This window comes from Chromatocurvus halotolerans (genome assembly GCF_004340525.1).
Taxonomy (GTDB): Bacteria; Pseudomonadota; Gammaproteobacteria; order Pseudomonadales; family Halieaceae; genus Chromatocurvus; species Chromatocurvus halotolerans.
Genome location: NZ_SLWX01000022.1, coordinates 1 through 49,865, shown reverse-complemented (window position 1 = coordinate 49,865; position 49,865 = coordinate 1). Strand labels below are relative to the sequence as shown.

Annotated in this window: 60 protein-coding genes; 7 read left to right on the top strand and 53 right to left on the bottom strand. The window is 61.3% G+C overall.

Features of this window, described 5'->3' with window-relative positions; all coding sequences use genetic code 11:
- Positions 1-89: 89 nt before the first annotated feature.
- From EV688_RS16210 to EV688_RS16185, 6 genes are all read right to left on the bottom strand, one after another.
- A complete protein-coding gene (locus tag EV688_RS16210) occupies positions 90-1,448 on the bottom strand; it encodes an ABC1 kinase family protein (protein WP_240624463.1) in 1,359 nt (452 codons plus the stop codon).
- Complete coding sequence (locus EV688_RS16205) at positions 1,445-2,836, bottom strand: ABC1 kinase family protein (protein ID WP_117319505.1); 1,392 nt, start codon at positions 2,834-2,836, stop codon at positions 1,445-1,447. Before EV688_RS16205 ends, EV688_RS16210 begins: the two co-directional genes overlap by 4 nt.
- Positions 2,837-2,922: 86 nt before the next feature.
- Entirely contained in the window at positions 2,923-4,044 is a 1,122-nt protein-coding gene (locus EV688_RS16200) for an acyl-CoA dehydrogenase family protein (RefSeq protein ID WP_117319506.1), read from the bottom strand.
- 9 nt (positions 4,045-4,053) lie between these two features.
- Positions 4,054-5,256 (bottom strand): acyl-CoA dehydrogenase family protein, encoded by a 1,203-nt coding sequence (locus tag EV688_RS16195; protein ID WP_117319507.1) that lies wholly within the window; start codon positions 5,254-5,256, stop codon positions 4,054-4,056.
- A gap of 25 nt (positions 5,257-5,281) precedes the next feature.
- Positions 5,282-5,902: a glutathione S-transferase family protein gene (locus EV688_RS16190; RefSeq protein ID WP_117319558.1), complete on the bottom strand. Its 621-nt coding sequence runs from the start codon at positions 5,900-5,902 to the stop codon at positions 5,282-5,284.
- Positions 5,903-5,904: 2 nt separating this feature from the next.
- Complete coding sequence (locus tag EV688_RS16185) at positions 5,905-7,077, bottom strand: acyl-CoA dehydrogenase family protein (RefSeq protein ID WP_117319508.1); 1,173 nt, start codon at positions 7,075-7,077, stop codon at positions 5,905-5,907.
- 268 nt (positions 7,078-7,345) lie between these two features.
- Here EV688_RS16185 and EV688_RS16180 point away from each other — a divergent pair, with 268 nt between their 5' ends.
- Complete coding sequence (locus tag EV688_RS16180) at positions 7,346-9,697, top strand: TonB-dependent receptor (RefSeq protein WP_117319509.1); 2,352 nt, start codon at positions 7,346-7,348, stop codon at positions 9,695-9,697.
- 80 nt (positions 9,698-9,777) lie between these two features.
- Here the strand turns inward: EV688_RS16180 and EV688_RS16175 are convergent, their stop codons facing one another.
- Both EV688_RS16175 and EV688_RS16170 read right to left on the bottom strand, forming a co-directional pair.
- On the bottom strand, positions 9,778-11,463 hold the full coding sequence (locus EV688_RS16175) for an alkaline phosphatase D family protein (protein WP_117319510.1): 1,686 nt from the start codon (positions 11,461-11,463) through the stop codon (positions 9,778-9,780).
- A 70-nt stretch (positions 11,464-11,533) separates the two neighbouring features.
- Positions 11,534-12,967, bottom strand: coding sequence for an amidohydrolase (locus EV688_RS16170; protein WP_117319559.1), 1,434 nt, complete (start codon positions 12,965-12,967; stop codon positions 11,534-11,536).
- A gap of 177 nt (positions 12,968-13,144) precedes the next feature.
- Between EV688_RS16170 and hemH the strand changes: the two genes are divergently transcribed.
- Complete coding sequence (gene hemH, locus EV688_RS16165) at positions 13,145-14,233, top strand: ferrochelatase (RefSeq protein WP_117319511.1); 1,089 nt, start codon at positions 13,145-13,147, stop codon at positions 14,231-14,233.
- A 47-nt stretch (positions 14,234-14,280) separates the two neighbouring features.
- Here hemH and EV688_RS16160 read toward each other — a convergent pair whose 3' ends face one another.
- The 6 genes from EV688_RS16160 to rplU all read right to left on the bottom strand — a co-directional run bounded on the left by EV688_RS16160 (position 14,281) and on the right by rplU (position 18,726).
- Complete coding sequence (locus EV688_RS16160; RefSeq protein WP_117319512.1) at positions 14,281-14,733, bottom strand: methyltransferase family protein; 453 nt, start codon at positions 14,731-14,733, stop codon at positions 14,281-14,283.
- Positions 14,730-15,671 carry a ZIP family metal transporter gene (locus EV688_RS16155; protein ID WP_117319513.1) on the bottom strand — a complete coding sequence of 314 codons (942 nt, stop codon included), beginning with the start codon at positions 15,669-15,671 and terminating at the stop codon, positions 14,730-14,732. Before EV688_RS16155 ends, EV688_RS16160 begins: the two co-directional genes overlap by 4 nt.
- Positions 15,664-16,818, bottom strand: a complete 1,155-nt coding sequence (gene proB / locus EV688_RS16150) for a glutamate 5-kinase (protein ID WP_117319514.1) — start codon at positions 16,816-16,818, stop codon at positions 15,664-15,666. Before proB ends, EV688_RS16155 begins: the two co-directional genes overlap by 8 nt.
- The gene (gene cgtA, locus EV688_RS16145) at positions 16,815-17,999 is read right to left on the bottom strand and encodes an Obg family GTPase CgtA (RefSeq protein WP_117319515.1); all 1,185 of its coding nucleotides are present in this window, start codon (positions 17,997-17,999) and stop codon (positions 16,815-16,817) included. Before cgtA ends, proB begins: the two co-directional genes overlap by 4 nt.
- Positions 18,000-18,118: 119 nt before the next feature.
- Positions 18,119-18,376, bottom strand: a complete 258-nt coding sequence (gene rpmA, locus EV688_RS16140; protein ID WP_117319516.1) for a 50S ribosomal protein L27 — start codon at positions 18,374-18,376, stop codon at positions 18,119-18,121.
- Positions 18,377-18,414: 38 nt separating this feature from the next.
- Complete coding sequence (gene rplU, locus EV688_RS16135; RefSeq protein ID WP_117319517.1) at positions 18,415-18,726, bottom strand: 50S ribosomal protein L21; 312 nt, start codon at positions 18,724-18,726, stop codon at positions 18,415-18,417.
- A 269-nt stretch (positions 18,727-18,995) separates the two neighbouring features.
- On the opposite strand from rplU, the gene EV688_RS16130 reads away from it, so the two are divergent.
- Both EV688_RS16130 and pgi read left to right on the top strand, forming a co-directional pair.
- Positions 18,996-19,958 carry a polyprenyl synthetase family protein gene (locus tag EV688_RS16130; protein ID WP_117319518.1) on the top strand — a complete coding sequence of 321 codons (963 nt, stop codon included), beginning with the start codon at positions 18,996-18,998 and terminating at the stop codon, positions 19,956-19,958.
- Positions 19,959-20,057: 99 nt separating this feature from the next.
- A complete protein-coding gene (gene pgi / locus EV688_RS16125; RefSeq protein ID WP_162884004.1) occupies positions 20,058-21,710 on the top strand; it encodes a glucose-6-phosphate isomerase in 1,653 nt (550 codons plus the stop codon).
- A gap of 11 nt (positions 21,711-21,721) precedes the next feature.
- Here the strand turns inward: pgi and EV688_RS16120 are convergent, their stop codons facing one another.
- The 3 genes from EV688_RS16120 to EV688_RS16110 are packed head-to-tail and all read right to left on the bottom strand — an operon-like array spanning position 21,722 to position 25,382.
- Entirely contained in the window at positions 21,722-23,065 is a 1,344-nt protein-coding gene (locus EV688_RS16120; RefSeq protein ID WP_117319561.1) for a phosphohexomutase domain-containing protein, read from the bottom strand.
- 28 nt (positions 23,066-23,093) lie between these two features.
- Complete coding sequence (gene galU, locus EV688_RS16115) at positions 23,094-23,924, bottom strand: UTP--glucose-1-phosphate uridylyltransferase GalU (protein ID WP_117319519.1); 831 nt, start codon at positions 23,922-23,924, stop codon at positions 23,094-23,096.
- A gap of 48 nt (positions 23,925-23,972) precedes the next feature.
- Positions 23,973-25,382, bottom strand: a complete 1,410-nt coding sequence (locus tag EV688_RS16110; protein ID WP_117319520.1) for a mannose-1-phosphate guanylyltransferase/mannose-6-phosphate isomerase — start codon at positions 25,380-25,382, stop codon at positions 23,973-23,975.
- A 265-nt stretch (positions 25,383-25,647) separates the two neighbouring features.
- Between EV688_RS16110 and fabA the strand changes: the two genes are divergently transcribed.
- Both fabA and fabB read left to right on the top strand, forming a co-directional pair.
- Positions 25,648-26,163 carry a 3-hydroxyacyl-[acyl-carrier-protein] dehydratase FabA gene (gene fabA / locus EV688_RS16105; RefSeq protein WP_117319521.1) on the top strand — a complete coding sequence of 172 codons (516 nt, stop codon included), beginning with the start codon at positions 25,648-25,650 and terminating at the stop codon, positions 26,161-26,163.
- Between the two features lie 3 nt (positions 26,164-26,166).
- Complete coding sequence (gene fabB / locus EV688_RS16100) at positions 26,167-27,399, top strand: beta-ketoacyl-ACP synthase I (RefSeq protein WP_117319522.1); 1,233 nt, start codon at positions 26,167-26,169, stop codon at positions 27,397-27,399.
- Positions 27,400-27,410: 11 nt separating this feature from the next.
- Here fabB and EV688_RS16095 read toward each other — a convergent pair whose 3' ends face one another.
- The 5 genes from EV688_RS16095 to EV688_RS16075 form a co-directional block, all read right to left on the bottom strand.
- Positions 27,411-28,613 (bottom strand): molybdopterin molybdotransferase MoeA, encoded by a 1,203-nt coding sequence (locus EV688_RS16095; RefSeq protein ID WP_117319523.1) that lies wholly within the window; start codon positions 28,611-28,613, stop codon positions 27,411-27,413.
- 2 nt (positions 28,614-28,615) lie between these two features.
- A complete protein-coding gene (moaB, locus tag EV688_RS16090; protein ID WP_117319524.1) occupies positions 28,616-29,140 on the bottom strand; it encodes a molybdenum cofactor biosynthesis protein B in 525 nt (174 codons plus the stop codon).
- 23 nt (positions 29,141-29,163) lie between these two features.
- Complete coding sequence (locus EV688_RS16085; protein ID WP_117319525.1) at positions 29,164-30,021, bottom strand: sugar nucleotide-binding protein; 858 nt, start codon at positions 30,019-30,021, stop codon at positions 29,164-29,166.
- 90 nt (positions 30,022-30,111) lie between these two features.
- Positions 30,112-30,627 (bottom strand): single-stranded DNA-binding protein, encoded by a 516-nt coding sequence (ssb, locus tag EV688_RS16080; RefSeq protein WP_117319526.1) that lies wholly within the window; start codon positions 30,625-30,627, stop codon positions 30,112-30,114.
- A gap of 80 nt (positions 30,628-30,707) precedes the next feature.
- Positions 30,708-31,922, bottom strand: coding sequence for an MFS transporter (locus tag EV688_RS16075; protein WP_240624464.1), 1,215 nt, complete (start codon positions 31,920-31,922; stop codon positions 30,708-30,710).
- A gap of 143 nt (positions 31,923-32,065) precedes the next feature.
- On the opposite strand from EV688_RS16075, the gene uvrA reads away from it, so the two are divergent.
- Positions 32,066-34,999: an excinuclease ABC subunit UvrA gene (gene uvrA / locus EV688_RS16070; protein WP_117319527.1), complete on the top strand. Its 2,934-nt coding sequence runs from the start codon at positions 32,066-32,068 to the stop codon at positions 34,997-34,999.
- Between the two features lie 130 nt (positions 35,000-35,129).
- On the opposite strand, the gene rplQ is transcribed toward uvrA, so the two are convergent.
- The 31 genes from rplQ to EV688_RS15915 all read right to left on the bottom strand — a co-directional run.
- Positions 35,130-35,516: a 50S ribosomal protein L17 gene (rplQ, locus tag EV688_RS16065; RefSeq protein ID WP_117319528.1), complete on the bottom strand. Its 387-nt coding sequence runs from the start codon at positions 35,514-35,516 to the stop codon at positions 35,130-35,132.
- Positions 35,517-35,569: 53 nt separating this feature from the next.
- Positions 35,570-36,574, bottom strand: a complete 1,005-nt coding sequence (locus EV688_RS16060; protein WP_117319529.1) for a DNA-directed RNA polymerase subunit alpha — start codon at positions 36,572-36,574, stop codon at positions 35,570-35,572.
- 42 nt (positions 36,575-36,616) lie between these two features.
- A complete protein-coding gene (rpsD, locus tag EV688_RS16055; protein ID WP_117319530.1) occupies positions 36,617-37,237 on the bottom strand; it encodes a 30S ribosomal protein S4 in 621 nt (206 codons plus the stop codon).
- A gap of 20 nt (positions 37,238-37,257) precedes the next feature.
- Entirely contained in the window at positions 37,258-37,650 is a 393-nt protein-coding gene (rpsK, locus tag EV688_RS16050) for a 30S ribosomal protein S11 (protein ID WP_117319531.1), read from the bottom strand.
- Positions 37,651-37,733: 83 nt separating this feature from the next.
- Positions 37,734-38,090, bottom strand: coding sequence for a 30S ribosomal protein S13 (rpsM, locus tag EV688_RS16045; RefSeq protein WP_117319532.1), 357 nt, complete (start codon positions 38,088-38,090; stop codon positions 37,734-37,736).
- Positions 38,091-38,218: 128 nt separating this feature from the next.
- Positions 38,219-38,335 carry a 50S ribosomal protein L36 gene (gene rpmJ / locus EV688_RS16040; protein ID WP_117319533.1) on the bottom strand — a complete coding sequence of 39 codons (117 nt, stop codon included), beginning with the start codon at positions 38,333-38,335 and terminating at the stop codon, positions 38,219-38,221.
- Positions 38,336-38,360: 25 nt separating this feature from the next.
- Complete coding sequence (secY, locus tag EV688_RS16035) at positions 38,361-39,683, bottom strand: preprotein translocase subunit SecY (RefSeq protein ID WP_117319534.1); 1,323 nt, start codon at positions 39,681-39,683, stop codon at positions 38,361-38,363.
- Complete coding sequence (rplO, locus tag EV688_RS16030; protein ID WP_117319563.1) at positions 39,684-40,118, bottom strand: 50S ribosomal protein L15; 435 nt, start codon at positions 40,116-40,118, stop codon at positions 39,684-39,686.
- A 21-nt stretch (positions 40,119-40,139) separates the two neighbouring features.
- On the bottom strand, positions 40,140-40,322 hold the full coding sequence (gene rpmD / locus EV688_RS16025; protein WP_117319535.1) for a 50S ribosomal protein L30: 183 nt from the start codon (positions 40,320-40,322) through the stop codon (positions 40,140-40,142).
- Positions 40,323-40,340: 18 nt separating this feature from the next.
- A complete protein-coding gene (gene rpsE / locus EV688_RS16020; RefSeq protein ID WP_117319536.1) occupies positions 40,341-40,847 on the bottom strand; it encodes a 30S ribosomal protein S5 in 507 nt (168 codons plus the stop codon).
- Between the two features lie 9 nt (positions 40,848-40,856).
- The gene (rplR, locus tag EV688_RS16015; RefSeq protein WP_117319537.1) at positions 40,857-41,207 is read right to left on the bottom strand and encodes a 50S ribosomal protein L18; all 351 of its coding nucleotides are present in this window, start codon (positions 41,205-41,207) and stop codon (positions 40,857-40,859) included.
- 8 nt (positions 41,208-41,215) lie between these two features.
- Positions 41,216-41,743, bottom strand: coding sequence for a 50S ribosomal protein L6 (gene rplF, locus EV688_RS16010; RefSeq protein WP_117319538.1), 528 nt, complete (start codon positions 41,741-41,743; stop codon positions 41,216-41,218).
- Positions 41,744-41,768: 25 nt separating this feature from the next.
- On the bottom strand, positions 41,769-42,164 hold the full coding sequence (gene rpsH / locus EV688_RS16005) for a 30S ribosomal protein S8 (protein WP_117319539.1): 396 nt from the start codon (positions 42,162-42,164) through the stop codon (positions 41,769-41,771).
- Between the two features lie 16 nt (positions 42,165-42,180).
- A complete protein-coding gene (gene rpsN, locus EV688_RS16000) occupies positions 42,181-42,486 on the bottom strand; it encodes a 30S ribosomal protein S14 (protein ID WP_117319540.1) in 306 nt (101 codons plus the stop codon).
- Positions 42,487-42,497: 11 nt separating this feature from the next.
- On the bottom strand, positions 42,498-43,037 hold the full coding sequence (gene rplE / locus EV688_RS15995) for a 50S ribosomal protein L5 (protein ID WP_117319541.1): 540 nt from the start codon (positions 43,035-43,037) through the stop codon (positions 42,498-42,500).
- A gap of 25 nt (positions 43,038-43,062) precedes the next feature.
- On the bottom strand, positions 43,063-43,377 hold the full coding sequence (gene rplX / locus EV688_RS15990) for a 50S ribosomal protein L24 (protein ID WP_117319542.1): 315 nt from the start codon (positions 43,375-43,377) through the stop codon (positions 43,063-43,065).
- Positions 43,378-43,405: 28 nt separating this feature from the next.
- Positions 43,406-43,774 carry a 50S ribosomal protein L14 gene (gene rplN / locus EV688_RS15985; protein ID WP_117319543.1) on the bottom strand — a complete coding sequence of 123 codons (369 nt, stop codon included), beginning with the start codon at positions 43,772-43,774 and terminating at the stop codon, positions 43,406-43,408.
- A 45-nt stretch (positions 43,775-43,819) separates the two neighbouring features.
- Positions 43,820-44,086, bottom strand: a complete 267-nt coding sequence (rpsQ, locus tag EV688_RS15980) for a 30S ribosomal protein S17 (RefSeq protein WP_117319544.1) — start codon at positions 44,084-44,086, stop codon at positions 43,820-43,822.
- A 2-nt stretch (positions 44,087-44,088) separates the two neighbouring features.
- Positions 44,089-44,280 carry a 50S ribosomal protein L29 gene (gene rpmC, locus EV688_RS15975; protein ID WP_117319545.1) on the bottom strand — a complete coding sequence of 64 codons (192 nt, stop codon included), beginning with the start codon at positions 44,278-44,280 and terminating at the stop codon, positions 44,089-44,091.
- Positions 44,280-44,693 carry a 50S ribosomal protein L16 gene (rplP, locus tag EV688_RS15970; RefSeq protein WP_117319546.1) on the bottom strand — a complete coding sequence of 138 codons (414 nt, stop codon included), beginning with the start codon at positions 44,691-44,693 and terminating at the stop codon, positions 44,280-44,282. The genes rpmC and rplP overlap by 1 nt, the downstream gene beginning before the upstream one ends.
- Before the next feature lie 12 nt (positions 44,694-44,705).
- Entirely contained in the window at positions 44,706-45,377 is a 672-nt protein-coding gene (rpsC, locus tag EV688_RS15965; protein WP_117319547.1) for a 30S ribosomal protein S3, read from the bottom strand.
- A gap of 11 nt (positions 45,378-45,388) precedes the next feature.
- The gene (gene rplV / locus EV688_RS15960) at positions 45,389-45,733 is read right to left on the bottom strand and encodes a 50S ribosomal protein L22 (RefSeq protein WP_117319548.1); all 345 of its coding nucleotides are present in this window, start codon (positions 45,731-45,733) and stop codon (positions 45,389-45,391) included.
- Between the two features lie 27 nt (positions 45,734-45,760).
- Positions 45,761-46,036: a 30S ribosomal protein S19 gene (rpsS, locus tag EV688_RS15955; RefSeq protein WP_117319549.1), complete on the bottom strand. Its 276-nt coding sequence runs from the start codon at positions 46,034-46,036 to the stop codon at positions 45,761-45,763.
- A 37-nt stretch (positions 46,037-46,073) separates the two neighbouring features.
- Positions 46,074-46,901, bottom strand: coding sequence for a 50S ribosomal protein L2 (gene rplB / locus EV688_RS15950; protein WP_117319550.1), 828 nt, complete (start codon positions 46,899-46,901; stop codon positions 46,074-46,076).
- A 14-nt stretch (positions 46,902-46,915) separates the two neighbouring features.
- Complete coding sequence (gene rplW, locus EV688_RS15945) at positions 46,916-47,212, bottom strand: 50S ribosomal protein L23 (RefSeq protein WP_117319551.1); 297 nt, start codon at positions 47,210-47,212, stop codon at positions 46,916-46,918.
- Positions 47,209-47,826, bottom strand: a complete 618-nt coding sequence (rplD, locus tag EV688_RS15940; protein ID WP_117319552.1) for a 50S ribosomal protein L4 — start codon at positions 47,824-47,826, stop codon at positions 47,209-47,211. The genes rplW and rplD overlap by 4 nt, the downstream gene beginning before the upstream one ends.
- Before the next feature lie 12 nt (positions 47,827-47,838).
- Positions 47,839-48,480 carry a 50S ribosomal protein L3 gene (gene rplC / locus EV688_RS15935; RefSeq protein WP_117319553.1) on the bottom strand — a complete coding sequence of 214 codons (642 nt, stop codon included), beginning with the start codon at positions 48,478-48,480 and terminating at the stop codon, positions 47,839-47,841.
- 119 nt (positions 48,481-48,599) lie between these two features.
- Positions 48,600-48,911 (bottom strand): 30S ribosomal protein S10, encoded by a 312-nt coding sequence (gene rpsJ, locus EV688_RS15930; RefSeq protein WP_117319554.1) that lies wholly within the window; start codon positions 48,909-48,911, stop codon positions 48,600-48,602.
- A gap of 124 nt (positions 48,912-49,035) precedes the next feature.
- Positions 49,036-49,350 carry a TraR/DksA family transcriptional regulator gene (locus tag EV688_RS15925; RefSeq protein ID WP_117319555.1) on the bottom strand — a complete coding sequence of 105 codons (315 nt, stop codon included), beginning with the start codon at positions 49,348-49,350 and terminating at the stop codon, positions 49,036-49,038.
- A 25-nt stretch (positions 49,351-49,375) separates the two neighbouring features.
- Positions 49,376-49,618, bottom strand: coding sequence for an HP1242/YdcH family protein (locus tag EV688_RS15920; protein ID WP_117319556.1), 243 nt, complete (start codon positions 49,616-49,618; stop codon positions 49,376-49,378).
- A gap of 133 nt (positions 49,619-49,751) precedes the next feature.
- A partial coding sequence (locus EV688_RS15915; RefSeq protein ID WP_207895411.1) for an EF-Tu C-terminal domain-related protein occupies positions 49,752-49,865 on the bottom strand: 114 nt, incomplete at its 5' end.

Sequence of the window (49,865 nt, the reverse complement as noted above, 5' to 3'; positions counted from 1 at the left end):
CTACCCTCCTCACTTTTGGCTCTGAGCTTGGATCACCGTCCTCAGCTTAACCCACGATATTTGAGGACGGGTAGGTCACTACATAATGTCTAGAGCCATTCCCGCATCAGGCGATTGGCGTTGACGCGCGCGCCCATGCGACTTGCCAGCATGTACATGCCCCCCACCTTGCGGTGGAAATACACGACATCGGTGGGCGGCGCGTGCCAGAAATCCGAATGCGCCGCAGCGGACTGGGCGAGCTCGCTCAGCCGTGCCGGCATGTCCGAGGCGGCAAAGTCGTAGTCGCCCTCGTAACGCAAAGGCTCAAGAACCAGCAGCAGCAGCTCCAGCACGAGCTCGCGATACACCGAATCCTCGTCACCCATGGCGTAGCCCACTTTCTCAGCTGCCGCCACCATGCGCTTTCGATCACCGGCGATGGCCGCTGCAGCCAGCTTACGGTAGTTGTTCACAAAGCGCGCCTTGAAGGCCCGGGTCGCGCCGAAATCCAGCAGAACAATATCGCCGGTGGCGAAACGGTACTGATAGTTGGCAAAGTTGGGGTCCGTCTGCACCAGGCGCAGCTGGAACAGCTCGGTCAGCATGAGATCGACCAGCGCCGTCATCACCCGGTCGCGCTCGGCCTGGGGTTTGCGCGCCAGTTCCTCGATCGGCCCGCCCGAAACATAGCTCATGGCCAGCACGTTGCGCGTTGTCAGCTCTGACTGCAGCTCCGGCACAATGAATCGCTCGTCGTCGGCAAGAACCTCGTAAAACGCCTTGAGGAAGTCGGCCTCCTTCATGTAATCGGCCTCGTCCTCAAGCTGTGACTTGGCGTCCTCCAGCAGCGGCGTCATGTCGACATCCGCAGGCAGCAGGCCTGACATACGCAATACCGTAGCGATGTTGTCGACATCACTGCGAATGCTCTTCGCCACGCCGGGGTACTGGATTTTCAGGGCAAGCTCGCGTCCCTCGTGATCCACCGCCCGGTTGACCTGACCGATTGAGGCAGCGGCAATGGGATTGCGGTCAAATTCACTGAACAGCGACTCCCAGTCAGCGCCATACGCCTCGGTCATCGCGGCATTCAGCTGCGATTCGGGCATGGCGCTGGCCTCGGAACGCAGGCGACCGAGAATATCGGCCAGCTCACGCGGCAGCATGTCGCCATTGTCCATCGACAGAATCTGCCCGAGCTTCATCGCGGCACCGCGCATATCCGCCAGCTGGTCCGCAACGCGCTTCGCGTTACCCGGCGTCAGCAGCAGGTCCCGGCGGCGCGGACGGTTGCCCGCACGCCACTGTCGGGTGCCCTCGGCCAGCATGCCACCCGCTACGCCGGCAGTCAGACGCGCTACCCGCGCGAACCGCCCGACGCGACCGGTGGGCACCGCGCTCTGCCTGCCGCGCGGCCTGTCGACGCCGTCATGCGTATCCTTGCCCTTGTTCTTGTCCCCGCTCACGCGGTGTCCTCCAGCCAGGTTTCGATATAGTCTCTCACCAGTTCATAGCCGTTGAATTCGGCATCGAGAACGGCAATGAACGTGAAGACGCCGGTCAATTTCCGGGCGATCATCGCGAACTCCCGCGAGGGTGTGGCGAAATGCCGGGTCGCCGCTGAACTCGCCGCCTGTCTGCCGACCCGCTGCATCAGTCGTGACTGCCCCCAACGATACTCACCGCGCGCGTTGCAGTATTCCTTTGGCAGCTCCGCCGGTGGCCGCAGCGGCTCAAGCAGCTGCAGACAGAAGTCGCTGAAGGTATCGCGGGCAAACTCACTGCTGTCCGCACGCAGACAGCCAAGCCCGACCAGCCCCTGCACGATGCTGTTGCGGTCCTGAAGCTGGCCTGCCGCGATGGTGCTGCCGAAGTTGTGCAGAAAATCATTGTCGCACTGCAGCATGGACCCAAAATCCAGCAACACCAGTTCGTCCCGACCCGCATGGCGCCTGATAAGGTAATTGCCGAAATTGGGATCTGTCTGCAGAAGGCCCCAGTGATACAGCTCCGAGAAAAACAGGTCCAGCATGCCGCGACCCAGGGCGTTGCGCCGCCGCTGGGAGAGCGCCGCAATATCGGGATGATTGACCCTTTTACCATCGATGTATTCGAGGGCAAGCACTTCACGGGTGCAGTAACGGGGGTGACGCTCGGGTACGTGCAGATAGACGCCGCGCGCGTTGAGCGACTCGCCACGCGCTGCGACACAGGCGCTGATATGGTCGCCCATTCGCGCTTCACGCAGGTAATCAATCTCGTAGTGAAGTTGCTGGCGCATGGAGCCCAGCCAGTCGTCGAGCTCACGCCCGGCCTTTATCCAGCGCGCCAGAAGAAGCATGCGCACCACTGCATCGAAATCACCGTCAATGACCCGCGCAAGACCGGGGTACTGGATCTTGAGCACGATCTGCTCGCCACTGGCACGCACCGTCGCGCGGTGCACCTGGGCGAGAGATGCTGCAGCCAGCGCCGTGGTTTCCACCTCCAGCTCGTCCAGCCGGTCACCCAGCGAAGCGCGCAGTGCCGGTTCGATTTCGGACCACGGCAGCGGATGGGTCTCGGACTCGAGCTCGTGCAGGGCCTCGGTCAGCGCCGGCGGCAGGAAGTGTTCGCCGAGCAGGGCGAACATCTGTCCTATCTTGACGTAAGTGCCCTTGAGGCGACCGAGCTCGGTGACAAAACGCCTGGCTTCACGGCGCAGCATATCGGAGTCGGCACCGGCTTCGGCGCCGCGCAGGCGCTGCAGGGCGCCATCGAGGGCAAATGCACCACCAGCGCGTATTCCAGCGACGGAAACCGCAAATCCTCGGCCAAATGCGCCGCGACGATTAAGCAATGATTTTCTGGTCATACCCCATTATACGCCCGGGGACGGTGAGCGGACGGCGCGTCGCCGCAGTGACATCGCGGAAACGGCGGTCGCAACCTGAACAGCGGTCAGTCCAGAAGCAGCGCTGCCAGCTGCGTGCGATGGTGCCGGGCATCGCCGAACTGCTGCTGCGCCCACTGCGCGCGGCGCAGGTACAGCTGCGCGTCACACTCGTAAGTGAAGCCCATGCCACCGTGGAACTGGATGGCGCGATCCCCGGCATGGCACAGGGTCTCAGTGGCCTGAGCTTTCGCCATGCGACAGGCAATTTCAGCCTCCTGCGCCAGCGGCTCCTCACCGACCACACTCGCTGCGTGATAGACGAAGGATCGCGTCGCATCCACCGCTGTCAGTATCTCGACCGCAGGATGCTTCAGGGCCTGATAGGAGCCGATCAGCTTGCCGAACTGCTTGCGCGTCTTCAGGTATGCCACAGTCGTGTCGAGGCAGGACGCCGCACTGCCGCCGGCTTCCGCAGCGACCAGCAGAGCGCCAAGAAGCCGGTAGTCGCGCAAGGCTGACAACACGCTCGGCCCCGCTATCACTGCCTCGGCCTGTACGCCGGTGAAATCAATGCGTGCGGCCCGGCGTGTCTCGTCAATCATCGTATGCGGGGCCAGCGCAGCGTCCGCCACCGCCGCGCGACGAACGGGCGCAAGAACCGTCTCGCCAGCGCCATCCCGGGCAACCACCACCAAAAGGTCCGCCGCTTGTGCATCCCATACCAGCATTTTTACGCCGCTCAGACGATTCTCGCTGTCCAGGCTTACCTGATACCGGGTATTGCCCCAATCCTCGTTTTCCAGCATCGCCACCGTCGCGACGGCACCGGCGGCGATCTCCGCCAGGAGATCGTCCTGCGCCCCCGGCGCGGCGCGCTGCAGCAGCTGCGCCGCAAGCGTCGTTGCCAGCAGCGGTGTACCCAGCATGGCACGTCCCAGGGCCTCCGCCACGGGCACGACAGCTGCCACACCCAGGGCCGATCCACCCACGGACTCGGGAAGGGCGATTCCCGTCCAGCCCAGGTCGACCATCTGCCGCCATACGGCGTTGTCAAACCCCAGCGGCGAGTCCAGCTGGGCGCGCACGGCAGACATCGGCGACTGGCGGCGGCAGAAGTCCCGTGCCACGTCCAGCAGCATGGCCTGCTCTTCCCCCAGGGACAGCCGCGTACTTCCAATAACCGACATGCGCGACTCCTATTTCGGCAGGCCGAGAACATGCTCGGCAATGATGTTCGCCTGAATCTGGCTGGTACCGCCGCCAATGGTCGCTGAAAAACTGTTGAGGTAGGCGCGCTGCCAGAATCCCCCCTGCCTCGCGGCATCGTCACCCACGTAAAAACTGCCCGCGGCGCCCTGGGCGCCGACCGCAAACTGGCGCAGGCGACGCGAGTACTCCGTCCAGCGCAGCTTGTTCGACAGCGGCAGGGAAAACGGATAATCCGTCGTCAGCGGCGCAATGGCTGATCGGCGATCGCCGAGCGCCATCGCCTTTTCCTCCATGATCAGGCCCACCAGCTGATCGCGCAGCAGCGGCTCCTCAAGCATCGGGCGCCCGTCGCGCGAGACATCCCGAAGTTCATCGATCATGTCGTCGACGGACACGCGCACAAAGGCGAGCCCTCCGGCCGCGCCGGCCTCGGCACCGCGCTCGTACTGCAGGGTTTTCATGGCGATTTTCCAGCCATCGCCCTCGTCGCCCATGCGGCATGCCTGCGGGATTCGTGCGTCGGTGAAGAAGGTCTCGGTAAAGCCGTATTCGCCGGTGAGTTTCCGGATCGGCCGCGTCTCGATACCGGGCACCTGCATGGGCGCGAGAAAAAACGACAGGCCGTCGTATTTGCGAGGTGCCTCCGGGTTGGTCCGCGCCAGCAGAATCATATACCGCGCGTAGTTTCCCATGGTGGTCCAGATCTTGCTGCCGTTGATCACGTAGGCATCGCCGTCGCGCACCGCACGGGTCTGCGCGGCGCCGAGATCGGAGCCATGATCCGGCTCGGAAAAACCCTGGCACCAGATATCCTCGGCGCTGAGTATGCCCTTCAGGTACTTCGACTTTTCCTCCTCCGTGCCAATATCGTTGATCAGCGGGCCGGCCCAGCCCAACCCGATCACGTTGAAACAGATGGGCACACCGGCACGACGCATTTCCTGGTCGGCGATGGACTGGAATGCAGGATCGACGCCGCCACCCCCGTAAGCCCGCGGCCAGGCCATGCCCAGGTAGCCAGCCGACCACACCTTGTGCTGCCACTCTCTGAGGAAGTCCAGCTGCTGGTCAGTGCTCACTTCCATAAAGGACTGCGGCAGCAGGAAACCCGGGTCGGCAGGGCGATGCTCAGCGAGCCAGGCGGCGACGTCCTTGCGGAAACTGTCGAGTTCGTGGGGTTGAGGGGTCATGGCTGTCTCTTGTCGGTTTGCATCATCACAGGTCCAGCGCGGGCGCCATGGCGTCGGCGCGCTGCAGGGCGGGTCGCGCCAGGAGTCGTTCGAGATAGTCCCGGGTCTGCGGCTGGTAGCGATCGTCCAGTTTGAGGGATCGCCCCAGGTACAGGGCATAGCCCACCGCGATATCGGCGAGGGTAAAGCGCTCGTCCACCAGGTATTCATGGGTTTCAAGGTGGGCATCGAGGCGTCGCAGGCGGGCAATGAACCAGCGCGCGTAATCCTCGGCAATGGCAGTCCTGTCAGGTTCCGGCTCGAGATAGGTGTAGCGCAGCACAAGGGTCTGCGGAAACGTCAGCGTGGCATCGGCCTGGTGCAGCCAGTTCAGATAAGCGGCGTACTCCCGGTGCTCGGACGCTACCGTCAGGGCCCGCGCCGGATCACGCTCGGCGAGGTACTGGCAGATGGCAACGGACTCGGTCATTTCGACAGAATCGTGGGTAAAGTAAGGCACCGTACCCAGGCTGTTGATGCGCAGAAAATCCCGGTCGAAGACCCGCGGTGGAAACGGCAGCACGACAAGCTCGTAGTCGAACCCGAGTTCCTCCAGCGTCCACAGAGGCCGCAACGAGCGAGCGCCGCCGCAGTGCCACAGCTTCATGCTCACAGGTCGTACTGCCGCGCTGCCAGGTCGCGCATGATCTCCTCCGAACCACCGCCTATGGCATTGACACGCACCTCGCGATAGATGCGCTCCACCCGGTTGCCACGCATGTAGCCGATGCCCCCGAGTATCTGCATCGCCTCGCGGGCGCAGAACTCCAGAGTCTCGCTGGCCTGCACCTTGAGCAGTGCAATATCGCCCGGGCTGGCGCAATCCCCGGCAATGCTCTCGTAGCACAGCCGGAGGTAGGCCTGGGTAGCGTTGAGCTTCTGCTTCATCTGCGCAACCTTGTGCCGGATAACCTGATGATCCGCCAGACGCTTGCCAAAGGTGTTCCGCTGCTGCGCCCACTGCACCGCCTCTTCAAGGCAGACACGCCCCAATGCCTCCATGCCCGCGGCCATGGCCATGCGCTCGGCATTGAAGTTGGTCATGATGACCTGAAAACCCTGATTCTCCGGGCCGATCAGATGTTCCGCAGGAACCCGCAGGTTGTCAAAGTACAGGGTCGCCGTATCGGACGCCCACCAGCCCATCTTGCGATCCAGCGGTGTGCGCGAGAATCCGGGGGCATCCGTGGATATGAGCAGCATCGACACACCGCGGGCACCGCTGCCGCCAGTGCGCACCGCCGTGGACACCCAGTTGGCGCGCATGCCGCCGGTGATATACGTCTTGGAGCCGTTGACAATATAGTCGCCACCGTCGCGCACCGCGGTTGTTGCCAGCGAGGCAACATCGGAGCCTCCCCCGGGCTCGGTAATACCCAGGGCAATGTGTTTTTCCCCGGCGAGAACCGCCGGCGCCACCGCGGTCTTCATGGCATCGCTGCCCCAGTGAATCACCGGCGGCAGACCGATACCATGCACCATCAGGCTCGCATTGACGCCACCCACCGCGAACCGGGAAAGCTCCTCGGCAACGATCCACTGATGCCACACATCAATGCCCTCGCTGGTGCCGCCGAAGGCTTCGGGATAGCCGAGACCGAGAAGACCCACGGCGGCAGCCTTCGGCCAGAGTTCGTCCGGGATGTGGCCGGCCTCGTCCCAGGCATCGGCAAACGGCGCGATCTCGGTATCGACGAAACGACGCAGTTGTGTCCGCCAGGCGTGATGCTCAGCCGTGATGTTGGGGTTTGGCAGGCGCGCGCCGTCGAAGTCCAGAGCCATGAAACGCGACGCCTCCCAGCGATTGATTGAGCGTTGCTTCAAATAATTGAGTATAGCTTTATTGTCTGGCAGAACAATAGCCGGTTACTGTCCCCGGAGGGCACCCGCCGGACGCAGCGCTATCGGGCGTCATCCGATCTGGAAACGGTCGCGGCACGCGTTCCGGTGATGTCGCGCCTGTCATGTAAAGTTCACATTGCCGTCACCGGACTGACGTATTTCCGCCGTAAGCTCCGGCCGTCCTATTCCCTCGCGACGGAGCACGAACATGCCTGCAAAAAAACACACCTTCACCCGGACAGCCATTTCACTCGCATTGGCGGGCACTGCACTACCCCTGGCTGGAATCAGCGCGGCGCAGGAGTCGGGCGCCGCCATAGAGGAGGTCAAGGTGTATGCGCAGCGCCGGGAACAGTCCGTGGAGGATGTCCCGATCAGCATCACCGCCTATAGCGGCGACCTGCTGGAGCGCGCCAATATTATCGAGCTCGACGCCCTGTCCGACGTCACGCCCGGCCTGGTCATCCAGGAGCAGAGTCCGAACAACCCTGGCTTCGTGATTCGTGGCATTACCTCTGACAGCGGATCGGCACAGGCCTCACCCCGCGTCTCCGTGTACTACAACGGCGTCGATGTGTCGCGCTCACGGGGTTCCTATTTCGAACTGTTCGACATCGAGCGGGTGGAGGTCGTCAAGGGTCCGCAGGCGACGCTCTTTGGCACCGCCGCCTCTGTCGGCGCCGTGAGTGTCTATACCAAAAAGCCGGAAGTGGCGCCGGCGGCGGCGCTCTCGCTGGGCGCAGGCAATTATGGCTCGCGGCTTGCCCGCGGTTTCGCCACCGGGGGCAACGAGACATTACAGGCGCGCATGGCCTTCATGTACCGGGAGCGCGACGGGTTCATCGACAACATTGCCGGCTCCGCGATTTCGCAGAATCCCGGCGGCCGCAGCCAGGGTGACATGCAGGCGATAGAGCGGCTGTCCCTGCGACCCTCACTGCGCTTTACGCCTACCGATAACCTGACCGTCGACCTGGTCTACAACTACGAGGAGAACGATGATTCCGGCACCTCGTTCAAGAACGGCCGTTTTGCGCCCACCGGCGGCGACACAAGCCCGTTCAGCTATGTGGAAATGAGCGGCAGCCCCGTTTCCGCTGAGGTGCTGGGCAAAGCCGATCTCGGGATCGAACGGGAGACACAGGACCTGAACCTGACCATGGAGTGGGCGCTGTCTCCCACGCTCACGCTGACATCCATCAGCGCCCGCCGGGAATTCGACTCGCTGGAAGTGTTCGATGCCGACGGCACGCAGGCCTGGTTTCTCGAGTTCGGGGAGGATGCCGAAGGCGAGCAGTTCAGCCAGGAGTTCCGCCTGGTGCACACGGGCGACAGGCTGACGACCATCGCCGGGGCAAACTACTTTACGGAAGACGGCTCCCAGCGGGTACCGTTCAGTACGGAGGAATCCATCTATCTGAACTGCGCAGGTGCACTGCCGCTGGGTATTCCGTGCATCAATGCCGACGGATCCGTCAACCTGCTGACGCCGATACTCACCGGCGGCGCGGTCCAGCAGCTGCCTTACCAGGCCGAGTTCGCCAACTACGGGAACAACGATATCTGGTCGATCTTTGCCGATTTCACCTGGGCCGCAACAGAGCGCATGGAGCTGACCGCCGGCCTTCGCTACGTCAGCGAGGATCGACGCAGTGGCTTCAGCGCCCTATCACCCAATGCCGTGATCGCACAGGCGCCCCTGCTGCCCGTCGTCTCCACCAACGGCGAGATCCTCGAGGCGTCGGGTTCCTTCGACGATTACCTGCCACGTTTCAATGTGCTGTACAGCCTGACGGACGAGACCAACCTCTACGCCACCATCGCCAAAGGACGCCGCTCGGAAGTCATTGACGTCGTCGCCGCCACTGGCACAGACGGCAGCGCTGTCGCCAACGTCACAGAGTCACCGGCGGAAATTGTCTGGAACTACGAGGCGGGTATCAAGGGCAGCGTGATGGACAGCCGTATCTCCTACGGTGCGTCGGTGTTCTACCAGGACTACTCTGACTTCCAGGTCACGCTGCAGGATGAGGCGGGCAATTTCTTCACCGCCAACGCGGGCGCAGCCACCAACCTCGGGGTCGAGATCGACGTCCGCGCGCTGCTGGGAACCGATATCGAGCTGTTCGCCAACACCGCCTGGATCGATGCCGAGATTGACAGGGATTCCAGCAACGGCACCCTGGCGGGCAACCGCTTCCGCCTGCAGCCCGAGTGGACCGCCAGCACGGGCCTGTTCTACGACCGTGATCTGTCGGGAGGCCTGAGCCTGACAGGCTCGCTTATCTACAGCTATCGCTCGGATGTGTTCTTTGAGCCTGAGAATGCCCCCATCGCAGGCATTGATATCAGCGAGGACGCCTACAGTCTTCTGAACCTGCGCCTCGGTGTCGCCAATCGCGCCTCCGGCTGGGAAGTCAGCGTATTTGCCAACAACCTTCTGGATGAGGAATACCTGGTGGACGCCGGCAATACCGGCGGCTCATTCGGCAACCCGACCTTCGTCGCCGGTCCGCCGCTGTTCTGGGGTGTGCAGGTTGACATGCGGTTCGGCGACTAGCCGCAGACGCGCCATGCCGGCCTCGCAAGCAGGCTGCTGTTCCACGACAGCAGCCTGCTTGCGCATCATCCCACCGCGTCTCAGGCTGTAAAGACTTCCCGGTGCACGCCCGCGATGCGGTAATCGCGGGTGTGCACGCTGTCGATAAACGTCCACTCGGCCTGCAGGTCCGACGCTGTTGCAGTCACCGTCAGGTAGCCACGCTGATGAAGGTTGCAGTACTGAAGATCGTCGATCAGCAGGGTCAGCCCCTCCGCCAGGCGCGCAGCGGTGTCGGCATTCATCTGGAAATACACCTCCATGCCTGGGGAGGTCACGCTGGACGTCGCCAGTTCGACGCCCACGGCGTTGCCGTTGCGGTCGGTCAACCGGCTGTGCCAGGCATTGTGCGTATCACCGGCCAGGCTGACAATCTGCTTGCCTGACTGCTGTGCCACGGCATACAGCTTTTCCCGCTCCGCCGGGTAGCCATCCCAGGCATCCAGGTTGTAGGGCGTGACGCGCTGCAGCCGGGCGAGATCCTGCTGGCTGAGCGACTCTCCCGCAAGCAGGCGGGACTTGAGCACCGCCAGCGCCTCAAGCCGCGCAGGAATATCACGGTAGGATTCGGCACCGAGAACCTCAGCCGGCATGAACATGCGCCCCATCAATACCTGCTGCCCGAGAACCTGCCAGGTAGCGTCAGAACCCGCCAGCTGCGCACCGAGCCAGGCGAGCTGGCTGTCGCCCAGCAGTGAACGGTCGGCCCGGGAAAGATCCGCAGAAAAGCCCTCGGCATCCATCTGGCCGGTCTCAGGATCGCGATAATCGGCGTAGTCGAGCTGCCTGTCCCGGGCGATGATCCGGGTATCCAGCATATGCAACGCCAGCAGCCCTCCGAAATCGAAGCTGCGGTATATCTGCTCGCTCGGCACACCCGCCGGTGGGCGGACGGGCAGCCATTCATGCCAGGCCTGTACGGCAGCGAGCTTGCGGGCATCGAAATCGCCCTCGTCCGGGGAGTGATTCTCGGCACCCTCGCGCCAGGTGTCATTGGCCACCTCGTGATCATCCCAGACCGCGATGCACGGCGCGGCTGCATGCATTGCCTGCAGGTCTTCATCACTGCGGTACAGGGCATAGCGGCGGCGATAGTCATCGAGGGTGTACAGCTCACCGGCATTGCTGTCGGGAAGCAGGCGTCCCAGCGCCTGCGCGCGCTCCGTGGCATAGCCGTTGGCGCCATACTCGTAGATATAGTCACCCAGGTGCACAAAGGCATCCAGATCATCCAGGCGACTCGCTTCCCGATAGGCATGAAAATACCCGGCCGGGTAGTTCGAACATGACAGAACCGCGAGCTTCACCGCAGCCACGCCCGCGGCGGGAAGCGTTCTCGCGCGGCCGACGCCGCTCTCGGCACTGGCCGACCTGAATCGGTAATAGTAGGTCTCACCCGGCTCGAGTTCGCGAACGTCGATCTTCACCGTGTAATCCCGTTCTACTGTGGCCTCGACAGTGCCACTGCGCAGCACCTCACGGAAGGCATCGTCCAACGCCAGCTCCCAGAACAGCGTAAGCGACGTGGGCGCACCGTCAGGGGTCGCTCGTGTCCACAGGATCATGCCATCCGACAGCGGGTCGCCGCTGGCCACGCCATGCGCAAAAGTCGCCGCAGAGAGCGCGGGCTGTTGCGCGAGTACCGACCGACCGGACAATGCGGTGGAAAGCACAACGCCGCCGCCCAGCAAAGAGGAAACGCGCAGGAAATCTCGCCTCGAGAACATCGTTAACACCTCTGAAAATCACGGAAATGCCGAAGCTACGCGACAACTGTTACCGCTTTGTGAATTTGCGTTACTTGCGATAATCCAGCGGCGGATCACGATCACCCAGCAGCGGCGTGTAGTCGAAATCCTCACCGCGGCGATCGACAAACTCATTGCGCGCTGCCGACAGCGCCTCCGGCGACTCGTAAAGTTCGGCGGCGGTAAGCGCCAGGGTCTTGGCGGCTACCAGCATGCCCTTCGTGCCAATGCTGGTGCCGCCCGAGGCAATGGCCTGCCACGAATGCGGCGCCGTACCCGGCACCCAGGTCGCCGCGCGCATCTCCGTGGTTGGCGCCATCCAGCTGACATCGCCCACATCCGTTGAACCCATGCCCTGCTCAAACTGCATGGGGTCGACACGCGACTCTGAACCGGCGAGAGCCTCCGCATCTTCGAGACTGTCGCGCAGTCGGCGGGCAAAGTCCGCCTCCTCTTCCGAGTACTGAACCCCACCGACGCGCACCAGGTTCGCGTGCATGATGGCGGAAAGGGTCTCGTTGGGCAGCTTGTTGAAGTTGCCGTGGATGACCTCGTACTCCAGCTCAGTGCCGGTGCCCAGTGCGGCCGCCTCGGCCACATCCATTACCCTATCCCACAGACCCTCCAGCACATCGCGTCGGGGATGCCGCAGGTAATAGAAAACCTCGGCATCATCCGGCACCACGTTCGGCGCGGAGCCACCACGGGTAATCACGTAATGAATACGCGTTTCCTGGGGAACGTGCTCGCGCATCATGTTGACCATGTAGTTCATGGCCTCGACGGCATCCAGGCTGGATCGCCCCCGCTCCGGCGCAACCGCCGCGTGGGACGAGATACCCCGGTAGCGGAACTTGGCCGACTTGTTGGCCAGGGATGTGGCGGGATTTGCCGCATTGCGATCGGAGGGGTGCCAGGAGAGCACGGCGTCCACGTCGTCAAACAGGCCGGCACGTACCATGTAGACTTTTCCCGAGCCACCCTCTTCCGCGGGCGTGCCATACAGCCGCACGGTCCCCGGGACGCTGTTTTTCTCCAGCCATTGCTTGATGGCGACCGCCGCCGCGACAGACCCTGCACCAAAAAGATGGTGGCCGCAGGCATGTCCCGCATTCACATCGTCACGCGGCTCCCGCTGCGGTGAGTCGGTCTGGGTGATCCCCGGCAGGGCGTCGAACTCAGCCAGTAGCGCGATAACCGGCCCACCCTCACCGTAGGATGCGATAAATGCCGTCGGGATATCGGCGACACCGGTAGCCACCGAAAAGCCTGACTCGACCAGAGCGTCCTGCAGCAGTCCGGAGCTGTCGTACTCCTGATAGCCGACCTCTGCCTTCTCCCAGATGGCGCGCGCCAGCGAACCGTAACGTCCGGCTGCGTCGTCCAGATAGGCCAGCATGGCATCGTCGCCCTCGGCACCCCTGGCGGAGCCCGCCAGCAGCGTGGCAAAGAGAAGGCTGAATGCGATCAATGGGCGCTGCATATGATATCCTCCGCGGTTGTTGTTTTTTCCGTCCAGTACCTTATCACTGTGACCGGTGAAAGCCATCCGCAGGACTGCATCATCCGTAGGTTGATAATTCGTTATTGCACAACAACATGCTGTCGCTGGCGCCTGTGCCGACGCAGTGACTATCCTTGACGTAGACTGGCGTGGGTTATGAAATACAAGGGTTCCCCCGGGTTTGATCATGCGCAGACACCGCGCATCGGCGTTCTGATAACCAATCTCGGCACGCCGGAGGCGCCCGAGAAGAAAGCGCTCAAACCTTACCTCAAGCAGTTCCTGTCGGATCCTCGCGTGGTAGAAGTACCCCGCCTGCTGTGGTGGTTTATCCTCAACGTGATCATTCTGAACGTTCGTCCGGCGCGCTCGGCCGAGGCCTACGCCACTGTCTGGGAGGAGGAGGGCTCACCCCTGCTCCTGCACACCCGCGATCAGGCCAGCGCATTGCAGGAAGCGCTCACACAGCGGCATGGTGATCGCATTCTGGTGGACTATGCCATGCGCTACGGCAGGCCTGCCGTGTCAAACCGGATTCAGGCAATGCTCAAGGCAGGCGTGCGCAAACTGGTTGTGATACCACTGTATCCACAGTATAGCGGGCCCACCGGGGGCTCGACGTTCGATGCCCTTGCCGAGGATTTCCGCGCTCGTCGCTGGCTGCCGGACCTGCGTTTCGTGGCGCAGTACCACGACCATCCCGGCTATATCCGGGCGCTGGCAGACAGCATCAAAGCCTACCGGGAGGCGCATGGTAGCGCCGACAAGCTGATTTTTTCCTACCACGGGGAGCCCTTGCGTTATCTTGAGGAGGGCGACCCTTACCACTGTCAGTGTCACAAGACCACACGCCTGGTGGCGGAGTCACTCGGACTCGCCGAGGACGACTACCTGACGACCTTCCAATCGCGTTTCGGCCGTGAGGAATGGCTGCAGCCCTACACCGATGAGACACTGAAAAGCCTGCCCGACCGGGGCGTCCGGAAAGTGCAGGTGGTCTGCCCCGGGTTTTCCGCTGACTGCCTGGAAACCATTGAGGAGATCGGTGAGGAAAACCGGGAATACTTCATGGACGCCGGCGGCGAGGACTACGCCTACATACCCTGCCTGAACGCAACGCCGGCGCATATCGATTTTCTGGCTGACCTGGCAGAAGAACAGCTGTCAGGATGGCTGGAAGAACGCACCGATCCGGCTCTGTCCGCCAGGCTGGCGGCAGAGATGGGCTACGTCCCCAAAAGCTGAGCCCTTCGACAGGTGCTGCTTATCGCTGCCTGGCCATGAGCGACCCCTCAGAGCCAGCGCCTGACCCGCGAGCAATAGGCGGCGTACTCGTCGCCAAACAGGTCCTGAAGCATCGCCTCCTCTGGGCGAACATAGCGCCAGTAGACGATTAGCAGGAACAGCGGCGGCACGATCAATGCCGACAGCGCGCCGACTGTGACGGCCACGCCGGCGAGAACCAGCGCCATCGCCAGATACATCGGATTGCGTGTGCGGGCGTAGACGCCGTTGGTTACCAGCACCTTCACGTCGCGAAAGGGCACCATCCCGGTCCCCGCCCGGGAGAACAGGCCGCCGGACACAACCAGCAGCGCGAGCCCGACCAGCATGATGATGCCGCCGATCAACTGGCTGACAGGACCGGTGTAGCGCAGCACGGGCGCAAATTCGTTCAGCGCAAAAATCCCCATGACGCCGAACACCAGCCACATGGGTGGATAGATTATCCGCTTGACCGTCATCGCTCCCTGAGCTCCTCCGGCGAGCTGTTTCTCCAATCCGTCTGAATGACCGCCGCATTATGCTGGTGCGCGCCTGCCGGCTCCAGATTGACAATGGCGTAGGCAATGCCCACGCCCAGAAGAAACACCACTGTCAGCTTGACACGGTCATGGCTGTGGAAATGCACTTCGGGCAGCAGATCGCTCAGGGCAATGCAGATGAATGCCCCGGCAGCAAAGGCGAGTGCCGCAGAAACCATATCCACCGGGTCGATGGCCACCAGGTCCACACCATAGTAGAACAGCAGTGCTCCGAGGGGACACAATAGGGCAAAGCCGATATTCACCAGTTTCATGGCGCCGCGTCCCCAGCCACCACTCTGCATGATCGCGGTAATCGACATGGCGTCCAGTGGCTTGTGCAGCAGAATGGCGAGGAACACCCCCGCGCCGAGCAGGTTGCCGACATCCGCCGTCTCAGCGCCGAGCAGTGCTGCACCCAGGGCCACGCCATCGATCAGGGTATGCAGTCCAAGGCCAAACGCGATGCCGACCCAGCTGAGCCGGTGCGCGGCTACCGGCGTGTCTGTGGAATCTTGACCATGAGCATGTCCGTGCGGATGGCAAGCCTCATGCGCCGACGACGACGCCACCGGATCAGGATCGATTTCGTGCTGATGAAAATGAAAGGCGCGCAGCAGCAACAGCATGACTACCAGGCCGACAACCAGCCACCACAGCGAGAAATCAATGGCGTCCGGCACCGGCCGCATGACGATGCTGTGAGGCAACAGGTGGTAGAACGCCACCCCGAGCATGAGCCCGGAAACCAGGCTCATTGCCAGCTGGGTGCGTGTATGGGTCATCCGGACAACGTTGGGCAGCAGGCCACCCAGCAGTGATGCCGCGGCAATCGCCGCACTGTAGAACACGAGGAGTGTGCCGGGATAATCAGTCATGGAAATCTGCCACCACCAGATTGTCGCGGTGAATGAGCTCCTCATCGCCAGCATAACCCAGCAGTGCAGGAATGGCCGCCGAACTGCGACCGGCAATAAGGCGAGCCTCCGACGCACCGTAGTTGATCATACCGCGCGCCACCTCGCGGCCCCTCTCATCACAGCAGGCAACCACATCACCGCGGCGAAAATCGCCCTCGACATCGCTTACACCAACCGGCAGCAGACTGCGCCCTGACTCACGGATCACGTGCACGGCGCCGTCATCCAGCCGCAGTCTGCCACCTAGCTGGAGCAGCCCCGCCAGCCACTGCCGCCGCGCACTCTGCGGCTGACGCCCGTTGCGCAACCAGGTACCCACACTATCGCCACGGGTAACGGCCTGAATGACGTCATCGAGGCGCCCGCCGGCGATAACGGTCTGTGTGCCTGAGCGAGCGGCAAGGCGAGCCGCGCGCAGCTTGGTCACCATGCCGCCACGACCGAGCGCACCGCCGTCGCCGACCATGCCATCCAGGCGAGCATCGTGAACATCGACTTCTGTCAGCAGCTGCGCCCCCGGCTGCAGACGGGGATCCGCGTCAAACAGGCCATCCTGATCTGTCAGCAGCAGGAGAGCGTCGGCATCGATCAGATTGGCGACCAGTGCGGCCAGGGAATCGTTATCGCCGAAGCGGATTTCCTCGGTCGCGACGGTATCGTTCTCGTTCACGATCGGCAGGACATTAAGGCGCAGAAGCGTGGTCAGGGTGCCGCGGGCATTCAGGTAGCGATCGCGGGCAGCGACATCATCGTGGCCGAGCAGAATCTGCGCCGTTGCCAGGCCGTGTCGCTGGAACGCCTGCTCGTAGTGCTGCAGCAGAATAGACTGGCCGACAGCGGCGGCGGCCTGAAGGTCGTGCAGCGCCGCGGGGCGACGCGGCCAACCCAGCCTTACCACACCCGCCGCAACCGCGCCGCTCGACACCAGTACCACCTCGCAGCCGGCACCGCGCAGCAGCGCCACCTGCTGCGCCAACCGGCTGATCATGGTCATATCGAGACCCCGCCCGTCATTGGTCAGCAGCGCGCTGCCAACCTTGACGACCCAGCGCCGGGCAGCAGACAGCGCAGTGCGCGTCGCCGGCGGTTCAGGGGCGGCTTTCACGGCGCGTATTCGACCTCGACATCGTCTTCATCATCGCTACCGTCATCCTCGCGACCCCGGGAAGCACGATGCTGCGCCCGCAGTGACTCGATGCGCGCACGCGCCTCGATCTGCATACGGCGCTGGGCGTCGTCTTCCTGCGCCGCCATCTCCGGATCCGCGTCCTCTTCCCGACGCCGCTCCTCGAGCCAGCTCATGATGTCCTGGCACAGACGGGTCGTGCCTTCCCCGCTGATCGCGGAGATGGCGTAAAGGGGCCCCTGCCAGGAGAGCGCATCGACGATTCGTGTCCTGATGTCGGCGAGGGATTCCTCGTCAATCAGGTCAGTCTTGTTCAGCACCAGCCAGCGTGGACGGGCGGCAAGTGCCGGGCTGAATGCCGACAGCTCGCGGGCGATGGCAGCCGCGGCGTCCACCGGGTCTCCGCCATCTGGCGGAGCAACGTCCACCAGATGCAGAAGGATACGGTTGCGTGTCAGGTGCTTGAGAAAGCGAACACCGAGACCGGCACCCTCGGAGGCACCTTCAATCAGGCCAGGGATATCAGCCACCACAAAACTGCGATAGGCATCCACCTTGACCACGCCCAGATTGGGCACAAGCGTGGTAAAAGGATAATCGGCGACGCGTGGACGTGCCGCTGACACCGCGCGTATGAAGGTGGATTTACCGGCGTTTGGCAGCCCCAGAAGACCGACGTCCGCGAGCACCTTGAGCTCCAGCTTCAGCGTCCGGTGCTCGCCTTCAGAGCCGGGCGAAGTCTGTCGCGGGGCGCGATTTACCGAGGATTTGTAGCGGGTATTGCCAAGACCGTGAAAGCCGCCGCGCGCCACCACCAGCCGGGCGCCCGACTCCGACAGATCACCGAGCACCTCACCCCTGTCCTCGTCGATGACCGTGGTGCCCACGGGTACGCGAAGAACGAGATCCTCGCCACTGGCGCCGGTGCAGTTGCGGCCCCGGCCCGGCTCGCCATTGGGGGCGCGATAGGCACGCTGGTAGCGATAATCCACCATGGTGTTCAGTGCGCTGTCGGCCTGCATGATCACGCTGCCGCCATCGCCGCCGTCGCCGCCATCGGGGCCGCCGCGCTCGATATACTTTTCACGGCGAAAACTCAGGCAGCCGCTGCCGCCGTTGCCCGCGAAGACCTTGATGGTCGCCTCATCTACGAATTTCATAAGCTGGATTCTACTCCGCGCTGGCGCAGGGCGGCAGCATTGGTCAAAAAGACCCGCACGCGGCGCAAAAAAAAGCCCCGTCGGATGACGAGGCTTCCGGACTCGCTACCGGTTGCGCGCTACGCGCCGGTTACCTGAACAAACTTGCGCCCGTTAGGACCACGGGTAACGAACTCAACTGTGCCATCAACCGTGGCAAACAGGGTATGGTCCTTGCCGCAGCGGACATTTTCACCGGGGTGAAAGCGCGTACCACGCTGACGCACCAGGATGTTGCCTGCTGTCACTGCCTGCCCGCCGAAGCGCTTCACGCCCAGACGTTTGCTTTCCGAATCGCGACCGTTGCGGGTACTGCCGCCTGCTTTCTTGTGTGCCATTGCCGATTACCTCCAAAAAGTGACTGTGGGCCGACTGACTACGCCGTAATGCCCGTGATCTTGACTTCGGTGTACCACTGGCGGTGACCGGTCTCGTTCCGGTAGTGCTTGCGGCGGTTGAACTTCACAATCTTCACTTTCTTGTGACGGCCCTGGGTTATCACTTCTGCCGTGACCTTGCTGCCCTCAAGCAGTGGACGACCGATCTTGACGTCACCGTCTCCGCCCACCATCAGGACACGATCGAATTCGACGGTCTCACCGGTGGCGGCTTCAATTTTCTCAAGCTTGAGGAGCTCGCCTTCGACAACGCGATGCTGCTTGCCGCCGCTTTCTATTACTGCGTACATGTCTTTCTCCGTTCAGTTCGCCTTCCCGCAGGTCTAAACAGCATCGCAACGGCGATGGGCAGGGCCAGGCACAAACAGGCTCGATGCCGAGCGAGGCTTCGAGGGGGCGCAGATTCTACTGCATAACATGCGTTGGGGACAACAGGTAATTGTTACCGGCCACGCCGGCCGGGTCGTGCCGGGGGTCCCTCGGGGCCGCCGGAACGCCGCTTGACAGCGCACGGGGCGCGACCTAGCATTCGCGGGCATTTTCACGCCCTAAGTCATCTATGCAAAACATCCGAGCCGTTGTCGAGCGCGAGTTCGATCAGGTCAACACCCTGATCATTGAGCAACTCGAATCCGACGTCGACATGGTCGAGAACATCGGTCACTACATCGTGGACGCTGGCGGCAAGCGCCTGCGGCCGCTGCTTGCCCTGCTGTCAGCCGCCGCCATCGGTGAATGCACGCCGCGGCACATCTGCTTTGCCGCGGTCATCGAGTTCATTCACACCGCGACGCTGCTGCATGATGATGTGGTTGACCTGTCAGAGCTGCGCCGCGGAAGACTCACCGCCAACGCCGCGTTCGGCAATGCGCCGTCAGTGCTGGTAGGAGACTTTCTCTACACGCGGGCATTCCAGCTCATGGTCAGCCTGGACGACATGGCGCTGCTGTCACAGATGGCGGACACCACCAACATGATCGCTGCAGGAGAAGTGCTGCAGCTGGCTCGCGCCGGTGACGCCAGCACCAGCGAAACCCAGTACCTCGATGTCATCACCCGCAAGACCGCTGTGCTGTTCGCGGCTGCCTGCCGCGGTGCCGCGCAGCTGCATGGCGACGGACACCCACACGCTCAGGACCTGTACGACTTCGGCCTGCACCTGGGGATTGCGTTCCAGATGATCGATGACGTGCTCGACTACGAAGGCGACCCCGCGGCAATGGGCAAGAATGTCGGCGACGACCTGACCGAGGGCAAGCCCACCCTGCCCCTCATTCACGTCATCAGCAGCGGCACCGGGACACAGGCGTCACTGGTCAGCGCTGCCATCACGGGCAAACGGGCAGACCAGCTTGAGGCTATCATGCAGGCGATCACCGACTGCGATAGCCTCGGCTATACCCGCCGCGCCGCAATATCGCACCGCGACCAGGCCCTGGCCTGCCTGGCACGACTCCCCGAAAGCCCCGCACGCAACGCCATGCAGGCCCTGGCGGCATTGTCGGTCGACCGCAGTCACTGAAGCTCCGCCGTTACCGGCACGCAACAGACGGGCGCGCAGCAATTGCCCCTGAGCGGGGTGCTACCTATACTCAGCCTGCCATTCACACCAGTGACAGCCATGACCCTGCTCGATTCACAGGAAGGTCGCGACCTGACCGTGCAGGCATCACGCCTTCAGGGGCAGAGCATTGCGGCACTGCTCTCGGCGGATGCCACGCGACCCCAGGCCTTCAGCTGCGAGGCCGCGGGCCTGCATCTCGACTTCTCCAGGCACCTTCTCGACACCTTCACACTGGAAAACCTGCTGTCCCTTGCGCGACGAGCAGACATGCAGGCGCGCATCGCCGCACTTTTTGCCGGTCGCGAGGTCAATCACACGGAAAAACGCCCCGCCCTGCACATGCTGCTGCGGGCGAGCGCAGCGGATAACCACGCCGCACGCTTTGCCGAGGTTGTGGCCACGCGGGAACGCATGCGGGAACACGTGGAGACGCTGCGCAGCCAGCGGCAAACGGGCTTTACCGGCGAGCCGATCAGCGACGTGGTCAACCTGGGTATCGGCGGCTCGGACCTGGGGCCACGGCTGACCAGCGAGGCCCTTGCTCCGGCCTGCCCCGCCCCGCCGCGCGTTCACTACGCCGCCAACATTGACCCGGAGGACCTGCGCAGCGTCATTGCGCCACTGAATCCGGCCACCACGTTGTTCATCGTCTGCTCCAAATCCTTCAGTACCGAGGAAACCCTGCACAACGCCCTCGCCGCCCGCCGCTGGCTGCAGGACGCGGGCGCGTCGGAGAAGGATCTTGCGCGGCATTTTCTCGCGGTGACCAGTCATCTGCAGGCCGCCGAGGAGTTCGGTATTCCACCGGATAACTGCCTGCCACTGTGGGACTGGGTGGGCGGTCGCTACTCACTGTGGTCAGCCATAGGGCTCAGCACCGCGATCGCGATAGGCTGGGAGGCGTTCTGCGAACTGCTTCGCGGCGCCGAGACCATGGACCGGCATTTCCGCGACACGTCACCCGAGAGCAATCTGCCCCTGCTGATGAGCCTGCTGGAAATCTGGTGCTGTCATTTCCTTGGGGCGACCAATCACGCCGTGCTGCCCTACGCCTATCGTCTGCGTCGCCTGCCGGATTTCCTGCAGCAGCTGACGATGGAAAGCAACGGCAAGCGCGTGAACCGCAGCGGCGACACCGTCGGCTATCACACGGCGCCCGTGCTCTGGGGCGCCGCAGGGACGACCGGCCAGCATTCTTTCCACCAGCTGCTGCACCAGGGCACACACCTGTGTCCCGTGGATTTCATTCTGCCGCTGGCGCCGGCAGACGCAGACGAGGACGAGGACGGGCGCCATGGCCGCCTGGTTGCCAACTGCCTGGCACAGAGTCGTGCGTTGACGGTGGGGCGCAGCGCGGCTGCGGCAGAGGACTCCCTGCGACAGCGCGGCCGCGATGACGACGCTGAGTGGCTGGCGCCGCACCTGGCGATACCCGGCAACCGGCCGCACAGTGTGCTGTCATTCGAGCGCCTGACCCCTCACAGCCTGGGGGCGTTGCTCGCGCTGTATGAGCACCGCACCTTCTGCAGCAGCGTTATTTGGGATATCAATGCCTTCGACCAGTGGGGCGTTGAGCTCGGCAAGAACATCGGTCGGCAGGTACACGAGGTCATGCTCGGTCCCGCAGCGGAGGACGCGAATGAACCGGCGTCAACGCTGGATGCCGCGACCGCAGCGCTCATTCAGCGCTGGCGCGACGCCAACGCCTGACGGACGACCGCTCAGGCGGCGTCGATCAGCGCCAGAATCTCAGCGGTTCTCGCGGTCATCAACGCAGCATCGCCGCGACTTTCCACGTTCAGACGCACAACGGGCTCGGTGTTGGAGCAGCGAAGATTGAAGCGCCAGTCGGCAAAGCTGACGCTCAGTCCATCCACATGCTCCACCGACTGCGCATCCGGGCCATAGCGCCGCTCCATGGTTTCCAGCAGCGCAACCGGGTCGTTCACTGTACGGTTGATCTCGCCGCTGCAGGGGTAGGCTGCCATGCGCTGCTCTACCATGTGACCCAGGCTCTGCTGGCGGTCGCTGATCAGCCCTGCAACCAGCAGCCAGGGAATCATGCCGCTGTCGCAATAGGCAAAATCGCGAAAATAGTGATGGGCGCTCATCTCGCCACCGTAGATGGCGTTTTCCTGGCGCATGCGTTCCTTGATAAATGCATGCCCGGTCTTGCTCTCCACGGCACGGCCCCGACCTGCGGCGACAATATCCCGCGTATTCCAGGTCAGCCTGGGATCATGCACGATGGCCTCGTCCGGATGGTCGCGCAGGAAGGCCTCGGCCAGCAGGCCGACAAGGTAGTAGCCCTCGATAAAGTCACCGTTCGCGTCGAAGAAAAAACAGCGATCGAAATCGCCATCCCAGGCAATCGCCATGTCCGCGGCGTGGCTGCGCACTGCCGCCGCTGCAGCCCCGCGATTCTCGGCCAGCAGTGGATTGGGCACGCCATTGGGGAAGTGACCGTCAGGCTCGTGGTTGATCCTGATGAACTCGAAGGGCAGATGCGGCTCCAGCAGGTCGATAATGCGACCCGCGCCGCCATTTCCGGGATCCGTCACGATGCGCAGCGGCGCGAGGGATGACCGGTCAATATAGCCCAGCAGGTGCGCGATGTAGGCGTCATCCGTATCCAGCGGCTGCAGGTCTCCCCGACGCGATACCGGTGCAAAGCGGTTCTTCGCGGCGCGGTCGCGAATGTCGAAAAGTCCCGTGTCGCCAGAAACCGGCCGCGACCCCGCGCGGACGAATTTCATGCCGTTGTAGTCCTTGGGATTGTGGCTGGCGGTGACCGCGATACCCCCGTCCATGGCGCTGTGACTGGTGGCGAAATAGATTTCCTCGGTTCCCGCCAGGCCAATGTCGAAGACATCGGCGCCCTGGTCACGCAGCCCCTCACTCAGGGCAGCCTTGATCAGCTCGCTCGACAGCCGCACATCGTGACCGACTACTACGCGCCTTGCGTCCAGAACCTCCGCAAAGGCACGGCCGATGCGGTAGGCGATATCCTCGTTGAGCTGGTCGGGAACACGGCCGCGCACGTCATAGGCCTTGAAACAGCTCATGTCCACATTCGTCACGGCGATCAATCCTTCAGGGCTGCTGGTAGACGTTGTTGTAAACGTAGTCGGTGGCCTCGACAAAGCCCGGAACGCTGCCGCAGTCAAAGCGCCGTCCCTTGAATTTGTAGGCCATGACGCAGCCGCGCGTGGCCTGGGTCTGCAGGGCATCGGTGAGCTGTATCTCACCGTTGGCGCCCGGCGGCGTCTCGCGGATGATGTCGAAGATATCAGGGGTGAGTATGTAGCGGCCGATAATCGCCAGATTCGAGGGTGCGTCCTCGGGCTTCGGCTTTTCCACCATGCGGTCAACGCGATAAATGCCATCTTTCAATGACTCACCGGCGATGACGCCGTACTTGTGCGTCTGGTCCGGGGGCACTTCCATGATGGCGACGATTGAGCAGCGGAACTGGCGGTACAGCTCCACCATCTGGCTGAGGACACCGGGACCGTCCTCGTTCAGGCACAGATCGTCAGACAGGAGCACGCCGAAGGGTTCGTTCCCGATCAGCGTTTCACCGGTGAGAATCGCATGCCCGAGTCCTTTCATTTCCCGCTGGCGCACCATGGTGAACGTGCCTTTATCGAGAACATTGCGGATGCTGTCGAGATAGGCTTCCTTGCCGGTTCCGGCAATCTGGTGCTCGAGTTCGTAACTGATGTCGAAATGATCGGCGATGGCACGCTTGCCGCGCCCGGTGACCATGGCGCAGGTCGTCATCCCCGCCGCGATCGCCTCCTCGACGCCGTACTGCACCAGCGGCTTGTTCACCACGGGCAGCATTTCTTTCGGCATGCTTTTTGTGGCGGGCAGAAATCGCGTTCCGTAGCCTGCAACCGGAAACATACATTTGGAAATCATGGGCCTCTCCGTTCCTGATGAACTGTCCTGTCGCCGCCGGCGGGCAAATCAGCCGCTGCGACCGTATTTGTCCTCAAAGCGGACGATATCGTCCTCGCCGAGGTAGCTTCCTGTCTGCACTTCGATAAGCTCCAGGGGAATCTTGCCCGGATTGGCCAGACGGTGCCGGTGACCCAGTGGGATGTAGGTCGATTCGTCTTCGCCGAGCATAAAGGTTTTCTCCTCGCAGGTAACCTCGGCGGTGCCTCTGACGACGATCCAGTGCTCAGCGCGATGGTGATGCATCTGCAGGGACAGTGTCCCCCCCGGGTTGACGATAATCCGCTTCACCTGGAAGCGCTCGGATACCACCAGTGACTCGTAGCTGCCCCAGGGACGATACACCCGGTGGTGCAGGGATGCCTCACTGCGGCCCTCTTCCCGCAGGCGCGTGACGATGCGCTTTACGTCCTGCACGCGATGCCGGCTGGCGACCAGAATGGCGTCGGCGGTTTCCACCACCACCAGGTCATCGATGCCCGCGGCAGCCAGCAGCCGCGACTCGCTGCGCAGGTAGCTGCCGCGACAGTCTTCGGCGATGACATCGCCCTGCAGCACGTTGCCATCTTGATCCTGCGCGGATACCTCCCACAGCGTCGACCAGGCGCCGACATCACTCCAGCCACAGTCGAGAGGCACAACGGCGCCGCGCGTCGTTCGCTCCATGACCGCGTAATCAATACTGTCGCTCGCCGATGCGGCAAACGCCGCGCGATCCGGTCGCACGAAGTCCAGATCCGACGATGCCGCCGCCATCGCGGCCCGGCAGTGCTGCGCCATGTCCGGCGCATAGTTGCCCAGTTCCTCAAGGTAGGTCGCCGCGCGCAGCAGGAACATGCCGGAATTCCACAGAAAATCCCCGCTCTCGACGTAGGCGCTCGCGGTATCGGCGTCGGGCTTCTCGAAAAACGCGCGCAGCTCGAAGCCGGCCTCACCCACCGCGTCGCCCCGCTGTATGTAGCCATAGCCGGTCTCCGGTGACGCGGGTACAACACCGAATGTCACCAGGTAGCCATCCTCGGCAAGGGGCATGGCAGCGGCCACCGCGTCGGTGAAGGCGGCGGTATCCTTGATGATGTGATCTGCCGGGAGGACCAGCAGAATCGCCTCCTGGTCGGTCTCGAGTGCCTGCAGCGCCGCCAGCGCTACCGCAGGCGCCGTATTGCGCCCCTCCGGCTCCAGCAGGATCCCTGCGGGCTGCACGGACAGCTGCCGCAACTGTTCAGCCACCATGAAGCGGTGCTCCTCGTTGCAGACGACCAGTGGTGCAGACGCGCGCAGCGCCGAGGTCCTTTCCAGGGTGGCCTGCAGCATGGAAAGCTCACTGGCCAGCGGCAGAAACTGCTTGGGATGCGCTTCCCGGGAGACGGGCCACAGGCGGCTCCCCACACCACCGGACAAAAGAACGGGAACTAACATAGCTTATCTGGCTTCCTTGCTTGTGACTGTAATGCCCGGCATCCGTTGACCTGACATGTCAGACCGGGCTGCGCGCAGCGACTTCATTCTACCCGAGCCCTCCGTGGCGCCTCCAGCCATGGACGCCGGGCCGCGAGTCTGGACTTGTCGCCCGCATTCATTAAAATATGCAGCAGGCCGGAACCTACCCACATCCACATACCGGTGCAGCCCCGACAACACATCCCAACCACCATTCTCTTGCACCGCAACCAACGGACGCACCATGACCGGAAAAAGCAGTTATGCCAAGGACGAGCTGATAAAGTGCGGCACGGGTCAACTTTTTGGCGCGGGCAATGCACAGCTGCCCGTGGATGAGATGCTGATGCTCGACCGCATTACTCATATCAGCGCCGATGGTGGCAGCCACGGCAAGGGCGAGATCATTGCAGAGCTGGACGTCACCCCCGACCTGTGGTTTTTTCAGTGTCATTTTCCGGGCGACCCTGTCATGCCAGGCTGCCTCGGCCTCGACGCAATGTGGCAACTGCTCGGCTTCTATCTGGGCTGGCGCGGTAATCCGGGACGGGGCCGCGCACTGGGATCCGGTGAGGTCAAGTTCAGCGGCCAGGTTCTGCCCACTGCACGTCTGGTGACCTACCGCATTCAGCTCAAGCGCGTGATCGAGCGCAAGCTGATCATGGGCATTGCAGATGGTACGCTGTCGGTGGACGGCAGGGATATCTACCAGGCTAACGACCTCAGGGTGGGCCTGTTTCAGTCAACGGAGTCATTCTGAACCATGACAAGACGAGTCGTCATTACGGGTCTGGGCATTGTGTCATGTCTCGGCAACGACGCAGACAGCGTGGCTGATTCCCTGTTCAACGGGCGCTCCGGCATTGCCTTGCGCGAGGAACAGGTGGAGATGGGCATGCGCTCGCACATTGCCGGCGCGCCCGACATCAACCCGGCAGAGCACATCGACCGCAAACAATTGCGCTTCATGGCGGACGCTGCCGCCTTCGCCTACATTTCCATGCAGCAGGCCATTGCCGATGCCGGGCTCAAGGACACGGAGATATCGAACCCGCGCACGGGCATTATCGCCGGGTCGGGTGGCGCCTCCTCAGCCAGTCAGACAGAAGCGGCCGATATTCTCAGAGCGCGCGGATTGCGCCGCGTCGGCCCCTATCGGGTCACGCAGACCATGGGCAGTACCGTTTCCGCCTGTCTGGCGACACCCTTCCGTATCAAGGGAATCAACTACTCCATATCCTCGGCCTGCTCTACCAGCGCCCACTGCATAGGCTCGGCGATGGAGCAGATACAGCTCGGCAAGCAGGATCGCGTCTTTGCCGGCGGCGGCGAAGAACTGCACTGGACCCTGAGCAGCCTGTTTGATGCCATGGGCGCGCTGTCCACGCGCTACAACGACACACCGGAACGCGCTTCCCGGGCCTACGACGCGAACCGGGACGGCTTCGTTATCGCCGGCGGTGGCGGCATGCTGGTGCTCGAGGAACTCGAAGTTGCCCGCGCCCGAGGCGCGAAGATCTACGCCGAACTGGTCGGCTACGGCGCCACTTCCGACGGCCACGACATGGTCGCGCCATCGGGCGAGGGTGCCATGCGCTGCATGCAGCAGGCACTGGCGACAGTGGACGGCCCGGTGGACTACATCAACGCCCATGGAACGAGCACGCCCGCCGGCGACATCCAGGAGCTCAAGGCCGTGCGCTCGGTATATGCCGAGCGCGAGGATGCCATGCCTGCCATCGGGTCCACAAAATCACTGTCCGGCCATTCCCTGGGTGCCGCGGGCGTGCAGGAAGCGATCTACAGTCTTCTCATGCAGCAACGGGGCTTTATTGCCGCCTCGGCCAATATCGAGGAACTCGACCCCGAAGCTGACGGCATGCCGATCGCGATCGAACGCCGGGAGAACGTCACCCTGCAGCAGGTCATGTCGAACAGCTTCGGCTTCGGCGGGACAAATGCGTCACTGGTGTTCTCGCGCTGGCAGGACGACTGACCTGACCGCTGTCAGGGGACCAGCGCGTCCAGCAGGATAACATCCACAGCGTCACCCGGCGCTATCAGGGTATCGGGTGGCACGACCGCAAGGGCCTGCGCACGGGTGGCAGCCGACAGTGCACCAGAGCTCTGGTTGCCCGCCAGAACCGCCTCCGTACCGTCATCGCCGGGGAGCAGCGTGACCCGCAGGTACTCCTCACGCGTGCCAGCTGACGTCACGGAAAAGCCCGCACGCACCGTCAGGCGAGGCATCTCGCGCTCATCACGGCCCTGGCAGGCGAGCAGAAACGGACGTGCCAGAACGGCAAACGTCACGAAAACCGAGCTCGGATTGCCGGGCAGACCGATAAAGGGCACATCCCCGACACGGCCAAAGGCCAGCGGCTTGCCCGGTTTGATGGCGATGCGCCACAGCGACAGTGCACCGAGCCTCTCAACCTGCGATCTGACGTGATCTGCCTCCCCAACCGACACGCCACCCGTGCTGACAATGACATCCGCCGCCGCCGCAGCATCACCGAGAGCCTGCGCGACGGCCTGTTCACTGTCGGCAACCCGCTCCGTCTCGATGGCCTGAAGGCCGCAGCGCCGAACCATGGCAGAGAGCATCGGCCCGTTACTGTTGAAGATCTCTCCAGCCCGCAGCGGCGGTCCGCCGGGCTCGCGCAGCTCGTCACCCGTCACCAGAATGGCAACGCGCAGGGGACGATAGACCTCGACGGACGCCATGCCGACGGAAGCGAGCAGGCCCAGATCCTGCGGCCGCAGACGGCGACCGCGCGGCAGCAGAAGACTGCCCTGCGCGACGTCCTCGCCGCGTCGGCGCACGTGGCTGCCGACCGTCACCGCCTGCAGGGGACGAACCGAGCCGTCAACCACGGCACAGGCCTCCTGCATCATAACGCTGTCCGCACCCTCCGGTAGTGGGGCGCCGGTGAATATCCGTGCCGCCGTGCCCGACGTCAGCGGCAATGGCACCTGCCCTGCAAGTATGCGCTGACTCACAGGGAGCGACCTGCCGTCCGCGACATCGGAAGCCCTGAGCGCATAACCATCCATGGCACTGTTGTCGAAGGCAGGCAGCGCCAGTGGCGCCGTCACATCGACGGCAAGTGTGGCTCCCAGCGCATCCGCGAGTTGCATGCCATGCGCGGGTGGCGGGGGTATAGCCGCCGCCAGCATCCTGGCGAGCGCCAGCGACGGCGACAGCATGCTCAGGGCTGGCTCTTTGGCCGCAGCAGGCCGACAAAGTTGCACGGACGGTGGCGCACGTCCAGCTGTTCCCGGAGTATGCCCGTCCATGCCGTGCGACACGCACCGGTGGACCCGGGCATGCAGAAAATGAGCGTACGATTGGCCAGACCCGCGAGCGCTCGGGACTGCACCGTCGACGTCCCGATTTCCGCCAGCGACAGCGCGCGAAACACCTCGCCGAAGCCGACGATGGTCTTGTCGAACAGGGGCTCGACCGCCTCCGGCGTGGAGTCGCGCCCGGCAAATCCCGTGCCCCCCGTTATCAGAACCACCTCCACACCGGGGTCGGCAATCCAGAGCGACAGCTGTGCGCGAATCCGATAGACGTCATCGATTACCAGCGCCCTGTCCACGAGCTCATGCCCCGCCGCCCCTGCGGCCTCGGACAAAAAGCGCCCCGAGGTATCGTCTTCGGGCCCACGGGTGTCCGAAACCGTCAGGACCGCTATGTTCAGCGCGACAATGGAAGAGACATCTGAAAGCATGATTGTTCCCGAAGTTCCGCTGATCAGGGCGCCAGGTAGAGCTTGACCGTGCTGCTGATAAACCCCCGCCAGGCAACCTGCTTGATCGCGAAGGTATCGCGGATTTCACGGCAATCGAGGCTCCAGTTCCGCGCCACCCGATCAGGATCGTGTTCAAGCCGGACAATCGCATCGTCGGCCACCTTGATGAACTGCGAAGCGGCCGCGAGCACCGCCTCCGCAAAACCATAGGCGGTAGTGCGGTCCGGGCTGTTGTAATGAAAGGTGCCAGTGACCGCCGCTCCCGCATCGAGCTGATCCAGAACACCCGAGATTACCCGCGCTGCGTCGCTGGCCTCAACGGGACACAACTGATCGAGATCATCCACTGCGAGCGGAGCCTGACTCGAGAGCGATGCCAGCACCTGCGTCAGCAGGTTATTGTCAAAGGAGGCAAACAGGGGACCAAGCCGCAGCACCATATGATTTTCACAGGTCGCGCGGACATGATCTTCCGCTGCGATGAGGCCCAGACCCGGCGCATCGTCGGCATCCGGCGCCTCCTGTTCCCGGTAGAGGTGACTCAGCAACCCGGAAAATACCCGTGGGTCTGAAAGATACAAATAGGGAATGCCGGCGCGGCTACAGATTTTTGCCAGCCAGTGCGTGCGCTGAACATCAATCGGCTGCACCCAGTCACCCGCCGCCATGAGCTGGGGCGTGCGCAGATCAACGATGATATCCGCGTCGACACGACGAACCGCCTTCTTGGCGTGTCGCTCGCTTTTCCAGCGGCTCACCGCCTGCGACACTGTCGTAACCCGATGGCGTCCCCAGCGTGCCAGGGTGGACTGTAGAGTCACGCCGAGTAGAGTGTCCGCCGCAATCAACAGAATATGCACTAGTGGGCCACGCGGTAAGTTCGGTAACGCTCAAAGTCACTGTGCGGGCGCGAATCAAGGCGCGGGTCGGCGCATGCACAGCTCACCCACTTAGAACGGAATGTCGTCGTCGAAATCGAAGTCCGGCGGCGTCTCGCTGGATGGAGAGGCGCTGCCAGCGGCCCCGGGCTTGCCAGCACCCCGAGCAGACGATTGCTGCTGGGGAGCGCTCTGGTCGTACATGGGATCGGGACGGGACATTCCACCGCCATCTCCACTGCTACCGCCGCGGCTGTCGAGCATCTGCATTTCGTTGGCAATCACTTCCGTGCTGTAGCGATCCTGGCCTGACTGATCCTGCCACTTCCGCGTGCGCAGCGTGCCTTCAACGTAGACTTTCGATCCCTTGCGCAGGTATTCGCCCGCGATTTCGGCCAGCTTGTTGAAAAATACCACCCTGTGCCACTCGGTACGTTCCTGAGGCTGACCCGTCTGCTTGTCCTTCCAGACCTCGGAGGTCGCGACGCTGATGTTGGTGACAGCGCCCCCCGATGGCATATAGCGGGTCTCGGGGTCATTGCCCAGATTTCCCACCAGAATAACCTTGTTGACACCACGTGATGCCATGAATCGAACCCCCGGAATATGCTGCAAACTTGCCGAGGACTATAGCAATCCCGCCGGGCGAATGCGACAGCCGAAAACGGTCAGGAGGCGGATGTGGCGCCCTGAGCAACCACGGGCGACGCCGCCGTTACGCCCAGACTACTGCGCACCCAGAACAATCCGGGGATCAGGCACAGTACGAACAGACCCAGCACGCCGCCGTACTGCAGTGCAAGGCCGCCAAGGGCACCACCCGTAAAAGCACCGATAAACTGACAGGTAGAGTACACGCCAAGCGCCGTGCCCTTGCCGCCGGAAAAAACCGCCTTGCTGACCAGCGAGGGCAGCGTCGCCTCGAGGTAGTTGACCGCCACGAAGTACAGCCAGAGGGCAACGCACAGCACCCAGGGCACGGCAAGCAAGGTCATTCCGGCGACTGACACCAGCAGCATGACAACCGTGCCGACAAGCACTGGTCTTATCTTGCCATGGCGCTCGGCGAGGCGTAACAGCGGCAGCATGCCGACCAAAGATGCGACCAGAACCGGCAGATAGATCTTCCAGTGGGCCTCACGCGGCAGGGAGAGGGTGTCCTGAAGTGCAAACGGTATCACCAGGAAGCTGGCGGTCAGAATGAAGTGCAGACTGAAAACCCCAAAATTCAGCCGTCGCAGTGCCGGCGTTGCGAGGACACTACGGATCATCCCGGGACGGGTCCCCACCTCTGCGTGTTCGCGGCTCACCACACCGCGCGGGACCCCGAGAAAGACCACGACAATCCCACCCAGCGCGAGCACGAAAGTCAGCAGGAAGACACTGGACAAACCGCCAAAACCTGCCACAACGGGACCGAGCACAAGGGACACCGCGAAGGACAGGCCGATACTGGCACCGACAATGGCCATGGCCTTGGTGCGCTGCTCCTCATCGGTCACGTCGGCCACCAGCGCCATGACGGTGCCCGCGATGGCACCGGCTCCCTGCAACAGGCGACCCAACACAATCCCGGGAACCGTCTCCGCAAGGCCCGCCACCAGGCTACCGGCAGCGAACATCAGCAGTCCGCCGAGAATAACGGGGGTTCTGCCAATACGATCCGACAGCCAGCCAAGCGGAATCTGCAGAAGGGCCTGGCTGAAGCCATAGGCACCGAGGGCAAGGCCGATCATCAACGGCGTGCCGCCGGGCATATCGACCGCATACAGAGCAAGCAGCGGCAGGACCATGAACAGGCCCAGCATGCGGAAACTGTAGAGAAGGGCGAGCGCACCAACAGCGCGGCGCTCGACCGAAGTCATCGGATTTTTTGTCAGCACACTCTGCCTCCCGGGAATTTCGCGATATTAGCAGCTTCAGGCGCCGGCAGCATCCACAGACAGCCGCGTCGCGATACACCGGTTTTGCCGGGCGCGACATGCGCCTATACTGTGGGGTTTTCCGTTACCAGTGTAGATACGACATGGACACAATTCAGGTTCGCGGTGCGCGCACCCACAACCTCAAGAATATCGATCTGGATATTCCCCGCGACCGGCTGATTGTCATCACCGGCCTGTCGGGGTCGGGAAAATCCTCCCTGGCGTTCGACACGCTCTACGCCGAAGGTCAACGACGCTACGTCGAATCCCTGTCCACCTACGCCCGACAGTTCCTGTCCATGATGGAAAAGCCGGACATGGATCACATTGAAGGCCTGTCCCCGGCAATCTCCATCGAGCAGAAGTCCACGTCACACAATCCGCGCTCCACGGTCGGCACCATTACCGAGATCTACGACTATCTGCGCCTGCTTTATGCACGCATCGGCGAGCCGCGCTGTCCGGATCACAACCGCGCATTGCAGGCGCAGACGGTCAGCCAGATGGTCGACAGCGTACTGGCCATGCCCGAAGGAGAAAAACTGATGCTGCTGGCTCCGGTGGTACGCGGCCGCAAGGGGGAGCATCTGCAGGTGTTCGAGGAGCTGCGCGCCGCGGGATTCGTGCGCGCACGGATCAATGGACGCATTACCGACCTTGACGACCTGCCCGAACTGGACAAGAAAAAGAAGCACACGATCGACGTCGTGGTAGACCGCTTCAAGGTGCGTGACGACCTTGGCCTGCGGCTGGCGGAATCCTTTGAGACGGCGCTGCAGCTTACCGATGGCCTCGCTGCCGTCAGTCACATGGATGCCGATGACGACGATATCGTGTTCTCGGCCCGCTTTGCCTGCCCCGAATGTGGCCACAGCATCGATGAACTGGAGCCGAGGCTATTCTCCTTCAACAATCCGGCGGGCGCCTGTAGCGGCTGCGATGGTCTTGGCGTCAAGCAGTATTTCGACCCGGCACGCGTGGTTCTGCATCCTGAGGCCAGCCTGGCCGAAGGCGCCATCCGGGGCTGGGACCGGCGCAACGTCTACTACTTCCACATGCTGACCTCGCTTGCGGAACATTACGGCTTCGACATCGATACGCCGTTTGAGCAGCTCAGCCAACGCCATCGCGACATTATTCTCACCGGCAGCAAGGGTGAGGAAATCTCCTTCTCTTACATCAATGATCGCGGCAGTGTTTTCCAGCGGCGCCACGCCTTCGAGGGTATCCTGCCAAACATGGAGCGTCGCTACCGCGATACGGAGTCGCAGTCGGTGCGCGAGGAGCTCGCGCGCTTCCTCGCCACGGCACCCTGTCCTGACTGCGGCGGGACCCGCCTATGTCGCGATGCCCGTCACGTCTTTATCGATGAGCGGACACTACCGAGCATTACCGCCATGCCGGTAGGCGAATCCGAGGATTATTTCAATTCGCTGAAGCTCTCCGGCCGACAGGGCGCGATCGCAGAAAAGATCCTGAAAGAGATCCGCGCCCGTTACCGATTCCTGGTCGATGTCGGTCTCAACTACCTGACGCTGGACCGCAGTGCGGAAACCCTCTCTGGCGGTGAGGCACAGCGGATCCGGCTGGCATCGCAGATTGGCGCCGGGCTGGTCGGTGTGATGTATATCCTCGATGAGCCCTCCATCGGCCTGCACCAGCGCGACAACGAGCGGCTTCTGGGCACGCTTACGCATCTCCGTGACATCGGCAATACGGTCCTGGTGGTAGAACACGATGAAGACGCCATCCGCAGCGCAGACCACATCATCGATATCGGGCCCGGGGCCGGCGTTCACGGCGGACGGATTGTGGCGCAGGGAACCCTGGCAGACATTGTCGGCAACGAGGACTCACTCACCGGCGCCTACCTGTCCGGCAAGCGCCGAATCGAAATTCCGGAGCAGAGGCGCCAGGCAGACGAAAAACGCCTTGTCCGGCTGCTCGGCGCCAGCGGCAACAACCTGCAGAACGTGACGCTTGAATTGCCCGTGGGCCTGCTCACCTGCATCACCGGCGTATCCGGTTCCGGAAAATCCACTCTCATCAACGGCACCCTGTACCCCCTCGCAGCCACCGAACTGAACGGCGCAACCACGCTGAATGCCGCCGCGCACGAGGGCATTGAGGGGCTGCAGCACATCGACAAGTGTATCGATATCGACCAGAGCCCCATTGGTCGCACACCGCGATCAAACCCGGCCACTTACACCGGCATATTCACACCGGTACGTGAGCTGTTCGCCGGCACCCAGGAAGCGCGCTCGCGCGGCTACAAGCCCGGTCGCTTCAGCTTCAACGTCAAGGGCGGTCGCTGCGAAGCCTGCCAGGGTGATGGCGTCACCCGTGTCGAGATGCACTTCCTCCCCGACATTCACGTACCCTGCGACGTCTGCAAGGGCAAGCGCTACAATCGTGAGACGCTGGATATCCGCTACAAGGGCAGAAATATTCACGAAGTTCTGGAAATGACCGTTGAGGACGCCTTTGCCTTCTTTGAGCCGGTGCCCTCAATCGCCCGCAAGCTGCAGACACTGATGGACGTGGGCCTGTCGTATATCCGCCTGGGCCAGGCGGCGACCACGCTCTCAGGTGGCGAGGCGCAGCGGGTAAAACTCTCCAGGGAGCTGTCGAAACGGGACACAGGCAGCACACTCTACATTCTGGACGAGCCAACGACCGGACTGCATTTCGAGGATATCCGGCAGCTGCTCGCCGTGCTGCACAAGCTTCGTGACCACGGCAACACGATTGTGATCATCGAACACAACCTCGATGTCATCAAGACGGCAGACTGGGTTGTCGACCTGGGACCGGAGGGCGGCAGTGGCGGGGGACACATCATTGCTACCGGGACACCTGAAGATATCGCGGAAAGCGCAGGCTCTCACACGGGCCACTTTCTCAAGCCTCTTCTCGCTCGAGACGGTCTGTCTGATGCAAAGAAGCCAGCCCGGAGAAAAACCCGAACCACCGCCAAAACCAAAGATGACAGCGCAAGTGCAACACGCCGCCGGAAAAAGAGGGTGGCCTGATCTGGCAGCGTAGCCACCTGCAAACTCCTGGCTTGCCCATCCCCGGGACAAAAAAAGGCCGGATAATTATCCGGCCTTTTTGTGCTTGCCAATGTGGCTTGCGCCGCACGCCACTACCCGCTGGGGGGGGTCAATCCTCGTCGTCAAAACTCTCAGGCTGTGGCCGATCAACGAGTTCGACATAGGCCATGGGAGCCTTGTCACCCGTGCGAAAGCCACACTTCAGAATGCGGATATAGCCACCCGGCCGGGCCTGGTATCGAGGTCCCAGCTCACTGAACAGCTTGCCCACGGTTTCCTTGTTTCGCAGCCGGTCGAACGCCAGGCGACGATTCGCTACGCTGTCCTTCTTGGCCAGGGTAATCAGGGGCTCCGCGTAGCCGCGGAGTTCCTTGGCCTTTGGAAGCGTTGTCTTGATCAGTTCGTGCTCCACCAGAGAACTGGTCATGTTGCGAAACATGGCCTTGCGGTGGGAGCTGTTTCGATTTAACTGACGTCCACTGTGACGATGACGCATCTTACTAATCCTTTGCTCTGTGCTGTCTCAGCACGCTGTTCTCACGCGGGCGCTCAGGCGCTCAGAACCCGCTCGTCATTTTTCAAACTGGCAGGCGGCCAGCTGTCAAGGCGCATGCCCAGCGACAGCCCACGGGAAGCCAGTACATCCTTGATCTCGGTGAGCGACTTCTTGCCAAGGTTCGGCGTTTTCAGAAGCTCAACCTCGGTGCGCTGCACCAGGTCCCCGATATAATAGATATTCTCAGCCTTCAGGCAGTTCGCCGACCGCACGGTCAACTCAAGATCATCCACCGGACGCAAGAGCACCGGATCGACCTCATCTTCTGAGTCCGAAGACACCGACTGGGCTTCACTTTCAAGGTCAACGAACACCGCAAGCTGCTGCTGCAGAATGGTTGCCGCACGCCGAATGGCTTCTTCGGGATCGATCGTACCATTTGTCTCAAGATCCAGTATCAGCTTGTCGAGGTCAGTACGCTGCTCAACCCGCGCCGCCTCGACAACGTAGGCCACGCGATGGATCGGCGAGAACGTGGCGTCGAGCTGGAGGCGACCGATAGACCGCGTTTCTTCCTCGGGATTCTCCCGGGAATCTGCCGGAGAGTACCCGCGACCCCGAATCGCCGTCAGCTTCATGTTCACCGACTTTTCCGCGTTGATATGGCATATCAGGTGATCAGGATTACGGATTTCAACATCGTGATCCGTCTGGATATCGCCCGCAGTCACGGCGCCCGGCCCCTTCTTGGTAAGGGTCAGCTCAACCTCATCCTTGCCAGCCATCACCAGGGCTACGTCTTTCAGATTCAGCAGGATTTCAATCACGTCTTCCTGAACGCCTTCCATGGTGCTGTATTCGTGCAGGACGCCATCTATCTCGACTTCGGTGATGGCACAGCCAGGCATGGATGACAGAAGAATACGTCGTAACGCATTACCCAGGGTATGCCCAAAACCGCGCTCAAGAGGCTCAAGCGTCACCTGTGCTCGCGTGCTGCTCTTTTCCTCGACCTTTATGACACGGGGTGTCAATAACTCATTTACTGCACTCTGCATTGGGGCACCTGTAGCTGATTGGTAGACTGGCCAGCGTTTCTACTACTTGGAGTAGAGCTCGACGATCAGGTTTTCGTTGATCTCTGACGAAAGCTCCTGCCGCTCCGGCGCTGCCTTGAATATTCCCTCGAGCTTTTCTACGCTGACCTCCATCCACTCCGGCTCACCGCGCTGACCGGCGAGAGCGAGGGCCGCCTGCACTCGAAGCTGCTTCTTGGCCTTTTCACGCACAGCGACAACATCACCAGGCTGTACCTGATAGGACGCGATATTGACTGTCTTGCCGTTTACCAGAATGGCCTTGTGAGCCACCAGCTGGCGCGACTCGGACCGGGTTGAGCCGAATCCCATGCGATAAACGACGTTGTCCAGACGACTTTCAAGAAGCTGCAGCAGATTTTCACCCGTTGCTCCCTTGAGACGCGCCGCTTCCTTGTAATAGTTGCGGAACTGCTTTTCAAGCACGCCGTACATCCGGCGCACCTTCTGCTTTTCGCGCAGCTGCACACCATAATCGGAAAGGCGACCACGCCGGGCGCCGTGCTGTCCGGGTACCGACTCTGGCTTGCACTTGGAGTCGAGGGAGCGAACGCCGCTCTTCAGAAACAGATCTGTACCTTCGCGCCGTGACAGTTTGCACTTGGGGCCAATATATCGAGCCATAATCTATAGTCCTGTTTGCTTTAAACGCGACGCTTCTTGGGCGGGCGGCAACCGTTGTGGGGGATCGGCGTCACATCGGTGATGTTGCTGATCTTGTAGCCGCAGGCATTGAGTGCGCGCACCGCGGACTCGCGACCGGGTCCCGGTCCCTTCACCTGCACATCGAGGTTCTGCAGACCATATTCCTTGGCCGCTTCACCGGCACGCTCGGCAGCGACCTGCGCAGCAAATGGCGTGCTCTTGCGCGAACCACGAAAACCCGAGCCACCCGCGGTCGCCCAGCTCAGGGTATTGCCCTGACGGTCGGTGATGGTGACAATGGTGTTGTTGAAAGAAGCGTGCACATGCGCAATGCCATCGGCAATCGTGCGTGAAATCTTCTTGCGAGTGCTTTTGGCACCTGGCTTTGCCATATCTCAATTCCTGTTAATATCAACACTGCATAAATGATGCAGCTACACTAAACCCGGAAACGCTGATCGCTCCAATAGAAGCGTTATCGACGTATCGGCTTGCGCGGTCCTTTGCGAGTACGCGCATTGGTTTTTGTCCTCTGTCCACGCAACGGCAGACTGCGCCGGTGACGCAGGCCGCGATTACAGCCCAGATCCATGAGACGCTTGATGTTCATGGACAGCTCTCGCCGAAGGTCACCCTCGACAGTCATCTCACCGACACTTGCGCGCAAGGTGTCGAGCTCGGCGTCCGTCAACTCACTCATCTTGGTAGTTTCAGCAATGCCGCAGGCACTGCAGATCCGGCGCGCCTGAGCGCGACCGACACCGTAAATATAGGTCAACGAGATAACCGTGTGCTTGTTATCCGGGACATTGACGCCGGCGATACGAGCCATTCAACCTTCTCCAATCGTGTGACGCTAAACCAGTCAGCCCATGGTACCCATGCGATGCACGAGCCCCCGCGAAGGGCGCGAGAGTTTAGCGATTTACTCCATAAAAATCAATCATATTTGGCAAGAAACTAACCCTGACGCTGCTTATGTCGGGGATCGGTCGCACAAATCACGCGAACCACACCACCACGACGCACCACTTTGCAGTTTCTGCAGATCTTCTTTACCGATGCACGAACTTTCATTGCCTTCTCTCCAAAACACCGACCGTCAACGCGCGCGACCGGCTCCGCCATAAGTCTTGAGGTTTGCTTTTTTCATGACCGAGTCATACTGATGAGACATCATGTGGCTCTGGACCTGCGCCATGAAATCCATCACAACGACCACCACAATCAACAGGGAAGTACCGCCCAGGTAGAAGGGGACATTCCACGTCACTACCAGGAACTGTGGCAGCAGACACACCAGCGCGATATAGGCCGAGCCAAACACCGTGAGACGTGTCAGGACGCCATCGATATAGTTCGCCGTGTGCTGCCCTGGTCGAATTCCGGGCACGAATGCGCCTGAGCGCTTCAGGTTATCGGCCACTTCCTGCGGATTGAACATCAATGCCGTGTAGAAGAAGCAGAAGAACACGATAAATATCGTGAACAACAGGATATTCAGCGGCTGTCCCGGGCCGATCATGACCGCAAGATCCTGCAGCCAGTCCGCCTGCCCGGAACTCGCGAACCACTGGGCGATAGAAGCCGGGAACAGCAGTATGCTGCTGGCGAAGATAGCCGGGATGACGCCCGCCATGTTCACCTTGAGCGGCAGATGGCTGCTCTGGGCCTGATACATTTTGCGACCCTGCTGCCGTTTGGCGTAGTTCACCGTAATCCGCCGCTGCCCGCGCTCAATGAACACGATCAGGTAGATGACCGCGATCGCCAGCGCCAGAATTGACAGCAGCACCAGAATGTTGATCTCGCCCTGCCGTGCCTGCTCGAGCGACTGCCCGATAGCTGACGGCAGGCCCGCAACAATACCGGCAAATATCAACAGGGAAATCCCGTTGCCGACACCCTTTTCGGTGATCTGTTCACCAAGCCACATCATGAAGACAGCGCCAGTCACCAGCGACGTGATGGCAATGACGAAAAACACCACGCCGGTATCATAGGACATTCCCTGATTGGCCATGCCCACTGTCATGCCCGTCGCCTGAACGATCGCAAGCACCACCGTAAGGTAGCGCGTGTACTGACTGATCTTGCGTCTTCCGGACTCGCCTTCCTTTTTCAACTGTTCCAGCTGTGGCGTCACAGCCGACATCAGCTGCATGATAATGGATGCAGATATGTAGGGCATGATGCCCAGCGCGAGTATGCTCATCCTCTCCAGCGCGCCGCCGGAAAACATGTTTGCAAGACCCAGTACGGTTCCCTGGTTCTGATTGAACAGCGCGGCGAGCTGATTCGGATCGATGCCCGGCACAGGAATATGTGTACCGATCCGGTACACGATAATCGCGAGCAGGACAAAACGCAGGCGAGCAAACAGCTCGCCCAGACCGGCTTTCTTGTTGCCTGGTTTCTCGGCCATTTACTCTTCGACCTTGCCGCCCGCTTGCTCGATCGCCTCGCGAGCGCCCTTGCTGACCTTCAGGCCTCGGGTTGTGACCGAGCGATCGATTTCTCCTGACAGGAATACGCGCACCCGCTCAACGTCATTGCGAATGACATCCGCGTCCTTGAGCGCCTGCAGGTCGACAACGTCGGCCGTAACCCCTGCGAGCTCGGACAAACGCAGCTGCGCGGTTGTGCGGGAGACCCGCGACGAGAAGCCGTACTTTGGCAGACGCTTCTGGAGTGGCATCTGGCCACCCTCGAATCCGGGACTGACCTTGCCGCCGGACCGCGCTTTCTGACCCTTGTGGCCGCGTCCGGCCGTCTTGCCGTAACCGCTACCGATACCGCGCCCCACCCGCTTGGCGTCTTTCTTTGCGCCCGGGGCAGGACTCAGTGTGTTGAGCCGCATTATCTCTGTCTCTGACATGACTTACTCCTCTACCCTTACCAGGTAGTTGACTTTGTTGATCATGCCGCGCACTGACGGAGTGTCTTCCACCTCGACGGTGTGACCGATGCGCCGCAGACCCAGCCCACTGACGCAGGCCCTGTGATTTTTCAGGCGACCGTGAAAGCTTTTCACGAGCGTCACCCTGATCGTTTCTTTAGCCATGACTCGACAACTCGCTCTTTAATTCAGAATTTCTTCAACAGACTTGCCGCGCTTCGCTGCCACGGCGTCCGGGGACGACATATCCCGCAAGCCGTTGAAAGTCGCACGAACCACGTTGACCGGGTTCGTGGACCCATAGCATTTCGCGAGTACGTTGTGCACACCGGCCAGCTCCAGCACTGCACGCATGGCGCCACCGGCAATGATGCCCGTGCCCTCGGAAGCTGGCTGCATGTACACCTTGGAGGCACCATGACGCGCCTTGACCGGGTACTGAATGGTGTCGCCGTTGAGATCCACCTGGATCATGTTGCGACGTGCGGCTTCCATGGCCTTCTGGATCGCGACCGGCACTTCACGTGCCTTGCCGCGGCCGAAGCCTACCTTGCCATTGCCATCGCCAACTACCGTGAGGGCTGTGAAACCGAAGATCCGACCACCCTTGACCACTTTTGCAACGCGATTGACCTGAACCAGCTTTTCCTGGAGATCACCGTCCTGCTTTGACTGCTCGTTAAATGCCATATCGCTTTCCTAGAATTCCAGTCCACCTTCGCGTGCAGCATTGGCCAGCGCCGCGACTCTGCCGTGATAACGGTAGCCGCTGCGATCGAACGCCACTTTTTCAATGCCCGCCTGTTTTGCTCGCTCTGCAACCAGCTTTCCGACCGCTGCCGCAGCTTCCATATTGCCTGTAGACCCGCTGCGAAGTTCGCTGTCCAGCGTCGACGCGCTCGCAATTACCTTGTCGCCTGCAGGCGTGAACACCTGCGCGTAAATATGACGGGGCGTGCGATGTACACTGAGGCGATTCACACCTTGCGTACGCATCTTTGCGCGTCCCCGACGGGCGCGGCGCAAACGTGACTCGTTCTTGATACTCATCTCGACACCTACTTTTTCTTGGCTTCTTTACGGCGCACGTTCTCGTCCGCGTAACGAATGCCCTTGCCCTTGTATGGCTCCGGCGGACGGAAGCTGCGCAGCTTTGCCGCCGCCTGGCCGACCACCTGCTTGTCAATGCCGCTTAACACGACCTCTGTCTGTGTTGGCGTCTCCGCCGTCACACCCTCGGGCAGGTCGTAATCCACGGGATGAGACAGGCCCACCGTAAGGTTTACGCTGTTGCCGGTGGCCTTGGCACGATAACCGACGCCGTTGAGAACCAGCTTCCGCTGCCATCCCTCACTGACACCCTTCACCATGTTGCTGAACAGTGCGCGGGTTGTGCCTGCCATCGCCTTGACCTTGTCGTTGTCATAGGCAAACGTGACAACACCATCTGCCTGGCTCACGCTGATGCCATCCTGCAGGGCCATGCTCAAGGCGCCCTTGGCGCCCTTCACGGTAAGATCGACACCGTCGATCTTGACTTCAACACCGCCCGGCAGTGACACCGGATTTTTTGCAACTCTAGACATGTCTCTTGCTCTTCAATTCGGGCCCTTAGAATACGGTGCAGAGCACTTCTCCGCCCACGCCTGCGGCACGCGCCGCTCGATCGGTCATTACGCCCTGCGACGTTGATACAATCGCTATCCCCAGACCGCCCCGGACCGTCGGCAAGCCGTCCTTACCGGAGTAGCTACGAAGTCCCGGCCTGCTCACGCGATCGATTTCTGCGATCACTGGCTTGCCCTGGAAATACTTGAGGCGAAGCGCAAGACGCGGCTTGCCGTCGTCTACGCGCGCTTCGAAGCTTTCGATGTAACCTTCACTTTGCAAAACGTTAGCCACCGCGCTCTTCAGTTTAGAGCCAGGCATATCGACCGTTGTCTTTCCGGCCATCTGGGCGTTACGAATGCGGGTCAGCATATCTGACAGCGGATCTTGCATGCTCATAATCTATAACTCTCCGTTACCAGCTGGACTTAACCAGCCCGGGCACATCGCCGCGCATGGCCGCCTCACGCAGCTTGTTGCGACACAAGCCAAACTTGCGATACACCCCGTGCGGGCGACCGGTGATCTGACAGCGACGACGCTGACGCACCGGGCTCGCGTCCCGCGGCAATTTCTGCAGTGCAACCTGGGCGTCCCACTTCTGCTCGTCCGACGCCTGCGGATCCACGATGATTGCCTTGAGCTCCGCTCGCTTCACCGCGTACTTTGCAACTGTCTTGGTGCGCTTGTGCTCGCGCGCGATCATTGACTTCTTGGCCATAGCTAAACCTCTTAACCCTTCAGCGGGAAGTTGAAAGCACGCAGGAGTGCACGGCCCTCTTCGTCCGTTCGTGCAGTAGTCGTAATCGTGATATCCATACCGCGCAGCGTGTCCACCTGGTCGTAATTGATCTCAGGAAAAATGATCTGTTCGGTAACGCCCATGGCAAAATTGCCGCGACCATCAAAGGACTTGGGGCTGATTCCGCGGAAATCACGTATGCGCGGAATGGCGATACTGATCAGCCGCTCAAGAAACTCGTACATGCGATCAGAACGCAAGGTCACCTTGCAGCCCACCGGCCAGCCATCCCGGATCTTGAAGCCGGCAATGGACTTCCGGGCCAGCGTAACCACCGGCTTCTGGCCAGAGATCTTCTGCATGTCACTGACCGCATTCTCCATGACCTTCTTGTCGCCCACGGCCTCACCGACACCCATGTTCAGGGTGATCTTGGTGATGCGAGGCACTTCCATCACATTTGCCAGCCCGAGCTCTTCCTTCAACCGGGCCGCGATTTCATCGCGGTACTTGTCTTTCAATGTAGCCATTGCTCAGATACCTGTATTCGCTGCGTTACGCGTCAATCGCGTCGCCGCTTGACTTGAACACGCGGACCTTGCGGTCGCCTTCAACCTTGAAGCCCACACGGTCTGCCTTGCTGGTGGTCGCATTGTAGATCGCCACATTTGACGCCTGTATCGCGGCTTCCTGCTCGACGATACCGCCCTGCACCCCGGCCTGGGGGTTGGGACGCGTGTGCTTTTTCACCATGTTTACGCCCGACACGATAAGCTTGCCGTTATCCAGCACTCGGCGAACCTTGCCGCGCTTGCCCTTGTCCTTGCCCGCCAGGACGATCACTTCGTCATCGCGCTTGATCTTCAACATCACACTGCCTCTCTATCAGACGACGGGATCAGATAACTTCCGGCGCCAGGGATATAATCTTCATGAACTTGTCGCCGCGAAGTTCACGCGTCACCGGCCCGAAGATACGCGTGCCTATAGGCGCTTCCTGGTTGTTCAGGAGCACCGCCGCATTATCGTCAAACTTGATCAGCGACCCATCAGCACGGCGAACACCCTTGCGCGTGCGAACCACTACCGCCGTCATGACCTGGCCCTTCTTGACCTTGCCACGCGGAATGGCTTCCTTCACGGTCACCTTGATCAGGTCTCCAACTCGTGCATAACGCCGCTTTGAGCCACCCAGCACCTTGATGCACATGACGCGGCGGGCACCGCTATTATCGGCGACGTCCAAATATGATTGTGTCTGAATCATTGTCTACTCCAGCCTGCGACAAACGTCGCTACCACTACTACGCGCCTAAACTACCGCCGCCTGCTCAACCACCTCGACCAGGGTCCAGGTCTTGCTGCGAGAAATCGGACGGGACTCAGCCACCGTCACCAGATCGCCGATCTGGCATACATTGTCTTCATCATGCGCATGCAGCTTCGAGGACCGGGTCAGGTACTTGCCATAGACAGGGTGCTTTACCCGCCTTTCGATCAGTACGGTGACCGTCTTGTCCATCTTGTTGCTGACAACCCGGCCGGTGGCCGTGCGCTTGCGCTTATCTGCTGCCGCCATGTCTAGTTACCTGCCTTTTCCTGGAGTACAGTCTTCACGCGTGCGATAGCGCGCTGGTTCTGCTGAAGCAAATGCGTCTGCCCGAGCTGCCCTGTCGCCTTCTGCATACGAAGCTTGAATTGCTCTTCGCGCAGGTCCAGCAGTTGCTTGTCCAGCTCTTCCGCTGATTTTTCCCGCATATCACTGGCTTTCATCACATCACCGACCGTTTCACGAATGTTGTCTGTACAGGGATCTTGGCCGCCGCTAGCTCAAACGCTTCTCTGGCCAGCTCCTCCGGAACACCCTGCACCTCGTAGAGCACGCGGCCGGGCTGAATCTGTGCCACCCAGTACTCGACGTTACCCTTACCCTTGCCCTGGCGTACCTCAAGCGGCTTGCCGGTAATCGGCTTGTCCGGGAAAATGCGGATCCAGATTTTCCCGCCACGCTTGATGTGACGCGTCATGGCACGACGGGCAGCTTCGATCTGCCGCGCGGTAATCCGACCACGGCCGACGGCCTTGAGCCCGTACTCGCCAAAACTCACCTTGCTACCGCGCTGCGCCAGGCCACGATTACGGCCCTTCATCGCCTTGCGGAACTTTGTCCTTTTTGGTTGCAACATAATCCCTACGCCTTAATTGGTTGCCGTCTTGCGTGGCGCTTCAGCCTGATCACTGCCACCGATCACTTCACCTTTGAAGATCCAGACCTTGACGCCGATCACGCCGTAAGTTGTCTCGGCCTCATAGGTCGCGTAGTCAATATCTGCGCGCAGGGTGTGCAAAGGAACCCGGCCTTCCCGGTACCACTCACTACGGGCAATCTCGGCACCGCCGAGACGACCGCCAACCTGCACCTTGATACCCTCTGCGCCCTGGCGCATGGCGTTCTGCACAACACGCTTCATGGCCCGGCGGAACATCACCCGACGCTCCAGCTGCTGAGCGACATTCTGCGCTACCAGCCGCGCGTCAAGATCGGGCTTGCGGATCTCCTCAATGTTGATGTGCACGGGCACGCCCATCTTCTCGGCGAGCTGGCGACGAAGCCCGTCAACATCCTCACCCTTTTTGCCGATGACGATACCCGGCCGCGCAGTGTGGATGGTGATCCGCGCCGTCTGTGCAGGGCGCTCGATAACGATGCGGCTGACAGAGGCGTTGTCGAGTTTCTTCTCGATGAACTTGCGCACCTCGAGATCTGCTACCAGATTCTTCGCATAGTTCTTGCGGTCGGCATACCAGACAGACGTATGCTCCTTGACAATACCCAGACGAATGCCGGTGGGATGAACTTTCTGACCCATGTGGTCTTCTCCTAACTCTCGCTGGCGCCGTCGGCGACTTTCACTGTGATGTGACAAGTGCGCTTGAAAATACGGTCAGCGCGACCCTTGGCACGCGGGCGAAGACGCTTCATGGTCATCCCCTCGTCAACATAGATACTGGATACCTTGAGCTCGTCAACATCGGCACCTTCATTGTTCTCCGCGTTGGCAATTGCGGAGTTCAATACTTTTCTGACGATGTGGGCGGCCTTTTTCGTGCTGAACTCCAGTGTGCTCAGCGCCTCCTCAACCGGCTTGCCTCTTACCTGATCCGCGATCAGTCGGGCTTTCTGCGCCGATATCCGCGCACCCTTCAACCTTGCTGACACTTCCATTTCCTGTTCCTCGCTTACGCTAGCGCCTTAGCGCTTCGCCTTTTTATCGACAATGTGCCCCTTGAAGGTGCGCGTCGCGGCGAATTCACCCAGCTTGTGGCCAACCATGTCTTCGTTGACCAGTATCGGCACGTGCTGGCGCCCGTTATGCACGGCAATCGTCAACCCGACCATGTCCGGCGACACCATGGAGCGGCGCGACCAGGTCTTGATGGGACGGCGATCGTTGCTCTCGATAGCGGCCTCGACCTTCTTCAAAAGATGCAGGTCGATGAACGGGCCTTTTTTCAATGAACGCGGCACAATGCTTTCCTCTCAATAATGTCTATCGGCAGCCGAATTATTTCTTGCGACGACGGCGCACAATCAGGTCGTCAGTACGCTTGTTACTGCGGGTCTTGTAGCCCTTGGTAGGCGTACCCCAGGGGCTGACCGGATGACGGCCACCTGACGTACGGCCCTCGCCGCCACCGTGCGGGTGATCTACCGGGTTCATGGCGACACCGCGAACCGTGGGACGCACGCCGCGCCAGCGCGCTGCACCGGCCTTGCCGAGCTTGCGCAGGCTGTGCTCTGAATTTGACACCTCTCCGAGGGTCGCCCGACAGTCTGACAACACCCGGCGCATTTCGCCGGACCGCAGGCGGATCGTCGCGTAACGTCCTTCGCGAGCCGCCAGCTGCACGGAAGCTCCCGCAGATCTGGCGAGCTGGGCACCTTTACCAGGCTTCAGCTCAACCCCGTGCACCACAGAACCTACCGGTATGTTACGCAGCGGAAGACAGTTGCCCGTCTTGATCGGCGCACCGGCGCCTGACTGCACGGCATCACCGGCCTTCAGGCCCTTCGGGGCAATAATGTAGCGACGCTCGCCATCGGCGAACAGCAGCAGGGCGATGTGCGCAGAGCGATTGGGATCGTACTCAATACGCTCAACCTTTGCCGTGATACCATCCTTCGCCCGCTTGAAATCGATAATGCGGTAATGCTGCTTGTGACCACCACCAATATGTCGGGTCGTAATGCGCCCGTTGTTATTGCGACCGCCATTACGCGACTGCTTTTCGAGCAGCGGGGCGTAAGGATCGCCCTTGTGCAGGTCGGGCGTGCGTACACGCACGATATGACGCTGACCCGGCGATGTCGGCTTACCTTTCTGAATTGCCATGTCCTGGATGCTCCCTAGTCAGCTGTCGTGAAATCAATGTCCTGGCCAGGCTTCACGCTAACGTATGCCTTTTTCCAGGTTGGCTTGGCGCTGAGACCGAACTTGTTGCGCTTCACCTTGCCCTTGACTTTCAGGGTACTGACGTTAAGCACGTCAACCTTGAACAGCTGCTCTACAGCCCTGCGAACCTCTGCCTTTGTCGCATCGACCGCGACCTTGAAGACGTACTGATTGCTCTGATCGGCAACAACAGCCGCCTTTTCCGACACATGCGGGCCAGCCAGCACCTGGAATACGCGCTCACGGTTCATGCCAGCATCTCCTCTATCTTTTTCACGGCGTCGACGGTGACCAGCACCTTCTCATAGGCCAGCAGGCTGACAGGATCGACTCCGCTGACGTCACGCACGTCGACCTTGTGCAGGTTGCGTGCGGCAAGATACAGGTTCTCATCCACGTCACTGGCAACAATCAGCGCATTCTCCACGCCGTAATCACCCAGCTGCTTGACCAGCAGCTTTGTCTTCGGCTCTTCGATGTCCAGACTCTCGACAACCACCAGGCGACCCTGGCGCGCCAGCTCGGACACAATCGAGCACATTGCCGCACGGTACATCTTACGGTTGACCTTAACCGAATGATCCTGCGGCTTGGCTGCAAAGGTGACACCACCGCTGCGCCATATCGGCGAGCGAATCGTCCCTGCACGCGCACGGCCAGTACCCTTCTGGCGCCAGGGCTTCTTGCCACCACCGCTGACAGCGGCACGATTCTTCTGGGCCTTCGTTCCCTGCCGTGCGCCTGCCAGGTAGGATGTGACCACCTGGTGCACAAGATCTTCGTTGTATTCGCGGTCAAACGCCGCATCCGATACCGACAGCGTGCTGGCTGTCGCGTTACCGGGCTTAGCTACATTCAATTCCACCGTTGTAACCCCTTACGCCTGAGCCTTGACCGCGGGACGCACAATCACGTCGCCGCCCGGTGCACCTGGAACGGCGCCTTTGATCAACAGGAGGTTGCGCTCCGCATCGACCCGCACGATCTCGAGTCCCTGGATCGTGACACTCTCGGCACCCATGTGGCCGGACATTTTTTTGCCCTTGAATACTCGACCCGGCGTCTGACACTGGCCGATAGAGCCCGGTGCCCGGTGGGACAGAGAGTTGCCGTGAGTGGCGTCCTGGGTGCGGAAATTCCAGCGTTTTACAACACCCTGAAAGCCCTTGCCCTTGGATTTGCCGGCAACGTCAACCTTCTGACCGGCCTCAAAACGCGAGACGGTCAGCTCGGCACCGACCTCGAATGACTCATCGGCATCCAGAAGACGGAATTCCCACAGACCATAGCCCGCTTCCACGCCCGCCTTTGCGAAATGGCCCGCCTGCGACTTACTCACTTTATTGGCACGACGCACACCTGTCGTAACCTGAATCGCCCGGTAGCCATCGCTGTCGGGCTCTTTGATTTGAGTAACGCGGTTTGGAGCTATCTCCACTACGGTTACTGGAACTGAGGCGCCGTCTTCGGTAAAGACGCGCGTCATGCCGGACTTCCGGCCGACTAAACCAATGGTCATGCTACTAACCTCTCAGTGTACGGGGCTGACACCCTCTATGGCCGCCAGCGCCTGAAGACTCTGGCGTTACACACCCCGGGGCCTTCAGGTCCCGGGGCAGGTCTTGCTACGAATTGTCGTTAACCAAGACTGATCTGTACTTCAACTCCTGCGGCCAGATCCAGCTTCATCAGGGCATCGACGGTCTTCTCCGTTGGCCCGATAATATCCAGCACGCGCTTATGGGTTCGGATTTCATACTGGTCACGCGCATCCTTGTTGACGTGCGGCGACACCAGAATGGTGTATTTCTCTTTGCGGGTCGGCAACGGTATCGGGCCGCGAACCTGTGCACCCGTACGACGGGCGGTTTCGACGATTTCCTGGGTGGAATTATCGATCAGACGATGATCGAAAGCCTTCAGGCGAATACGGATACGCTGGTTGGTCACGCAATCAAACTCCAAACACAAAAGAACCGGGGACCTGCTTTGGGACCCCCGAAAAAGGAACGCGAAGTCTAATGATCACTCATTCAGGTGTCAAGCAGGAATTCGCTGCCTATTGATAAAACTTTTATTCCGCGCACTCGATGCAACGTGTCGCCTCCGGCAACGCCTGCAGTCGTGCGGGGGCAATTGTCTGCCCACAGCTCTCGCACACGCCGTAACTGCCCTCTTCGAGGCGCCGCAGGGCCTGGTTGATCTCGCGAATCGATTGGCGGGTCTCGTCGCCGATAGCGTCGACAACCTCATCGTTCTCGCGCTCCTGCGCCTGCTCCTCGGAGTCCGGCGAATGCTCCTGACCCGCATCAGCCTTGATACTCACGAGACGCGACTGAAGCTCTTCAAGCTTTTTGCGCAGGCTCTGTTCGAGATTTTCCTGGCTCATCCTTCCTCCCGGAGCTTCCGGACTCTCAATGAGAGGCCGTCAGCATTCGATACAGTTCGTCTTTCAGGTGTACACGGCGCATCTTGGCCTCTTCTTCTGCCTGTGTCGATGCGGGAGAGACTTCGTTCTCCATATTCTCGATTTCCCGCGTCAGCTCGTGATATGCCTCAAACAGCTTGCGGAAATGCGCGTCGTTCATCTTCAGATCGTGAATACGGTCTTTCAGCTCTGGAAACTCGTGTGCAAGGTCGTGATGTTCTACTGACATGGGATTGCCTCTCTGTCTGTCGGGCTCCACCGGGTCAGGTCGCGGCCGGCACGGCCGGAACCTGACCCAGTGGGGAGCCCAGAAAAAGAAAAGCCCGGCCTGGGCCGGGCTTTTCTGGGCCTGCTACCGGATATTACTCAAGGATCTTCGCCACAACGCCGGCGCCGACCGTGCGGCCACCTTCGCGTACCGCAAAGCGCAGACCGTCTTCCATCGCAATCGGCGCAATCAGTGTCACTGTCATCTG

Bases quoted from the DNA above. Each gene is read 5' to 3' on its own strand.
- EV688_RS16205 (WP_117319505.1), bottom strand. From the start codon at position 2,836: ATGACCAGAAAATCATTGCTTAATCGTCGCGGCGCATTTGGCCGAGGA.
- EV688_RS16200 (WP_117319506.1), bottom strand. From the start codon at position 4,044: ATGTCGGTTATTGGAAGTACGCGGCTGTCCCTGGGGGAAGAGCAGGCC.
- EV688_RS16195 (WP_117319507.1), bottom strand. From the start codon at position 5,256: ATGACCCCTCAACCCCACGAACTCGACAGTTTCCGCAAGGACGTCGCC.
- EV688_RS16190 (WP_117319558.1), bottom strand. From the start codon at position 5,902: ATGAAGCTGTGGCACTGCGGCGGCGCTCGCTCGTTGCGGCCTCTGTGG.
- EV688_RS16185 (WP_117319508.1), bottom strand. From the start codon at position 7,077: ATGGCTCTGGACTTCGACGGCGCGCGCCTGCCAAACCCCAACATCACG.
- EV688_RS16180 (WP_117319509.1), top strand. From the start codon at position 7,346: ATGCCTGCAAAAAAACACACCTTCACCCGGACAGCCATTTCACTCGCA.
- EV688_RS16175 (WP_117319510.1), bottom strand. From the start codon at position 11,463: ATGTTCTCGAGGCGAGATTTCCTGCGCGTTTCCTCTTTGCTGGGCGGC.
- EV688_RS16170 (WP_117319559.1), bottom strand. From the start codon at position 12,967: ATGCAGCGCCCATTGATCGCATTCAGCCTTCTCTTTGCCACGCTGCTG.
- hemH (WP_117319511.1), top strand. From the start codon at position 13,145: ATGAAATACAAGGGTTCCCCCGGGTTTGATCATGCGCAGACACCGCGC.
- EV688_RS16160 (WP_117319512.1), bottom strand. From the start codon at position 14,733: ATGACGGTCAAGCGGATAATCTATCCACCCATGTGGCTGGTGTTCGGC.
- EV688_RS16155 (WP_117319513.1), bottom strand. From the start codon at position 15,671: ATGACTGATTATCCCGGCACACTCCTCGTGTTCTACAGTGCGGCGATT.
- cgtA (WP_117319515.1), bottom strand. From the start codon at position 17,999: ATGAAATTCGTAGATGAGGCGACCATCAAGGTCTTCGCGGGCAACGGC.
- rpmA (WP_117319516.1), bottom strand. From the start codon at position 18,376: ATGGCACACAAGAAAGCAGGCGGCAGTACCCGCAACGGTCGCGATTCG.
- rplU (WP_117319517.1), bottom strand. From the start codon at position 18,726: ATGTACGCAGTAATAGAAAGCGGCGGCAAGCAGCATCGCGTTGTCGAA.
- EV688_RS16130 (WP_117319518.1), top strand. From the start codon at position 18,996: ATGCAAAACATCCGAGCCGTTGTCGAGCGCGAGTTCGATCAGGTCAAC.
- pgi (WP_162884004.1), top strand. From the start codon at position 20,058: ATGACCCTGCTCGATTCACAGGAAGGTCGCGACCTGACCGTGCAGGCA.
- EV688_RS16120 (WP_117319561.1), bottom strand. From the start codon at position 23,065: ATGAGCTGTTTCAAGGCCTATGACGTGCGCGGCCGTGTTCCCGACCAG.
- galU (WP_117319519.1), bottom strand. From the start codon at position 23,924: ATGATTTCCAAATGTATGTTTCCGGTTGCAGGCTACGGAACGCGATTT.
- EV688_RS16110 (WP_117319520.1), bottom strand. From the start codon at position 25,382: ATGTTAGTTCCCGTTCTTTTGTCCGGTGGTGTGGGGAGCCGCCTGTGG.
- fabA (WP_117319521.1), top strand. From the start codon at position 25,648: ATGACCGGAAAAAGCAGTTATGCCAAGGACGAGCTGATAAAGTGCGGC.
- fabB (WP_117319522.1), top strand. From the start codon at position 26,167: ATGACAAGACGAGTCGTCATTACGGGTCTGGGCATTGTGTCATGTCTC.
- EV688_RS16095 (WP_117319523.1), bottom strand. From the start codon at position 28,613: ATGCTGTCGCCGTCGCTGGCGCTCGCCAGGATGCTGGCGGCGGCTATA.
- moaB (WP_117319524.1), bottom strand. From the start codon at position 29,140: ATGCTTTCAGATGTCTCTTCCATTGTCGCGCTGAACATAGCGGTCCTG.
- ssb (WP_117319526.1), bottom strand. From the start codon at position 30,627: ATGGCATCACGTGGTGTCAACAAGGTTATTCTGGTGGGAAATCTGGGC.
- uvrA (WP_117319527.1), top strand. From the start codon at position 32,066: ATGGACACAATTCAGGTTCGCGGTGCGCGCACCCACAACCTCAAGAAT.
- rplQ (WP_117319528.1), bottom strand. From the start codon at position 35,516: ATGCGTCATCGTCACAGTGGACGTCAGTTAAATCGAAACAGCTCCCAC.
- EV688_RS16060 (WP_117319529.1), bottom strand. From the start codon at position 36,574: ATGCAGAGTGCAGTAAATGAGTTATTGACACCCCGTGTCATAAAGGTC.
- rpsD (WP_117319530.1), bottom strand. From the start codon at position 37,237: ATGGCTCGATATATTGGCCCCAAGTGCAAACTGTCACGGCGCGAAGGT.
- rpsK (WP_117319531.1), bottom strand. From the start codon at position 37,650: ATGGCAAAGCCAGGTGCCAAAAGCACTCGCAAGAAGATTTCACGCACG.
- rpsM (WP_117319532.1), bottom strand. From the start codon at position 38,090: ATGGCTCGTATCGCCGGCGTCAATGTCCCGGATAACAAGCACACGGTT.
- rpmJ (WP_117319533.1), bottom strand. From the start codon at position 38,335: ATGAAAGTTCGTGCATCGGTAAAGAAGATCTGCAGAAACTGCAAAGTG.
- secY (WP_117319534.1), bottom strand. From the start codon at position 39,683: ATGGCCGAGAAACCAGGCAACAAGAAAGCCGGTCTGGGCGAGCTGTTT.
- rplO (WP_117319563.1), bottom strand. From the start codon at position 40,118: ATGCGGCTCAACACACTGAGTCCTGCCCCGGGCGCAAAGAAAGACGCC.
- rpmD (WP_117319535.1), bottom strand. From the start codon at position 40,322: ATGGCTAAAGAAACGATCAGGGTGACGCTCGTGAAAAGCTTTCACGGT.
- rpsE (WP_117319536.1), bottom strand. From the start codon at position 40,847: ATGGCATTTAACGAGCAGTCAAAGCAGGACGGTGATCTCCAGGAAAAG.
- rplR (WP_117319537.1), bottom strand. From the start codon at position 41,207: ATGAGTATCAAGAACGAGTCACGTTTGCGCCGCGCCCGTCGGGGACGC.
- rplF (WP_117319538.1), bottom strand. From the start codon at position 41,743: ATGTCTAGAGTTGCAAAAAATCCGGTGTCACTGCCGGGCGGTGTTGAA.
- rpsH (WP_117319539.1), bottom strand. From the start codon at position 42,164: ATGAGCATGCAAGATCCGCTGTCAGATATGCTGACCCGCATTCGTAAC.
- rpsN (WP_117319540.1), bottom strand. From the start codon at position 42,486: ATGGCCAAGAAGTCAATGATCGCGCGCGAGCACAAGCGCACCAAGACA.
- rplE (WP_117319541.1), bottom strand. From the start codon at position 43,037: ATGGCTACATTGAAAGACAAGTACCGCGATGAAATCGCGGCCCGGTTG.
- rplX (WP_117319542.1), bottom strand. From the start codon at position 43,377: ATGTTGAAGATCAAGCGCGATGACGAAGTGATCGTCCTGGCGGGCAAG.
- rplN (WP_117319543.1), bottom strand. From the start codon at position 43,774: ATGATTCAGACACAATCATATTTGGACGTCGCCGATAATAGCGGTGCC.
- rpsQ (WP_117319544.1), bottom strand. From the start codon at position 44,086: ATGGCGGCAGCAGATAAGCGCAAGCGCACGGCCACCGGCCGGGTTGTC.
- rpmC (WP_117319545.1), bottom strand. From the start codon at position 44,280: ATGAAAGCCAGTGATATGCGGGAAAAATCAGCGGAAGAGCTGGACAAG.
- rplP (WP_117319546.1), bottom strand. From the start codon at position 44,693: ATGTTGCAACCAAAAAGGACAAAGTTCCGCAAGGCGATGAAGGGCCGT.
- rpsC (WP_117319547.1), bottom strand. From the start codon at position 45,377: ATGGGTCAGAAAGTTCATCCCACCGGCATTCGTCTGGGTATTGTCAAG.
- rplV (WP_117319548.1), bottom strand. From the start codon at position 45,733: ATGGAAGTGTCAGCAAGGTTGAAGGGTGCGCGGATATCGGCGCAGAAA.
- rplB (WP_117319550.1), bottom strand. From the start codon at position 46,901: ATGGCAATTCAGAAAGGTAAGCCGACATCGCCGGGTCAGCGTCATATC.
- rplW (WP_117319551.1), bottom strand. From the start codon at position 47,212: ATGAACCGTGAGCGCGTATTCCAGGTGCTGGCTGGCCCGCATGTGTCG.
- rplC (WP_117319553.1), bottom strand. From the start codon at position 48,480: ATGACCATTGGTTTAGTCGGCCGGAAGTCCGGCATGACGCGCGTCTTT.
- EV688_RS15925 (WP_117319555.1), bottom strand. From the start codon at position 49,350: ATGAGCCAGGAAAATCTCGAACAGAGCCTGCGCAAAAAGCTTGAAGAG.
- EV688_RS15920 (WP_117319556.1), bottom strand. From the start codon at position 49,618: ATGTCAGTAGAACATCACGACCTTGCACACGAGTTTCCAGAGCTGAAA.